Here is a 57,671-nt window from a genome sequence, read left to right on the forward strand (position 1 = left end):
GATTATATCATAGCAAAAAAAGACAACTTTAGGCTACGCCTAACCGAAATTCATCTCCTACTTTCACTGGTGCTGGCACACCTTCACGTTTAGAAGTGGGAGACTTCTTTCGGAGGGAAGTTAAAAACGGGCTTTTAGCCCGTATTAACCGTTTTTCAATTGGTTAAGGGCTTTTGTTTTAATACTCACCTGAAGGATTGCCCTTAATTCTTGAACGTGTTTTGATATGGTTTGTTTAGATACTTGATACTTCATAGTAAGGGCTTCAAAAGAGATTGGTTTTTGATGAATTATGGCCACTAGATATTCTAATGCAGCCACCCATCCTTTCACCTTTCTAATTTGAGGAGTATCAGGCTGGGTTTTGCTAATGAACTCATACCATAACATCTTGGCATCATATACCTCCATAATGCTATAGTTTAATTTCATAAATTTTTCAGTCCACTCCAATACTTCTAGCCAGCTTTGTTTCCACTTCCGAAAATCCGGGGTTTGCCGTTCAAATTGAACTACCTTCCCATTGATTTTGACTAGATAAGGGGGTTTTGCTCTCATTTCCTCTAAAGCAGTAACCGCCTTCTTTTTTAATGAAGTAGATTGTTGTTCATCTAAAAGGAAATCTCTTAAGATTTCTTCAGCTTTATGACAATCTAAAAGCCCAAGCCCAAGCAAAATGACTTCCTTTATCTCATCATCGCCATTTTCAATCGCCCATGTGAGAGATGATAAAATAAAGGGATCTTGTTTTAAAAGTTTAGGTTCTTGTTTAAGCAGATTGATTAACTCTTCAAATGGTAATTCATAGTGGTAAGTGAATACGGGAAATGTCAGTTCCACTTTATGTTTTTCAACCTGAGAAAGTAGGTCTAAATAAAACCTTGCAACCATAGACTTAGAATCTATTTTTAAAATCTGCTCCCACCATTTTTGAGCATAGGTATATCGCTTCGTATTGAAGGCTGCCATTGCAGCATAATGAAGTAAAACAGGGTCATGCTGTTTAAAAACATTTATCGATCGGCTAAAATGCTCAAAAACCTTTTCATGTTCTCCTAAAATAGCAAAGGTCGTTGCAAGTTTGTAAAGCTGTTCTGGGTGAATAGGATAAACCTTCTTTAATAACTCAAGCACTTGCTTCAATTGCTCTAATTCATCTGTCTGTTGATAAAAAATCGCCAAATTACAAAGGGCATGAATATTCGCATGATCATGTTCCAAGACGATCTTTGTTTGTTCAATCGCTTTATGTGTATTTCCAATATAAAAATAAGCCAATGCTAAATTGTTTCTAGCAGCTAAAAAATCAGGATATTCTTCAAGAAATTGTTTAAATTGCTTAATCGCTTCATAAAATTTTCCTTCTTCTAGCAAACTTTTGATCCGATGATGGTGGAGTAATAATTCCTTTTGCTCCTCGTCTTCCTCAAATTCTATTTGCTCAATCTCCATAGATAAATACTCAACCATTTCTAGCGCTTCCTCAATATACACACCATCTGGCTCTGCCTCTATATAGTTTTGAATATATCGATATGCAGATTCCATATCTTCCATATGCGCATAATTATTAGCAAGGTAAAAATAGCATTCTGTAAGGGTTGGATCTAGTTTTTCAACAATATGAAGTAAAATATTATTTGACTCGGGAAAACGCCCCATTTCCGATAATAAGCCAGCAATATTTAAAAAGTGAATCGGATTATTCGGTTCAAAATCTACTGTTCTCCAAAAATACTTTAATGCCTTCGTATAATTGTTACGATCAATTTGTCTCATCGCCCGTTCAAAGAAAAAATTGGCATTAAAAGACATTGGAATAATTTTATCCCCTTTTGGGTGAGCGGATGTACGATAGTTTTTTTTCATCTGTATCCTCCAGCTAAACCGCAGATTCATTGAGATAAGTATATCACATTCGATTTTAAACCTCCACGTTTCAGACAGAATTGTGTTTTGCATAAGCTGCGACCTTCAGGAATGCCCTTCTCTCCTTTTGATTTTAATTCATAGAAGGGCATGGATGACGGAGCGCGTTGTAAAACACAATTCTCTTACAAGGATACCATGATTCTTTGTCTTTCAGTAAAAGTTGCAATTTGTTGAACGCCAAACTCTTTGAGTAACTTTCGTCCCTCTTCTACCCCTACATGAACATGCTCTGGCTGATGTGCATCAGATCCTAAAGTAAACGGAATCTCTAAATCAACTGCTTTTTGAATAATACTAGGAGCAGGAAATACTTCCTTTACAACTTTAAATAACCCGGAAGTGTTCACTTCCATTGCCATACCACTTGCTTTGATCACTTGTAAGGTTTCATCAATGATTGGACTAATATCCTTTTCGGGAGCATGTCCATGTTTTTTGATTACATCAAAATGGCCAACGATATCATATAACCCAGATTTTGCAGCCCTTTGAACCGCTTGGTAATATTCGGCGAAAATCTCTGAGATTGGCTTTTTTCTCCAACCCTCCATCTGCCTACTATCCGAATGATCCCATTCACCTAAGAAATGAACAGAACCAATAATATAATCAAAAGGATATGGAGAAAGAAGCTTTTCGATCTGCTCTTCATATCCTTCTATATAATCTCCTTCTAAGCCAAGTTTGATCTCAATCTGGTTTTGATATTCTGCCTTTAAATTAAGCACTTCTTTTACATATTCTTCAAGTTCATCAAGTTCCATCGCACTTCCGGGATATATTTTTTCCTTTGGCAGATGAATAATTGGCATATGGTCAGATAATCCAATTTGCTGGAGTCCAACTTTAATCGCTTGCTCTACGTAATCTCTTAACACCCCTGTTGCATGCCCACAGCGTTCGTGGTGTGTATGATAGTCGACAAACATCTGTATCACATCCTATTTACATAAGATTAAACTCATACCAAAAATTGCGTTTTGCTCGGCACGGATGACGAAGTGTGTTGCAAAATGCAATTTCCCTATAATTTTGGTTTACGCTCATATTTTTGATCCTGGTTTTGCCCTTGATGCCTTTGTTTTAACTCTTTCATTATCTCATCTAATTGAATACCCTTTGCCTGAAATAGAACAAGTAGATGATAGAGTAAATCACTTGCTTCAGCAATGAGCTCTTGGCGATTCTCATTCTTGGTGGCAATGATTACCTCACTCGTCTCTTCGCCGACTTTTTTCAAAATTTTATCGATTCCCTGATCAAAAAGATAGGTAGTATAGGAGCCTTCTGGTCGTTCTTGATCACGCCTTGCAATCAGCTCAGCTAAATCCTCTAAAATGTTGCTAGATTCTCCCTCTTCTTTCTCACCAAAACAGCTATAAGAACCTGTATGGCAAGCAACACCTACCTGTTCAACGAAAATGAGTAATGTATCTTGATCACAATCTAATTTGATATCCTTTACTTTTTGGATGTGTCCCGAAGTTGCTCCCTTATGCCACAACTCCTGTCTAGAACGACTCCAAAACCAAGTTTCTTTCGTTTCAAGCGTTTTTGTCAAAGATTCTTGATTCATATAGGCGACCATCAAAACCTGTTTACTGTCGTTATCTTGAACCACTGCAGGAATTAGCCCTTTTTCATTCCACTTTATTGTATTGATATCATTCTGGTTCATCGAACAATGACTCCTTTTTTTCGAAGCGTTTCTTTTAATTCAGGAATTTTCACTTCTCCATAATGAAAAATAGAGGCTGCTAATGCTGCATCAGCTTTTCCTACTTGAAAGGCCTCATAAAAATGTTCAGCATTTCCTCCGCCACCAGAAGCGATGACTGGAATGCCTACTGCTTCAGATACCAATCTGGTCAGTTTTAGATCAAACCCTTGTTTTTTCCCATCTTGATCCATACTGGTTAACAGGATTTCCCCTGCGCCTTTTTTTTCTACTTCTTTTGCCCATTCTATCACTTTTAATCCAGTCGCTTTTCTCCCGCCATGGGTAACGACCTCGTAATCTTCCCATTCATCATTATATCTAGCATCAATCGCTACGACGATACATTGGTTTCCAAACACTTTTGCCCCTTCAGTAATCAATGTAGGTTGTTCTACTGCTTTCGTATTGATCGAAATTTTGTCTGCACCTGCCCGCAGGATATTTCTCATATCTTCAACAGAACTGATTCCTCCTCCAACGGTGAAGGGAATTGAAATAGAGGCAGCTGTTTTTTCCACGACTTCTATCATTGTTTTTCTTCCCTCATAGGTTGCGGAGATATCTAAAAAAACGAGTTCGTCTGCTCCGGCTTCATCATAAACCTTAGCTAATTCTACAGGATCACCAGCATCTCTTAACTGTATAAACTGAATCCCTTTAACCACTCGCCCATCCTTCACATCAAGGCAAGGAATAATTCGTTTTGTTAACACACCTGACCCCTCCTACTTACCCATCATTTCTTTAAGAGAGATTTTCCCTGTATACAATGCCTTTCCTACGATGGCACCAACGACACCATCAGACTCTAAAGTTTTTAATTTAAAAAGATCTTCTGGAGAACTCACTCCTCCAGATGCTATCACCTTTGCTTTGGTTTTTAAAGCAAAATTCTGTGTTGCTTCCACATTGGGGCCGGATAGTGTTCCATCCTTAGCAATATCGGTAAAAATAAAGGTTTGAACTCCAAGTTCAGCCAACCTTTGTCCTAATTCAACCGCTAGAACTTGGCTTGTATCAAGCCATCCCCGTGTAGCCACAAAGCCATCTCTTGCATCGATTCCCACCACAATCGCTTCAGGATTTAGGGAAAGTGCCTGCTTTAATAATTCTTCATTTTCTAAAGCTGCTGTGCCAAGAATTACTCGGTTGATCCCTAGATTTAGATAATCCTCAATCGTATCTAAAGTACGAATCCCTCCACCTACTTGAATCGGTATCTTTACATTTTTTGCTATTTCACCAATCAGCTCCATCTGAACTGGTGCTCCTACTTTTGCCCCGTCCAAATCAACTAAATGAAGCCATGCTGTTCCTTCTTTTTCCCATCTTCTTGCCATCTCGATAGGATCGCCATAGGTCGTTTCTTGCCCATAATCCCCTTGAAATAATCGGACACATTGTCCACCACGAAGATCAATCGCAGGATAAATCGTCCAACTCATGCTTCCACACTCCATTTCGCAAACTGGTTTAAAAGAGTCATTCCGACTTTTCCACTTTTCTCCGGGTGAAATTGCATCCCAATTACTTTTTCTCTACCAACAACAGCTGGAACCTTCCCATAATAATCCGTTGAAGCCAACAATAACGAAGAATCTTCTAACTCTACAAAATAGGAATGAACAAAATAGACATGACCTAATTCAATATCCGTAAATAATGGGTGATCTTTTTCTTTAATCAATTGATTCCATCCCATATGAGGAATTTTAAAATTTCCTTCAAAACGTTTGACATGGCCAGAAAATACACCTAATCCCTGATGAAACCCATGCTCATTACTTGTACTAAAAAGCAATTGCATCCCTAGACAAATCCCTAAGAATGGTGTTCCTTGTTCAACCACTTGATGAATAACAGGAACCAATTCTTTTCTCCTTAGGTTTTCCATTGCATCGCCAAACGCCCCAACACCGGGTAAGATCACCCCACTGCTATTCAAAATTTTCTCTTTTTGATCTGTAGCAAAGGCAGCATATCCTAACCGTTCCAACGCTTTTTGTACGCTATGCAGATTTCCCATTCCGTAATCAATAATTGTAATCATCACAGTACTCCTTTACTTGAAGGAATTCCCTTTTGTTTAGGATTGATTTGGGTCGCTTGATCCAAACTTCTACCTAATGCTTTAAAAATCGATTCAATCATATGGTGGCTATTTCTGCCATAGTGTACAATTGCATGTAAAGTAATTCTTGCTTCCAATGCAAATTTCCATAAAAATTCATGGAAAAGCTCAGTCGCAAATGTTCCGATTCGGCGATCAGGCAAGTCGATTCGATATTCTAAATGAGATCTATTACTGATATCTACGATTACTTGACCTAAGGCTTCATCCATTGGGACAAAACTCATGCCATAACGCTGGATTCCTTCTTTTGAACCTAGGGCCTCTCGAAAGGCTTGACCTAAGCAGATCGCAATATCTTCAACAGTATGGTGGTCATCAATCTGTATATCTCCCTTTGCTTTTACTGTTAAATCGAACTGTCCATGCTTACTGAATAAATCTAGCATATGCTCAAGAAAGGGTACACCCGTGTCTAATGTTGTTTTTCCCTCTCCGTCTAAATGGATCGTAACCTCAATCTCCGTTTCATTAGTTTTCCGGTAAATCGTTGCTGTACGTTTGTTATTATTCATTATTTTCACCTTCCAATCGTACTTGAATGGCACGACCATGTGCATGTAAACCTTCTTGTTCGGCTAGAGCGATGATTTTCTTCCCATGACTAAAAAAAGCTTGTTTACTATAAAAGATAATGCTTGATTTCTTCATAAAATCATCGACATTCAGTGGCGAGGAAAAGCGGGCCGTTCCACTGGTCGGGAGGACATGATTAGGACCAGCAAAGTAATCACCCACTGGCTCTGAACTATACCTTCCCAAGAAGATTGCCCCTGCATGCTTCACTTTGGCCAGCCAGTCAAAAGGCTGCTCAACCATCAATTCTAAGTGTTCAGGTGCCAACAGATTCACTTGTTCAAAAGCCTCGTCTAAGTGGTTGACGACAATAATTCCACCATATTGATCAATCGCTTCCCTTGCAATTTTTTCTCTAGGTAAGGTTTGTAATTGACGTTCCACTTCTTTTTGCACTTCTTCTGCTAATGAAAATGAAGGAGTGAAAAGAATCGAAGAGGCCATCGGATCATGCTCTGCTTGGGATAGCAAATCCGCTGCGATATAGATAGGGTTTGCAGCTTCATCTGCAACAATCGCAATTTCACTAGGTCCTGCGATCATATCTATCCCTACTTGGCCAAAAACTTCTCGTTTTGCTAAGGCCACATAGATATTTCCTGGACCAACAATTTTATCGACAGGTTTGATCGATTCTGTACCATATGCCAAAGCGGCAACTGCCTGTGCCCCACCTATCGCATACACTTCTTTTATCCCTAAAATTTTTGCTGCTAATAATACATGAGGATGAATGGTTCCCTCTTGATTTGGCGGAGAAACCATGATAATTTCTCCTACCCCAGCCACTTGAGCAGGAATGGCATTCATTAACACAGAGGAAGGATAGGCAGCAGTTCCACCTGGTACATAAATACCCACGCGATCCATTGCCGTTAAACGTTGTCCTAAGATTGTCCCATCTTCTTCTGTCATAAACCAAGAATCTTTCTTTTGTTTTTGATGAAAAGCACGAATTTTTTCAGCTGCTTCTTGTAATGAACTGACAAATAGAGGATTTTGATTTTGGTCTGCTTGCTCAATTTGTTCCAATGGTACTTGTAATTGAGTTAACTTCACCTTATCAAAGGCCTCAGTGAAAGCAAAAAGGGCTTGATCCCCTTTTTCTCTAACCTGACAAATAATATCAAGAACTGCTTTTCTTTTTGCTTCTGTATCTTCTCCAACTTCCCGTTGTTTAAATTCAGCATAATTCCGATAGATTTGAATCATCAACCATCACCCCTAAATGACCTCAGATAATCTTTCAATAATCTCCTTAATTTTTTCCTGTTTCATCCGATAGCTCACTTGGTTGGCTATCAATCGAGTGGTAATATGAGCGATCGTTTCCATTTCTACTAAGCCGTTTTCATTTAATGTCCTTCCTGTAGAGACAATATCTACAATTCGATCAGCTAAACCAATAATTGGCCCCAATTCAACAGATCCATGAAGTTGAACTACTTCGACTTGTTTTCCTTGTTCACGAAAATATTTTTCTGCCACACGTGGGTATTTACTCGCAATTCTAGGTACGATCTCATGATTGATCGTTTGCGGTAACCCTGCAACTGACAAGCGGCAAGGACTAATTTTCAAATCCAATAATTCGTATACTTCACGTTCAGTTTCCATTAAAACATCTTTACCAACGATGCCAATATCTGCGACCCCGTATTCCACATAGGTTGGGACATCCATCGGTTTAGCCAGAATCCATTCTACTGCCTCACCCTCAATGGTCAAAATTAATTTACGTGTATCTTCTAAGTCAAAAGGTATAGGAAGCCTAGCTTTTTGCCAAATCTCCATTGCCTCTTCCATAATCCTTCCCTTTGGCATCGCAATGGTTAATATATCCCTTTTCACCTTAAGCTTCCTCCTCTCCAATAAATGCGATGATTTCTATAGGATATTCTAAACTTTGTTTAAAAACTTCTTTTTCATTCTTTTCGATCCGGTGGGTTTCCACCATGATCTGTTCTTCTCTTCTTAATTTAAACGCATAGCTTAAGGCTTGATCTCGATGTGCCTGATCATAGATTACTTTTATTCGTCTTTCCGTCGGTAATTGAACCTCTGAAACATCTAGAATCCGATCCATATGCAAAGCAAAACCCGTTGCAGCTAAGGAATTATCGAAAGCTTTTAATAAAGTATCATAACGACCCCCACTGAGAATGGGAAAACCAATCCGTTCCGTTGTTCCCTCAAACACCATACCAGTGTAATAGTCCAAATGGGGTACAAGTGTAAGGTCGAACGTAATATAAGTCTCTACATCATACAGTTTTAATAATTTCCATATTTCTACCAATTCACTGATCGCTTGTTTTGCTTGATAAGACACGGCAATGTTTAAGGCTTGCTCTAGCATAGCTCCATCACCTTGAAATGATAATAAAGATTGGAGTACTTTTTGCCCTTTTTCCGAATCTACAAATTCATCAACAAGTTGTTGATACCCTACCATATTTTTCTCAGAAAGTGCTTCTCTCATTTTTGTTTGGACTTCTTGATCAGTTACCCATTCTGCTAAAACTCCTTGTAAAAATCCGGTATGGCCAATAACCAAACGAAAAGCCCCTACTTTAACTTGTTTCAAAGACTCGATCGCTAAAACAAGAACTTCAGCATCTGCATCAGGCGTTCCTTCTCCAATCAACTCTACACCAGATTGATAGAACTCTGCAGCTCTTCCTGCCTCATGCTCTTGAGCTCTAAACACATTAGAATGATAAGAAATACGGTAGGGTAAATCTTGATTTTTTAATAAAGAAGAAACCACTCTACCTATTGGCGCTGTCATATCAGGACGTAATACTAATGTATGACCTAATCGATCAAGTAATTTAAAGGTCTTATTGCTTGGAATGGCACTTGCTTTGCCAACTGTTTCATCATATTCTAAGGTTGGTGTAACAATTTCCTGATATCCCCATCTATGAAATAATCCTTGTAATTGATTTTCCATCCATCTTTTTTTGGCTGTTATGTTTGGTAATAAATCTCGAAACCCGATTGGTTTCTCAAAGCTCTGTAGTTTACCCATCCTTTTTCACCTTTTCTAAACGTTCTGTTTACTTTAGTTTGCTACCAAACTAAAGTATTTTATAAAAGTCTATCACCAGAGGACACAAAGGTCAAGAAGAAAGTTTTCACTAGAGTTTCCTCTTTCTCCATTCTTCCCTTTTACTTGTTATCTATATTCTGATAGAATAATCATATAATAATTGTAGATAACATGATTGGAGGTTATTGAATATGATTATAAAACCCTCAACAACGCTACGTAACGACTATAACGCTATCGCTCAACTTGCCCATGAAAAAGCAGAACCGATCTATATCACACGAAATGGCGAAGGTGATCTTGTTGTAATGAGCATTGATGCCTTTATACGTAGAGAGGCCATGCTTGATCTACGTGAAAAACTATTAATTGCAGAAGAACAACGCCTTGCAGGGGAACCAACCATTTCACTTGACGAAGCATACAAGCACTTAAAGGAAAAAATTAATGGAAAGCTATAAAGTAGAGTTACTTCCTTCTGCTTATTCAGATTTAGACGAAATATTCGACTATATTATGATAGATAACCCTCAGGCTGCAGCTAATATGCTGGAAACTATTATAGATTCTCTGCGTCGTCTAGAAAATTATCCACATTCAGGAAAACTGCTACATGAACGTTCTTTAATAAAATTCAACTTTAGAATGATAATTGTTGACCCTTATATTGTCTTCTACCGTCTTATAGATAACAAAATTCTTGTGTATCGTATACTACATGGTGCAAGAAATTACTCACAGATTTTGAAAAATCAAATAGAATGAAATAAAGGGCCACCCTAAAGGTAGCCCTAATTTATTATGTTTTTATTCTACTTCAAGATTACCCCTTGATAGCCAGCCAGTTTTACTTTTACCTTGCCATCTTTTACTGGATAAGTCTCTTTGGTTAATAAGTCTTTTACCTTGCCTGTCTTTTTCGCAACTGGGATCTCTACCTCTTGTTCTTTTTGTAATGAATTGATCACAACAACGGCTGATTTACCTTCATAGTTTCTTGCAAAGGCATAAACCTGATTGATCTCATCGATGAGAACCGTTTCTACATCTCCATGGGTAAGTTCAAGATTGGATTTGCGAATCTGAATCAATTTCTTGTAATAATCAAAGAGATCACGATTTTGTTCCTTTTCATCCCAGACATAGGTCTTACGGCAATCTGGATCGTTCTTCCCTGTCATCCCAATTTCAGTGCCATAGTAAACCATTGGCATTCCGATATAGGTCATTTGGAATAAAGCGGCTAAACGTAACAATTCTTCTTTTTCACCAACAGAGGTTAAAAATCTCTCTGTGTCATGACTATCAATTAAGTTAAACATCGCATAATTGGCTTGATCGCGATATTTCATTCTTGCCTTTGCTAGTCTTGCATCAAGGGTGCTTACACCAATATTTCGTCTAGCAAAGAAGTCAAAGATCGCTTCTCTAAATAAGTAGTTCATGACAGAATCATATTGATCCCCTTCTAACCATGGTGCAGAATCATGCCAGATTTCGCCAATGATTAATGCCTCTGGATTCGCTTCTCTCACCACTTTACGGAAGGCCCTCCAAAAATCATGGTCAACTTCATTGGCCACATCTAAGCGCCAACCATCAATTCCCGCTTCTTCAATCCAATAACGAGCCACATTTAATAAATACTCTTTTACTTCAGGGTTGCTTGTTTTCAACTTTGGCATCGTCCATACATCATTGGCAAAGGTCTCATAATTGGGGTGTGGTTCTGTTACAATTGGGAAACTTTCAATATAGAACCAATCTTTATATTTAGACTTTTCTCCATTTTTGACAACATCTTGGAAAGCGAAGAAATCATAACCACAATGATTAAAGACAGCGTCAAAAATCACTTTTATTCCTCGTTTATGACTCTCTTTAACCAATTTCTTTACTGTATCTAAATCCCCAAAATGAGGGTCGATTTTATAATAATCAGTCGTATTGTATTTATGATTAGAAGGTGATTCAAAAACAGGTGTCATATAAATGACATTGACGCCTAAATCATCTAAATAAGGTAGCTTTTCAATCATTCCTTCTAAATCACCGCCAAAGAAATTATGAGGAGTAGGTTTGCCACCCCATGGCTCCACATTTTCCGGGTCGTTTTTAGTGTTGCCATTGGCAAAACGTTCGGGGAAGATTTGATAAACAATTCCTTTTTTCACCCATTCTGGTACCTCGAATAAATCCTGTTCATTAATAAATGGAAATTGGAAATCGCCTACCGCAACACGTTCATTTGCAATTCCCTTATCCCCATACCAAACTCCAGAACCATTTGCTTCTAAATAAAAGGTATAGCGAATTCTTCTAGTTTTCGATGGAAGATCACAAGAAAAATAATCAAATAAATCATCAGATGCGACCTTTTTCATGCGCAAAGGAACATCATGCTCAATTGGTTGATATCGATCACCATGTAAGACAGTCACTTGTTCTACATCTCCTTTTTTTGCACGAATCCGGATCCGCAAAGTATGACCATCAATTGGAAAAGCAAAGCTACCATAAGGTTGATGAAAAATAGATTCTAATAACATCAACAACACTCTCCTAACCCTTGAGATATTATTTTAAAGCAGGAGGTAAACCCCTGTCTAACTCAGAAATTTTCTAACCATGTTAAAATAGGTTCAATTAATTTATTGGCTAGATTGCCTAATCACTAACTTGGTTGGAACGATAATTTTTTCTGGTTCTAGATTAGAGTCATCAATTAAAGCGAATAATCTGCTTGCCGATTGGTATCCTAATTGAAATACAGAAATATCGACTGAAGATAGAGATGGCGATGATAACTCAGCCATCGCAAAATTATTAAAACTAATGACAGCAACATCCTCTGGTATCTTAAATCCTTTCTCTTGCAAAGCTGCTAAAACCCCAAGAGCAATCAAATCATCCGTGACTAAAATTGCGGTTGGCGGTTCTGCTTGTCCAAAGCAATGTTCAATTGCTTCATAACCTGCTTCCTTGCTAAATTCCACAAATGAGACGCAGGATTGGTCAAAAGGTAATCCTTTTTCCAATAATGCTTGTTTAAATCCAGCTAAACGATGCCTTGTCACCACTAACTTGTTGGATCCACCAATAAAAGCGATCCTTCGATGCCCTAATTCAAGCAAATAGATTGTTGCAGCCTTTGCAGCTTGAATGTTGTCATTGTCCACATAGTTAACCAATTTTTGCTCTTCTTCATTTTCTTGTTGAGGGCTGCCGATTAAGACAAAAGGAAAGTTCCACTTAATTAGCAATGAGATAAATGGATCATTGATTCGGGAGCTAAGCAATACTACTCCATCTACTCTTTTTCCTAAAACCATTTTTGACAAGGTATCCAATTGCTCATCATGGGTTGTTCCTGTACTCATCAACACCATATAGTCCCTTTCATGGGCTGCAACACTAATGCCTCTAATTACCTCAGGGAAAAAAGGATGCATAAAAGCTTCTTCAGAAGCCCTTGGCATCATAATCCCAATCGTGGAAGTAGAATTGGCAACCAAACTTCTTGCATTAAAATTAGGATGGTAGCCTAATTCCTCCATCGCCTCCCTCACCTTTTTCTTGGTTTCAGGGCTGATTCGAGGATTGTCTGCAATGACCCTAGATACGGTACTTGGTGATACACCACAGACCCTTGCAATATCTTTAATCGTAACAGACATAAAAATAACACTCTCCTGTAAACGGTATCAATTTATTTTAATTTAATTCAAACGTTTGCATTATTTTTATTATAGAATACTTTACAGCAAATTGAAAGAAAAAAAGAAATGCCTTTCTCTGATATTCTTCCAATCAAAGAAAGGCATGGATGACGGAGCAGCGTTGTAAAACGCAATTCCTTTATTTAGAATACTGATAAACTTTTTCTATTGTATGGCCAATTTGTTGCCTTCGCTGAATCTCTTCTTCCCGATAAGACCGTATGTCACCCCTCATTGCAATCTCTTGATGAAGAAGAGAGGCAAATGTGTTGATTTCCGTCTTTAAACGCTCGATCTCAATTTCCTTATCAAAGGAGAGATGAATACTCTTTATCCCATAGATTTGACACATTTCTGCCAAAGCATCCTTTGCCATTCCTTCAGGCATACATTTAAAAGGATAAAGATGCACAATTCCATCTACCCCATCATGCTCTATATGGTGTCTTGCATGGGCTACTGTCGGTTGTCCGTCTCCACCAACTTCATGTTCAAGGAAAGGTTTGGCCATAGGCTCTCTTACCCAACGGTTAGGGGAATATAACCCTTTATCTGTGAGCCCTTGTAGGATTGGTTTTAATAGCGGATGTTTCTGAATAAAATGAGCTTTAAGTCCTTTAAAGGCACCACGAATAAAATGGCTTAATCTCATTCCTTCCACTGCTTCAATCCCTAACATTCCTAGTAAATTATCAACAGTCCCTCGATTGGCAAAGGAGGTTAGGGACACATAAATTTCTCCAACTACAACGACCTTTGGCTTTATTTCCTGATCCTGTTCTATTTGTTCTAACTCTTTTAATGCTTTTTCCTTCACTTGTAAGATTTCAGGAATGGTATGAACCTCATCCAATCGTCGGATCCATTTTCTTAATATTTGCGTCGTAGTTCCTCTTTTTGTTTCATGAGCCCGTACGATTAATGCTTTGTTTTGCAAATCCTCATAGGCCAACAATTTTTCCCAACCCGGCCAAACCAAGTTTTTCAACATTTTCAATAACTGAGTCTGCACTTTCATAGCCTGGATTACATTTAATTCCTGTTTATGTAGGAATTGTTCAAGACTTTTTACCAAATGAGCTAAGCGATCATGAGTAGCCAATGTAGATACTTGTTGTAAAAAGGCAAGCAAGTTTCTTCCTTCATTATCTAACGTAAACATTTCTAGAGTATGTCCATATTTTTGTAAAATAGGTTGATACTCTTTTAATAAGGCTGGTTCCCCTGCAATCGCATACCAGCCAAATGTACAAGGCCCTTTTCCTCTCGCCATCAAAATGATGATCCTTCTCGGTTCAACTTGACCCCCTTTGATGTTTGCCTGCTCTTCTAAATCGTTTACTACTCTATCTAACGTTTGTCGAATACTTCCCATACTTAAAGCAAAAGGAGAACAGGTTTCTGTATAATGAACATTTCCTTTAATGATTGTTTCTTCATTTACAGTTTTTGGGGGATAGAGAAAATCGCTTAATCCTAACTGATGCCAGATATCCTTAAGAATTAGGCCAATCCCATCTCCCATATATGGCCAGATGAAAAGTGGTTTCTTCTCCTTTGGTAAATGTTCTTCATTCTTTAAGGTCACTGGTTTTGAGGCAACTGATATATGAGAGATCATATCTTGAATACCTTCTAACTTTTGAATCCTTTCATCTCTTTTTTGCTGTAGAAATCCTAAAATGGTTTCGTATCGGGTATGAAAACCGACACCACCTGTTTGCTCATCAAATTTAAAAGTCCAACATGCTTTGCCTTGATCCGAGATATATTTAGCAAAATATTCAACTTGAAAGGCATCTGGATGACAACCAAAGCTGCCAACCAGAATAAATCCGTCTACATGATCGATCATTTTATCGATAAAGGCCTGCCCTAAACGATGCGTATCATAAAAACCATTTACATTCTGGTAATACGGTTGTAATTCCCAAAATGGAAGGTCTTGCATCGTGATGACAGAGACGCCTTTTTTCGTAAAATAGATTTTAACATCTGCAGATAATGCGGAATCCTCAACTAAATAATTTCTTCCTACTAATGCCAGACGAACCTTTGTAGGATCTTTAAGTAATTTTAGATATCGATCCGATTGTTTTTCAATCACATCTTGATATGCTTTTTTAAATGCCTGGTCAATTTCTTTAAATTCATCATTTCTAGCATCAGACCAATCTCTTTTCATTAAAAAGGCTAATTTTTTTGCCTTCTTCCACTGAAAAAGATCTCCATAAACATGAGCACAAACCTGTCTTAAATGGTTTTCATCTAAAGAATCGATTTCAGGTGCAATCACTCTTGGGAAATGGTCTCCTTTTTCCGCCAACCTTTCGACTATTTCTTCGTTCATCAGCAGATTTAAATGTTCTTGATGTCTATAATTGCTTTGCTTTAAACGGTATCCCGTGATACTGCTAAGGGAACGAATCACAACGCCATCCAAATCACGATATTTTGCACAAGTACTTGAATCATCGTGTTCTCCTTTGATTATTGGAGTTAAAAGAACATCAATCTCAGGGTGTTCATGAATCAGTTGATAAATATGCCCAATATAGACTCGAAGGGGTAAACAATAATCTGCACTCGCGATTGCGCTTGCCGCTTCAATCATATTTGGCTTGGTTACCGTACTTTTAATCAAAGGAATACTCATCAATTCTAAAAAACGTATAACCAGCTTTACTGCCACATATTTCCCTGTAAAGGCAGTGGAAATTCCGACGATAGGCTTGCTTTTATCAACAACCATCTATGCCAACCCCCTTTCAAGCAATAATGTTTCGATGTGTTTTTTTGAAGCGTCATCCTCAATCATTCCTTCAAACAGCCCAAAATCACAGTTGATTGATTTATAGCCAGCTATTGGCTGATCATCCTCTAATAAAGTAATCACCCCATGACAGGTTCGATCACATGAAGGATGCTTACACGTTAATGTCCTCGTGTGATATGTAGAAGAGAGAATTGTATCAAACCCTTTAAAACTAGAATTCATACCTTTTGCATATGCATCTTTTGCTAGGAGGGCTGCTCCTAATGCACCTGCACCAACAACTAATCTTCGATCCTTAGCAATAATGAACTCTTCTTCAGAAAGCTGTAAGGTTTCTTTAAAAGCATGTTGAATCGCTTGGTTTAAAAACGTTCCTCCTTGAGCCACAATCGGTACAGATAATACCTTTCCTTTGCCGATATCAGATAAATAGGTTCTACAAATGGAATAAGCAAGCCCCATCAATAAATCTTTAGTAGGAAAGCCTGCCCGTGCTTTATGGATGATATCTGATTCGCCGAAGACCGCACAACGTCCTGATATTCTCGCTGGTGAATGAGAAGTAAGCGCAATTGGACCAAATTGATCCAAAGGAATCTCAAATCGCTTAGCAATCGCTTCAATAAAAGCTCCTGCACCTGCCGCACATTTATCATTCATTGCAAATTCAATTCCGTGGTCATTGATCACAATAATTTTCGCATCATTTCCACCAATATCCATAATCACCTTCACACCAGGTACCATATATTGAGCCCATGTGGTATGTGCTAAGATTTCCGTTACCTTTACATCAGAGGTATATTTAGCCTTTGTGGTAATCATATCTCTAGCTAATTCCCCTGCACTCCCTGTTGTTCCAACACCTCCTAAGCTTTCTCCTAATGGTAGGTGTTTTTTTAATTCAATCAAGGCAGCTTGAATCGCTTTAATTGCATCTCCAGAAGTTTCAACTGAACCAACAGAGATGATTTCTATTCCGGTTTGTGTCCCTTTAATTAATGCGTATTTCGTCCCTCTTGACCCTCCATCGATCCCAGCAAAATAAATACCATCTATCGATCTTACATCAGAATGGAGTGATCTTTCATTGTTGATCACGATTTTACTCTTTTCACGATGGATCGGAATTTTAATGTTTTTCTGTGATTGCGGGATTTCTTTGACATTTTTAGCTTGGAAGGCACCTTCACATCTGCCACCCAACGTGTCTAAAATATGGATCCCTTCCTCACTTTTTTCAAGAGGTTGAGACAATTCACAAGCATTTTGACAACCATGGCAATAACGAATTTGGCTATCAAAATCTCGAATAAAGAAGTCCTCTTTAAAAGAAGTTTGATTAGCAGAATCTTTTTTTTCTTCCAATACGATGGCGGCCATTCCTAAAGCTCCAACAATGTCATGATAAGGTGGAATGATGACTTCCACACCTAAATGATGTTCAAAAGCCCTTTTTACTCCTTGATTAAAGGCTACTCCACCTTGAAAAACAATCGGGCTAGGCAAAGGAACATCTTTTACAACATTTTTAAGGTAATTGGTTACCATTGCATCACAAATTCCAGCTAAACGTTCAGCTAATGGCACACCCTTTTGTGTCAAATGACGGAAATCCCGTCTAGAAAATACGGTACAGGTCGAATCAATTCTAGCAGACTGCATAGCTTCTAACGCAATAGGGCCAAATTGATTTAAAGAAATACCTGCTTCATCGGCAATTTGTTTAAGAAACTCACCAGTCCCAGCAGAGCAAATCGTGTTCATATTAAAGTAAACAGGGACATTTGCTTTATCAAACACAATCACTTTCGAATCTTGTCCACCAATTTCAATAATGGTTCCTATTTTATCGATAGGTTCTTTGATTCCATTGTTTTCTATTTTTACAAAACCTTTTTTTACTAAGTGTTGGATACCAACAGAATGGGCAAAAATTTCCGTTTTGGTTAAATCCCCGCCAATCATGTGACGATTTAATTCCCGGCCGCTACCTGTTAACCCAATTCCTCCCACTTGATATTGGGGAACACTTTCAAGATAAGTGCGAAGGGCATTTTTCACAGCATCCACTTGGCTTGGGAACTGATCGTGACGAAGATATAGAGAGGTTCCTATCAACTCACCATCTCTTGAGATTCCAGCTACTTTTACCGTTGCTGAGCCAATATCCACTCCGATATAAACCTTATCCATTTTCACACACCTTTTTCTTATCCATATTTACCTATTCATCAATCAATAATTTATTTTACCCATTCTCCCTCTATTTTAATACTATTATAAAAAATAGTGTATTACGACGAGCTCCGTTGTACGCCTTTTTGTATGATTAAAAATAAAGGTAACAAAGAGGCTCCAAAAGTCGATTTTTATGTAATACACAATTTAGTTACTTTGTTTTAATTGAAAAAGGCCCCAAAACTTGGGACCTTGTAGGTAAGTAATAGACTTTTAAATTTTCCTATAAGATATGTGTCAGGAAAAATCCACTAATTAAGACCGTACCAATCACTGCAGACCAGATAGCCATGTTCATCAATTTTGTTGCATTATACTTCGCCGATAAATCCTTTTTAGATAAGATAAATCCAAGTATAAGGAATAATCCGATAGTGAAAACTCCATGTGTTGCCCAGTGATGGCCTGTAAGAGAAGCCATCCAGTCTTTAAATGGGGTAACCATTTCTTTGAAAATCATCAGCACTGCATTAAAAATATTTGCGACGGCAAAGGCTATTCCAAATCCGATGGTTTTCTGACTTAACCCTTGATTTTCCACTTTAACTTCCATTCTGATCTCTCCCTCCTATTGACCTAATAGACCTAGTTTTACACCTTTAGTAATCATGGAACCCATGCCCTCCATACCAAAACCAAGGACGATAGAAATAATGGCAACAGATATTGCTAATTTTTGAATATGCTTATTCCCAATTAACTTATCATTATAGGCAATGATTGGAAGAACCATACTAGCAAGTAGAAGGATAAAGAAGATATGTTCCTTTGCTTCCATGAAGAAAGCATGTGCTGCAGGGAACGATCCAGCTTTAATAATGAATTTGTCACCTACATCTTGTGCTCCATAATAAACCCAATACCACCATCCGCCAACAATGTAAGAAATCCAGATAAATACTGATGATAAAACACTTACGATTCTTAGCCTTTTGATATTCTTTTCATTCACATTTAAAAGTTCTACAAGTGCCCAAACAGCCATAATAATTCCCCATACACCAAACATGACATGAGGCATTGTCGTAAACACTTTAAACATAGCGTACCCCCACTTTCATTTATTAATATTAAGGAGCTCCTTGTGACTTTATTATCTCATGGCTTAAAAAAGACCACTAGTGAAGGTCCTCTCTAAAAAAAAAAGGAACAATGTCCCTTATTTTCTCAGGACATTGTTTCCCATTAACACGTTACTCATTTAAATGATAGCGAACAGCAAAAGCGGCTGCTTCTGCGCGATTATTCACTTCTAATTTAGCTAATATTTGACTAACATAGTTTCGAATCGTCTTTTCACTTAGAACCATCGTCTCTGCAATTTCTCGATTTGTCTTTCCTTCAGCTATCAAACAAAGAACCTGTCTTTCTTGATACGTGAGTTCATTTATTTTTTTCGCTTCTTCCGACTGACGTATTTTCCTTAGTAATTTTGTTGTAATCGTTGGATCAAGAAGAGATTTCCCTTCAACGACTGCTTCAATAGCACGAATTAAATCCTGGGAACAAATCTCTTTTAATATATAGCCACTAGCCCCCACCTTTACAGAATCATAGATCGCCTCTTCATCATCATGAGAAGTGAGCATAATCACATAGGTAGAAGGTTGAATTTTTAAGATTTCCTTGCATGCTTCAATACCGCTTTTATGTGGCATTCGGACATCCATTAGAATGACGTCCGGCTTTTTTTCAATAGATAAAGCGATTGCTTCATCTCCACTGACTGCTTCCCCCACAATTTCAATTCTAGGATAAATCGTAAGTAAGCTTTTTAGACCCATCCGTACCATTTCACTATCATCCACTAGCAGCAATTTGATCTTCTTGTCCATTTTCCATCCTCCCCTCATTTTTAACTTGTAATGTGAGCCTTGTCCCTACTCCTTTTACTGAAGAAATGATTAAACTCCCTCCAATAGACTGGGCACGAAATCTCATATTTTTTATTCCTTGTCTAAAAAACTCTGGCTCCTCCTTTTCTATGTATCCTTCTATATTTCCCATTCCTGTTCCGTTATCTTCTATTTCAACCTCATATTTTTTGCGGTTTCCTTGGACCGAAATCATGACTTTTGATGCGTTTGCATGGCGCAAAACATTACTCAAAGCCTCTTTTACAATATAGTAGATTTGCACTGTTTGCGACAAAGGAGGATCTTCACCTTGGAAATCATATTGGAATAGAATCTGCAATTCATGCTTAATATCCATTTCCTCGATTAAACGTTTTATTTCTTCTTTCATCGTTGCCTCTTGATTTACTGGCATTTTCAATTTTTTGATATATCCCCTAATCTCTCGAATCAGATCATTTAGTCTTTTTACAATCACTTGTAGTTCAATGGCTGATTGTTCGATTTTATTTTCTTTATTATCGGTGAGAAGCATGTTACGGACTCTTTCCAATTGAAGCCCCGTAGCATAAATGGATTGAATCATTCCATCATGAAGGTCCCTAGCAATCTTACTTCTCTCCTCTACCACCGCTTTCGTTTTTTCTGCTTGATAGAAATAGTTTTGATATTCCAGATCAAATACTTTTAAAATTTTCAGAATAAAAAAGGCCATTAGAAAAGCACTTAACCCTCTAAATAATTCAATCGGAATTCCTGTGGTATGAAAGAAAAGATCTGAGTTAAAGAGAATCGCTGGAAGAACTGGTGCGTAAGGAACAATCAAACCACCAGCTAAAGCATAAGAAGCAACGGAGCCCATCGCCAAATACAAAATTCGTGTCATAGAAGGAACACCAAAACTTTGAAATTGTCTTTTTTGTAAAAATAGGGCATAGCTGCTTATTGCTCCCCCAGGAAAAGCTAAGAGGTAACGAGCCCAGATATCACTAATTGCAAACCACCAGTCTTGATTCTTTTCATCAACAAAAATCGGCTCAAGGAAAATAAAATGAGAAAACCATACTAATAAGACAAACATTGGGATGAATAAAAACTTACGATCCCATTTTTTCGTTTGAATAAGCAAATGCATACCAAAGTAAAAAAGGAAAAAGAAGGAAATGGCATTGATAATAAATTGGATAGACTCTAAAACGTAGATTTGTGAAGCGTTTAAATAGCTCTTTTGAAGAGGAATAAATGCAACTCCCCAGTCAGCAATTCCATGCAAAATGCCAAATAAGGCTAGATAATATAAACTTTTCGCCAAATAAAAATGACTGTGAACGGTATTTTTTAATAGAATTCCAAAACCCATAAGGAAAAAGGTAAGAGGATAAACAAAAGAAATAACCACATGATTCGTTTCAAAAAATGCAGCTAGGATAGACAAAAAATTCCTCCCCCTTAGAAATAGACATTATATCAATTTCCTCTTTTTGTCATTATATCATTACTATTAGCTTTAATATTCGTCAATTTTGTGAAATCACAGACTATTTATTTAACATTCTAATGATTCTTGCAGGATTTCCTGCAACAAACGCATTGGGAGGAACGTCTTTCGTCACGACGGCGCCAGCAGCAACAACAGCATAATCACCAATCGTTACGCCAGGTAAAATCAAGGAATTGGCACCAATCATCACATTTGAACCAATATATACATCTCCCAATCGATATTCTTCAATTAAATATTCATGGGCTAAGATTGTCGTATTGTAACCAATAATCGTATTATCACCAATGTGAATTTTCTCAGGGAACATGGTATCCATCATCACCATTAAAGCAATTGACGTTTTCTCGCCAATTTCCATCTGCAGAAAAGTGCGATAAAGCCAATTTTTTACAGGTAACCACGGAGTAAACCGAGCAATCGTAATCACGATAAAACTCTTCATGACCTTCCAAAAGGAAACGGTTTGATATACTTGCCATAAAGAATTGCTACCTTCTACAGGATATCTCTTAGTTTTCCTCATCTACTTTCTTCGTTCCCTTCACAATATCGATTAAATCGCGAAAGTCGTATAGCATAAAATCTGGATGAAATTGCTGCAAAAATTCTGGGCCTTTGATACTCCATGCTACACCAACAGACGTAATGCCTGCATTTTGAGCTGCTTGAAGATCATATTGGGAATCCCCTACCATCAATGTGGTTTTAGGATCTGCGCCTAGCCTTTCCATTGCAAGAAGCACAGGCTCTGGTGCAGGCTTGTGTAGTTCTGTATCTTCGTATGTTACGATGGTATCCATCAGCACATCTAAGCCAAATAATTTTAAACCCATCATGACGGTATTTTTCATCTTCGTCGTAACTATTCCTAATGTTGCTCCTTCTTGTTTTAGAAGCGCTAGTACTTCCTTCACATGTGGAAATTCCATTACCATCTCATCATGGGTTCTTACATTATGTTCACGATAAATCTCAACCATTTGTTGAGCCGTTTTTTCCTCCCCAAACTGTAACATTTGTTCATATAAGGGGCGACCCATATGGGGAATGATCACTTCACGAGTATATTTTCCAGGATAAAATTGTTCCAATGTATATAAAAAGGAGTTGATGATCAACTCATTCGTATTAATAATCGTTCCATCTAAATCAAATAGTAAAGTCTTATATTTCACTTTGCTTCTCCCTTCACCACAAGTTCAGTATGAGTAATCAGCCTTTGCCATACTTTAGCTGTAAGCATGGTAATCACAAAGGCAACGGCCACACGAATGAGCAACAAAGGAATCACATTGATACCTAAAGGAATAAAAATCAACGTATCCTCAATCACCGCATGACTAGCAACTAGAAAAATAGACAAAAGATATAAATCCCGTTTTGAGAAATTTTCTTCTTTCGAACTCTCAATGATGACTCCAGCACCATAAGCTAATCCAAAAATCAATCCTGCCAATAATGGAACAGATGTCTTCCCGGAAGAAAGTCCTAAAACCCTTGTTAAGGGTTCTAACCATTTGGAAATATATTGAATTGCATGTAAATCCTTTAATAGTTGAATGCCTAACATGAGGGGAAATACGATTAACGCAATTTGCCAAATGCCAAGTAACGCTTTTTTAAAGGCTAATAAGCCGATACCAATCCAAGTTTCAGGTTGTTCTTGAACGGCCGCAACCATTCCATAATGGGCCGAATTATCTCCTCCACGCCAGAAAAGGTAAACAAGAATTCCAGCAGCAAATGATAATCCAATACGTAAGGAAATTGGAACGATCGCCTTAACACCAATTTTTTTAGCCACAACGGTTTCAACCAACAAATTATGAGCAAAACTTAACATGATCGCTAAGATAAAAACGTTTTTTACTGTTAAATCTAAAGACAAAATGGCTCCTATTGCCGCATAAAGATTTAATAAATAGCCTAATGCAAGTGGGATTGCAGCTTCACCAGGTAATCCTATCCATTTCATTAACGGTGTAAAAAAAGAAGTGACCCAATGAATCACTGGGGTATAATTTAAAATTGAAACAATCATCGTGATTGGAAAAACGACTTTTCCTAAAACCCAAGTGGTATGAACACCCGACTTTAGTCCTTTGCTCCAAGTTTCTTTCGTAATCATCTTACACTCCCCCGTTGCTCCTTACCCTTGTTTAATCTTCATATCGTGCTGGCCGAACTGTTTTATATTTTCGAATCCACATAGCAACTAAAGCTAGAAGTATTAATACGACACCAATCAATTGAGCAATACGAACATTTCCATAAGCCATTTCACCTGGTTCAAAATAGATCGCCATAGGGGACCAGAGAATTTTCATTAAAGAAGCTAACCATGTTGGCCCGTCAAAAGCTAGACTGTCTGTTCTTAACCCCTCGATAAAAAAACGACCAATCGAATACCAAATAAAATAGCTTAAAAAAACCATTCCTTGAATCGGATTTTTCTTTCTATACCAAACCAATAGAATCACACCGATGATATTCCAAATCGATTCATATAAAAACGTAGGATGATAATATACACCACCAATATTCATTTGGTCAATGATAAATTGCGGTAAATGAAGATTCTGCAAAAATTCTAAACTCACAGGTCCACCGTGTGCTTCTTGATTCATAAAGTTGCCCCAGCGACCTATCGCTTGCCCTAATAAGATACTTGGTGCCACCAAATCAGCCAACTTTAAAAAAGAGATATTTTTTACTCTAGCAAAGATATACCCTGTTAAAATCGATCCGATCAAAGCCCCGTGTATCGCAAGCCCACCTTTCCAGATCGCAATAATATCCTCAGGGTGCTCAGAATAATAGTCCCATTGAAAAAGTACATAATAAGCCCTTGCTCCAATGATTGCTGCAGGCACCGCATAGATAAGTAAATCCATTAACAGGTCTGCATTAAAACCAATTCGCTTAGATTCCCAAAGAGCGAGTAGCAAACCAAATATGGCAGCTGAACCTAAAATAATTCCATACCAGTGAACTTTTAATGGCCCAAGTTGAAAAGCAATTGGATCAATAGCTAATGTGAACATTCATACCCCTCCATATTCGTTAGTCGATTTCTTCTTCCATGGCCTCCGTTAATCGAGCAGTAAACTCTTTAGCTGCATGATACCCCATTAACTTTAAACGGTAATTCATCGCAGCAACTTCAACGATAACAGCTAGGTTTCGGCCAGGACGAACTGGGATTGTAATTAAAGGAATCTCTGTATCCATAATCTTCATCTTTTCTTCATCTAATCCTAACCGCTCGTAACTCTTATCCTTATCCCACATCTCCAAGTTAATCACTAAAGTAATCTTTTTATGAATTCTTACCGCTCCTGCACCAAATAACGTCATTACATTGATGATCCCTAGTCCTCTAATTTCTAATAAGTGGCGAATTAACTCCGGTGCTGTTCCGATCAATTCATTTTCAGCTGTTTGTCTAATCACTACTGCGTCATCCGCAACTAAGCGATGGCCACGTTTTACTAATTCCAAAGCTGTTTCGCTTTTACCAATTCCACTGCCACCAGTAATCAAAATTCCTACACCATAGACATCAATCAATACACCATGAATCGTCCGGGTAGGGGCTAGTTGGGCCTCCAAATAATTCGTTAATTTACTGATAAAACGAGTGGTATTTAATGGCGTTTTTAGAATCGGAATTTTCCTATCGCAGGCTACCTCCAATAATTCATCTGGTGCTGGCATATCACGAGCAATGATGATGCAGGGTGTATCATCTTGACATAATTGTTCCATCCGCTCCCTTCTCACATCGGAAGGAAGTCCATTAACAAAGGTGATCTCTGTTTTTCCCAAAATTTGTACCCTTTCAGAAGGGTAATATGTAAAAAAACCTGACAATTCTATTCCTGGTCGACTAAGATCGCTTACAGTAACCAATCGGTCTAGATCCGTATCCTTACATAATAATTCTAAGGAAAAATCCTCTAATAAATCTTTTACTTTTAATTTTTTGTCCATTTTATCACTCCACAACATTGTATCCAATGAGTCCTTAAGATAACCCACAAAAGTAACGACTTCCTTCGAAGCTTATTCCGATTACTTTTGCTTGGTCCCGTTATAATAATAGCGACTGATGATAATCAGTCGCTTTTAAAAAATCATAATCTTATTATAAATGATTTTTGATTCAATTGTAAAATTAGAAAATCGCATCTTCACTATCTTTATCAAAGATATGAATTTTGTTCATATCTAATGCCAATTTAACTTGGCTTCCTGCCCTTAATTGAGTGCGGGCATTAATTCTTGCTGTCACAGAATCTTTACCAATTCCAGATAGATATAGGTACATTTCCGAACCCATGTTTTCTGCTACATCGATCGTTGCTGTGAATTGACTTTGTGGTGAGGATTCTAAGAAGATAGGTTCGTCATGGATATCTTCTGGGCGAATCCCAAGGATAATTTCTTTACCTGCATAACCTTTATCGCGAAGAATTTTAGCTTTTCCTTCAGGAATTTGTAAAGTAATGCCTTCTGTTCTAAAGAAAAGCATATCTTCTTTTCCTTCTAATTTACCAGGAATGAAGTTCATCGCTGGTGAACCTATAAATCCAGCAACAAAGATATTTTTTGGATGATTATAGATTTCATTTGGTGTATCTACTTGTTGAACAATACCATCTTTCATAACCACAATCCGATCACCCATGGTCATCGCTTCTGTTTGATCGTGTGTAACATAAACAACGGTTGTTTCAAGACGCTTGTGTAGTTTACTAATTTCTGTCCTCATTTGTACACGCAATTTAGCATCTAAGTTAGAAAGTGGTTCATCCATCAAAAATACTTTTGGTTCACGAACAATCGCTCTTCCTAAGGCAACACGCTGTCTTTGTCCACCAGAAAGCGCTTTAGGTTTACGATCTAATAAATGTTCGATATCAAGAATTTTAGCAGCTTCATGAACTCTTTTCTTGATCTCATCTTTGCTAAATTTTCTAAGTTTCAAACCAAACGCCATATTATCATAAACAGACATATGAGGATATAATGCATAGCTTTGGAATACCATCGCAATATCTCGATCTTTAGGCGCTTTATTATTGACTAGTTCATCGCCAATATAAAGCTCACCCTCAGAGATTTCCTCTAATCCAGCAATCATCCGTAATGTTGTTGATTTACCACAACCAGATGGACCAACAAGCACTAAAAATTCTTTATCTTGAATTTCCAAATTAAAATCTTTTACAACTTCTACATCACCATAACGTTTGTAAATATGATTTAATGTTACCTTTGCCATAAAATTCCCCTCCATTCTGTATTACTTTCATTCTAGCCTATCTTTGTAAGCGTTATCTATGCGCAAATCTTACAATTTTTTCGCATCAATTCTGTGTATTTTGTCCATCATCTTTGTTTAACATCATTATGATTTTAGCAATTACCGCATCCTCAAATTTTTTTACATCAAGATTTGTTGCTTGCTTAATCTTTTCCAAACGATATTGTAGTGTATTACGATGGATATACAACCTTCTGGCAGTCTCACTCATATTTAAATTTTCTTCAAAAAATACCTCTAAAGTCTTATTTAACTCCGGATCATTTGGCCACTGTAATGGTTTAAAAAGTTTTAAACCATCTTCAGGGATTGAAAAAATAAGTCGTTCAAGCTGATGAGTCCAAGGTAATAAGAGATCAACCTGCTGCCACAGTCTCATCACCCATTTTTCATCAAGTAGTAGCTGTCTTCCCTCTTTTATTAAATCTTCTATCTGATCAATAGGATAGTGTAATCCTATTTTTATTTCTTCTTCCCATTCATTTTGAATCATTGCTTGTAAACCATAAGCAAACTCTTCTAATTCAATAGATTGGTGATAGGGTATTTTTAATTCAAGATTTGAGATCACGATCATTAACATGGTTTCAGAGATGGTTACTTCAAAGAAATCGAATTCTAAATACGAATGAAGCAATTCAATCAAAGAATGATCCCATTCACTATGGCGCTGTTTGATAAAAAGAATCGGAATCCACCCTTGATTCCAATTCTTAACTTTATTTACCCATGCGGGAATTTGAATCATTGTAGGTCGTGTATTGGTGTAACTCTTATCCATCCATTGTTCCTTTAGCCATTCTTGCAAACGAGTTTGCTCGGGATCCTCATTTAGGAGATTTTCTTTTAAATAAGCTATCATTTCTACAATTTCTTTCTTTGTAAAGTCTTGCTTTTCTCGTGGTAGGCGTAAATAAGTACGGATATGATCCTTTTCAAACAAAAATATATCATGATTATTCTTTTGATCTTTTTCCTTTTCGGTTGTTGCTGAAACAGAGTAAATCTCTATTTCCATTCTTACTCACCCCTACTCCTCATTCAAAACAAACTTCTGCAACACTTCCCATACCCCATGGTCATTATTCGTCTTTGTCACATAATCGGCCAATGCCTTTATATCTGGATGTCCATTTCCCATAGCTACTCCTAACCCAGCCACTTCAATCATATCCCGATCATTATAACTATCCCCAATCGCAATTACTTGGTCCATAGTGATCCCTTTGCTTTGGGCTAAGTATTGAATAGCTTGTCCTTTCGATGCCTCTCGATGAGAAATCTCTAAGAAATCTGGTTTCGATATGGTAACATGGGCCAAATCCCCATACTTTGTCTGCCACTCCTTTTCCATTCCCTTGATCACTTCTGGTTCATCAATGGTAATGATTTTTAAAGGCTTAGTTTGAAGTTTATCCATCGTTTCAATCAAATCATCTACTTTTTTAAAAGGAACATTTGAAGCCTTACTATATTTCTCCACATATTTATTATGACTTTCAACAATAAGTTCATCGTGTAAATAGATTTGAATATGTTTGTTTTGTTGTCTAAGTTCTTGAATCACTTGAATCGTTAAGTCATATGGTAATAGTCTTTCATACAACACTTCTCCACTAAGGACATTTTTAATGAGTGCACCTTGATAGGTAATAATGGGTACATCGAGCTGAATTTCTTTCGCATATTGAGCTGCAGACTGAAACATTCGGCCTGTTGCTAGTGTCACAGTCACTCCTTTTTTAACAGCTTCTTGTATGGCTTCTATCGTCTGTGGAGAAATTTTTAGATCATCTCTTAATAACGTATCATCTAGATCGATCGCTACTAGTTTGTATTTCATCTATCTCCTACCTTTCTATCCTTTTATCGTCGTATATTTCTAATTTTTCTTTTTCCGTTCCTAATTTGATGATTTTATTCTGCTGATCAACAAAGACGACTTTAGGTTGATGATCTTTAGCTTCTTGATCATCTAACCAACCATAAGCTATAATAATCACTACATCTCCTGGTTGTACCAAACGTGCTGCAGCTCCATTTAAACAGATGGTCCCGCTTCCCTTCTCACCAGTAATCACGTAAGTTTCAAAACGAGCCCCATTATTATTATTCACAATTTGTACTTTTTGACCAGGTAAAATATCTGCTGCCTCCAATAAGTCTTGGTCAATCGTTATACTTCCCACATAATTGAGATTCGCTTCAGTTACAATGGCTCTATGGATTTTTCCAGTCATCATTTCTCTAAGCATTTTCTATACCTCCACAATCATATTGTCTATTAACCTAGTTGTTCCAAATTTAACGGCAAGTGCAATCAATACCTTATGATTGATCTCCTTTACTTCCTCAAGGTTTTCGCCATCAACAATAGAGACATAATCAATATTGGCTAATGGTTGTTGTTGGATCATCATTTCAATTTGCTTTTTTAACCTCATCGCATCCCGCTCACCTTGTTCAATCCTTTCCTTCGCCATATTTAAAGCATGGAAAAGAACAATGGCTTGTCCTCTTTCTTCGGAATTAAGATAAACATTGCGTGAACTCATTGCCAATCCATCTGCTTCTCGTACAATCGGACAAACCACTACCTCTACATCCATATTTAGATCCTTCACCATTCTCTGAATGACAATCACCTGTTGAGCATCTTTTTGTCCAAAATAAGCACGGTCAGGATTTACAATATGAAATAATTTATTAACGACTGTAGTCACGCCCAAAAAATGACCCGGTCTTGATTTTCCACATAATGTTTCCGTCAATTGTTTTACTTCTACATAGGTATTAAATCCTTCTGGATACATTTCATTGATTCCAGGTATAAAAAGTACATTTGCGCCTGCTTCCTGAGACAAACGTATATCCTGTTCTATATTCCTTGGATAACGTTCAAAATCTTCACCTGGGCCAAACTGACGAGGATTAACGAATATACTCACCACGACCAAATCATTCTCAACAGCTGCTCTTCGGATCAAGGAAAGATGACCCTCATGCAAATATCCCATGGTAGGAACAAAGCCTATTTTCTTCCCTTCTTTCCGCATTTCTTTCAAATATGATTTCATTTCTTGAATGTTTTTATAAATCTCCATATTATTTTCCCCCATACAATTGAGATATTGAGATTCGTTCCGAATGAAAGCAATGTTCTTCCCTTGGAAAAGTTCCTTGTTTTACCTCTTTTATATATTGAGAAACAGAATCTTTGATCGTTTGACCAATTTCTGCATATTGTTTTACAAATTTGGGTATATTCCCATGATAAAATCCTAAAAGATCATGAGTGACTAATACCTGCCCATCACAGCCAACACCAGCCCCTATCCCTATGACTGGAATCGAAAGCTGTGAAGAAATCATCGTTGCTAATTCAGCAGGCACCATCTCCAATACGAGGGAAAAAACCCCTGCATCTTCAAGAGCTTTAGCATCTTCAAGCAATTTCCTAGCTTCATTTTCAGTTTTTCCTTGTACATAATATCCACCCATTTGGTGAATAGACTGCGGAGTAAAGCCTAAATGGCCCATGACAGGAATACCCGCTCTTATAATCGCTTTGATCTCTTCTATGATTTCTATACCACCTTCTAATTTTACTGCTTGAGCATGGCCTTCTTGAATAATCCGGCCCGCATTTTTGACGCTTTCTTTGATCCCCATGTGATAGGATAAAAATGGCATATCTCCGATCACAAGCGCTTGATCTACTGCTCGGCTGACGGCTTTTATATGATGAATCATATCCTCCATCGTCACTTGTGTTGTATTTTCATAACCTAATACAACCATTCCTAATGAATCGCCTACAAGTATTCCATCGATTCCACTCTGATCTAATAATTTAGCTGTGGGATAATCATAAGCTGTCAACATCGTGATCTTCTGTCCTTCTTGCTTCATTTTACGAAAAGTTGCTATTGTGTTTCTTTTTTTCATTAGATATTAGCACCTCCTTCATTTTTTCAGCCGAATCAGATGTAATCCGCCCTCCCCGTTTTGCCAGGTCTATCGTTAAAAAACCCATTTGTTGGTAAAGATCAAGCCAGGTTTGGTCTACTTCCCCAAGTACTTCCAAATGCTTTTCTAGTGTACACATGTCACCCCTAGAAATTGGGCCAGTTAAAGCCTTTTCCGTCCCTAAATCGATCACTCGATCGATCGTTTTTTTCACAAGGGGCTCAATTAAGTCTTTTGTTTGATTTTGTTTAAAACCAGCAGTAGTCAGCATTTGGACACCTATATCTACTAATGTGACTAAATAATTTGATAGAATGGTTGCTGCAGTATGATATAAGGCCTTTACATCTGTACGAATCTCCATCCATGAATTTCCACATTGATCTAAAAGAGATTTTAATTCCCCTAACTTTTTCCCTCTTCCTTCTATTGTAAATAAAACAGATTGAAGATCAATAACAGCTTTTTCTGGATCACTAAAAGAAAGCATAGGATGTAATGAACAAACCGTAGCCCCATGATCCCATAAAGAAGATAGCAAATTAGAAGTATGTAAGCCACTCAAATGAAATACTATCTTATTTTCCCATACAATCGGTAAACTAGCCAGTTTTTCAGATATGCTTGCAATTTGATCATCGTTCACTGAAATAGCTATTAGATCTGAGTCTTTTACCAACGCTTCCAATTCTTGATAAGCCATACTTTTGCTTTTGCTCGCAGCCTTTACTGCATGTTGATAGGTACGAGTATAATATCCTACCACTTGAAACCCCTTACGATACCAATATTCACCTAATGACGTACCCACTTTTCCTGCTCCAATAAATCCAATCTTCAATTCATGACCCCCTTCCTAACTTTAATAAAATTTAAAACAGGAGAATATACATACTCTTTTATCTTGTAATGAAATGAAAGCTCTCTTTAGTATTAAAGAAATAACCACCTGATTGGTGGTTATTTCTTATCTTGTGCCAAACCATTTAAAATCACCTTAATAATCCAACTCACAGCAATCCCTCACTAATCTTCTTGAGGCATAATGAACATCGCTATGATATAAACGATAATCCCTGGGAAGGCTGCAGAGAGTACAGATATCAACACATATAATAATCGAACAACCGTCACATCCACATCAAAATAATCTGCAAGTCCTCCTAGTACCCCAGCAATCATCTTATTATTTCTTGATCTTCTTAATTTTTTCATATTACAATCACCCTTTCCCACCTTTATCTATTCATACGTTTCTACTCGAAAATAATTTCAACCTTTTCATGTTTTTCTTCATCTCTGACATCGACAATCGAGCCAAATTGACCTGTTTCAATCACAGTGATCACTCGTTTTTAGGAAGTAGCTTGTGCGTACTCCCGAATTCTTTCTTCTGCCCGTCTTCTATCTCTTTCTAGGATTGGTTTTAAATATTTTCCTGTATAAGATTCTTCTACCTCTATGATTTTTTCAGGGGTACCTTGAGCAATGATGATCCCTCCCCCATCACCACCTTCAGGTCCTAAATCGATGATGTAATCAGAGGTCTTGATGACATCTAGATTATGTTCAATCACAAGTACAGAATCACCATTATCTACAAGTCTTTGCAACACCTGTAATAGTCTAGCAATATCATCTACATGAAGTCCAGTCGTTGGTTCGTCAAGAATATATAAGGTACGACCATTACTACGACGATAAAGTTCAGAAGCTAGTTTCACCCGCTGGGCTTCTCCTCCAGATAAAGTAGTGGCAGGTTGTCCTAATTTAATATATCCCAAGCCAACATCAAACAAAGTTTGTAATTTTCGCTGGATACGTGGAATGTTTTTAAAGAACTCTAGCGCATCTTCCACCGTCATATCGAGTACATCGGAAATCGTTTTTCCCTTATACTTCACTTCTAACGTCTCCCGATTGTAGCGTTTACCCTTACATACCTCACAAGGAACATAGACATCAGGGAGAAAATGCATTTCAATCTTAATGATTCCATCCCCACGGCAAGCCTCGCAACGGCCACCTTTAACATTAAAACTGAAGCGGCCTTTTTTATACCCGCGCACCTTTGCTTCTTGGGTATTTGCAAAAACATCACGAATATCATCAAACACACCTGTGTACGTAGCAGGGTTTGACCTGGGAGTACGCCCAATTGGTGATTGGTCAATATCGATTACCTTATCTAAATACTCGATTCCCCGTAATTCTTTATATTGTCCTGGCTTTTGTTTTGCACCATTTAATTCTTTGGCTAATGTTTTATATAGAATTTCATTAACCATCGTACTTTTACCAGAACCAGATACACCAGTTACACTTGTAAAGACCCCCAGTGGAATTTTTACATTAATATTCTTTAAATTATTTTCCTTTGCTCCCTTTATTTCTAACCATTTTCCATTTGGTTTACGACGTTCAACAGGAACAGAAATAAATTTCCTTCCACTTAAATATTGACCAGTTAGAGAATTCTTATCTGCCATGATCTCTTTTGGCGTTCCCTTCGCGATGACTTGTCCTCCGTGAATTCCTGCCCCTGGCCCAATATCAATAATGTAATCAGCAGCTAACATGGTATCTTCATCATGTTCTACCACGATAAGCGTATTCCCTAAGTCCCGCATATGTTCTAAAGTTCTAATCAGTCGGTCATTATCCCTTTGATGTAGACCAATACTTGGTTCATCTAAGATATAGAGCACTCCCATTAAACTAGAACCGATTTGGGTTGCAAGACGAATCCGCTGAGCTTCACCTCCAGAAAGCGTTCCAGCAGCACGGCTTAAAGTTAAATAGTCTAAGCCTACATTCACTAAAAATCCAAGCCGTGATTTAATTTCTTTCAAAATAAGATAAGCAATCGTTTGTTCTTTTTCTGTTAAAATTAAATTCTCAAAAAAGCTTAATGCATTCTTGATCGAAAGATCTGTAACATAGGCTATATTTTGACCGCCAACTTGTACTGATAAAATTTCTTTCTTTAATCGAGCCCCTTTACAGGTTGGACAAGGCTTATGACTCATAAACTGTTCGATATGGTCTCTTGTATAGTCAGAAACCGTCTCTTTATACCTTCGTTCCAAATTAGGAATAACCCCTTCAAATGGAACATCTGCTTCTCTCACTTGACCAAATTCATTTTCATAACGGAAATGGATTTTTTCTCCTTTACTTCCATGTAAAATTAAATGTAATTGTTCTGCACTTAATTGATCTACAGGAGTGTTCATATCAATACCTAAGTGGTTACAAATCGATTCTAGCAACTGTGGATAATAGGTAGAGCTAATTCCTGCCCATGGTTCGATCGCTCCTTCAACTAATGTTTTCTTAGGATCAGGAATCACTAAATCCGGGTCTACTTCCATCTTGCTTCCTAACCCGTCACATGTAGGACAGGCACCATATGGACTATTAAAGGAGAACATCCTTGGTGATAACTCATCCATACTAAATCCACAGATTGGACAAGCCAATTTTTGACTAAATAAAAGCTCTTCCTCGCCAATGATTTCCACAATCACTTTGCCATCAGCCATCTGTAATGCTGTTTCTAATGAATCGGCTAACCTTGTTTGAATATCAGGCTTTAAGATAATGCGGTCAACAACCACTTCAATTGTATGTTTCTTATTCTTCTCAAGCTTGATTTCTTCACTGACATCTAAAACTTCTCCATCGACACGGACACGAACAAATCCCTGCTTTTTGATATCTTCTAAAACCTTGCTATGCTCCCCTTTTCTCCCCTCTATGACTGGAGCAAGAATCTGCATTTTCGTCCGCTCTGGATAACTCAACAACCGGTCTACCATTTGTTCAATGGTCTGTGCACTGATTTCTGTTCCATGAACAGGACAATGTGGTTTTCCGATTCGTGCAAATAATAGACGTAAATAATCGTAAATTTCCGTAACCGTTCCAACAGTAGAACGAGGATTTTTGCTAGTGGTTTTTTGATCAATGGAAATAGCGGGGGACAATCCATCAATAGAATCCACATCCGGTTTATCCATTTGACCTAAAAACTGTCTAGCATAAGCTGATAAAGATTCCACATAACGGCGTTGCCCTTCAGCATAAATCGTATCAAAGGCTAAAGAGGATTTCCCTGAACCACTTAACCCAGTCAATACGACAAATTTGTCACGGGGAATCGATACATCAATATTTTTTAGGTTGTGAACCCTTGCTCCTTTTATTTCAATCTTTTCTTGTGGCATTATAGATCCCCTTCCACTTTCAATTCCATGATGAGATCACGTAATTCTGCTGCTTTTTCAAAATGGAGTTCTTTAGCAGCAGCTTTCATTTCTTTTTCTAAACGCTCAATCATTTGAACTCTTTCCTTCTTACTCATTTTTCTCTGTTTTCCTTGACCATAATCAGCCTTTTGCTCAGCAACCTTCACTGCTTCGATCACATCGCTCACTTTCTTACGAATGGTCATAGGAACAATGTGATGTTCTTTATTATAAGCGATCTGAATGTTACGGCGTCGTTCCGTTTCTTCTATCGCTCTTCTCATTGAATCGGTGATTTTATCCGCATACATAATCACCATGCCATTAGCGTTTCTCGCTGCCCGGCCAATCGTCTGAATTAAAGAAGTTTCAGAACGTAAAAACCCTTCTTTATCTGCATCAAGAATTGCAACCAATGAAACTTCTGGTATATCTAAACCTTCTCTTAAAAGGTTGATTCCCACAAGAACATCAAACTCTCCTAGTCGCAATCCACGTATAATTTGCATTCGTTCCAAGGTTTTAATATCTGAATGAAGGTATTTCACCTTGATACCAATTTCCTTTAGATAGTCTGTTAAATCCTCTGCCATCTTTTTCGTTAAGGTAGTCACCATGACTCGTTCTTCTTTTTCGATTCGTAAATTGATTTCACCAATTAAATCATCAATTTGTCCTTTAATTGGGCGAACATCAATGACAGGGTCTAGTAACCCAGTTGGACGAATAATTTGTTCGATTACTTCTGGGGCATGTTCCAATTCATAGGGTCCAGGTGTAGCCGAAACATAAACGATTTGGTGAATGTGCTTTTCAAATTCATCAAACCATAGAGGCCTGTTATCCAAAGCGGAAGGCAAACGAAAGCCATGATCGACAAGTACCTGTTTACGTGCCCTATCTCCATTGTACATTCCCCGAATTTGGGGAATCGTTACATGGGATTCATCGATCATCATTAAAAAATCATCAGGAAAATAATCTAACAAGGTGTTAGGAGTAGAACCAGCAGGCCTTCCTTCTAAATGCCTAGAATAGTTCTCAATTCCTGAACAAAATCCAACCTCTGCCATCATTTCCAGATCATATCTTGTTCTTTGTTCTAAACGCTGGGCTTCCAATAATTTCCCTTGATCTCTTAATTCTTTTAATCTAGCGTCTAATTCCTCTTCGATATTTTTAAGTGCTAATTTCATTTTTTCTTCTCTTGTTACGAAGTGAGAAGCAGGAAAAATCGCGATGTGATCTCGGTCACCAATAATTTCACCTGTAAGCACATCGATTTCCCGAATTCGTTCGATCTCATCGCCAAAAAACTCGACACGTACCGCTTGTTCACTACGAGAAGCCGGAAAGATTTCAATCACATCGCCACGAACTCGGAAGGTTCCACGAGTGAAATTAATATCATTTCGCTGATATTGAATATCCACCAATTTTCTTAAGACTTCATTTCGCTCTCGTTCCATTCCTACTCTTAATGAAAGAACAAGCTCTCGATACTCTTCTGGAGATCCTAATCCATAAATACTTGACACACTAGCGACAATAATAACGTCCTTTCGTTCAAATAAAGCACTAGTCGCAGAGTGGCGTAATTTATCGATTTCATCATTGATGCTTGCATCTTTTTCAATATACGTATCCGTCTGTGGAACATAGGCTTCTGGTTGGTAATAATCGTAGTAACTTACAAAATATTCAACAGCGTTATTAGGGAAAAACTCCTTAAATTCACTAGCCAATTGAGCAGCAAGCGTTTTATTATGAGCAATCACTAAAGTTGGTTTATTCACTTGAGCAATCACATTGGCCATCGTAAATGTTTTTCCTGTCCCTGTTGCCCCTAATAGTACTTGGTGTTGTTTATTTTCTTTTATTCCCTGAACTAAAGCTTCAATTGCTTTAGGTTGATCCCCTTGTGGTTTATACTCTGATTGTAGTTGGAAAACTTGATCCATCCTCAATATCTCCTTGTCAATCACACATATAAATAAATTATATCATATCTATAGTGAAAACGAAAAGAACAAATGTTCCTTGAATGGTCAAAAAAAACGAGCTACTTGTTTTTAAGCAGCCTTTGTCTACTTCTGATTCTATTCTTGGCAAAAATCTACTTTTTAAGCCCCACGGAAGATTTTTTCCACTTTCTGTCTAAATAATTTCAACAAATTATGATCTTCCATTTCGATATAATAGGGTGCTTCGTCATCGGGAGCTAAGATGATTCCTAATTGATGATGATCACCCTCATAAAGGGAATGTTGAACCAATTTGATATGTCCTGAAAGATTAATGATTTCTAGCTTTGCAAAGGCTGATTGACTTTGAAGAGCCTCATAAAGCCCTCGTTTATCAGTAACTGGAATGCCATTCACTTTTTTTATCGTTTCACCCGATTTGATCCCCATTCTTGCCGCTGGACTTCCCGGGATCACTTCTAGAACTCTTAGACCATCATTAGGATGAACAAAAAGCACACTTCTTTTTGCTTCTGCCCTCTTCCCAATAAGTCTTAATCCTTCATGAGCTAGTGCTGCAAAAAGAGCAGCAATGATTTGAAGGGGTAGCCAATATTCTGCAGCAAAAGCTAGTCCAAATAAAAATACGCTATAAATCATTAAGTGTTTTGAAGCCACTTTGCTTTTTTCAACAGATGTATAAACAGTAGTAACATCTGAATAACCAATGATAGCTGGAACTGGTAAAATCGTTAGACTTGATGACCCACCAATCAAAGGCCACCAAGTAGAGGATAGCTCGATTCCTTGACTTGAATCACCAGTAGAAACAACTAAAAATAAGGGTAGTAGCCAAAAAGCTTGAATATATTGCCCCCCTATCAATTTTCCTCTTTTGGTTTCGATGAATAAGGGTGTCGATGTTTTTTCAGCTTGCAAGCGAATGAGAAATGCCTCGATCAAATGTAAAATGGCAACAATGGCGATAAGAGAGGGAATATGTAATTGAGTCACCATCTCCCAAAATGGTTTTAACCAAACTATTTCTGGTGTTGGAAAAAGTCGCATGATACCTGCTAATAGTCCTAATATACCTGCCGCATAGGAAAGACAAAGAAAGCGAATATGAAAAAAAATTAAAATCGCAGTAATCAACCAAACGATTCCCATCTCATATGGGTGAAATACTACGCCTAATGACATCATCAAACCTGATCCAACTACACCACCAATCAATCCATATCCGAGAGAACCTAGTACTTCTAAGGGAACTGAATGAATCCGAGAACTAAATAAGGCTCTTTCCAATATCATTTGTCTTCTATATTGAAGGATGATCAGAATCAAACCAATATACAACATAGGCTGTAAAAAAAGAAAAGGTATTTTCTTGATCAGTTCAATTAGCAGTTCCATTCATATGACTTCCTTCCCTTGATCATTTTGCATAAAATAGCCAATGAAAAATACCACATCATCATATGTGGTATTTATTCGATACTTGGATTTCGATTTCCTGCTTTTCTATTTTATTGCTTTTAATAATGTTTCAATGGCTACTTGAAGCTGCAAATCATTTTTTGGATCTCTAATTCGTTCAATGATTTTATCTTGAAGCTTGTTAGCAGTGACTTGATCCACTACACCACTTGCGTTTAATCCATTTGCTTTTTGGAAGGCTTGAACAGCTAAGACCGTCTCTTGATCAAAGTACCCATCAGTTCTTCCTGTTTTATAGCCTAACCCATTCAATATAATCTGTAGATTTTTCACATCATTACTATTTGTATCTCGTTTTAATTGAATATCTTCTGGAAATGGTGCTGCATGGAAATATTCAGGCTGTTCCATCTTCACATCAGGTTGAATTCCCTTTTGATGAATCCAATTTCCATTTGGTGTTAACCATTTTGCAACTGTCAATTTAACATTACTGCCATCCGAAAGTTCAAAAGGATTCTGTACCGTACCTTTACCAAAGGAAGGCTCTCCAACCACTGGGTAATGTCCAGCCTCTTGTAATGCAGCTACTAATATTTCAGCAGCACTGGCACTTCCACCGTTAATTAGAGAAACAATCGGGTAGCTTGGTTGTTCCATTTCAGAATGATATTGTTCTCTTTTTTTGTTACGGTCCTCTACTTGAACAATAATCCCTTTATTTGGGACAACTAAATTCCCAATCTCTAATACACTCTGTAGGTATCCACCGGGATTCCCGCGAACATCAATAATTAAACCTTTAATACCCTTGCTTTCTAAGTCTTTTAAAGCCTTTTTAAATTCCGCTGCTGTATTCTCACCAAAATTCGTAATTTCAATTTTACCCAATGTTCCTTTTTTGGAAGAAATCGTGCTTGAATAAACGGTTTCAATTGGAATTTCATCACGTATTACAGTTATCTCAATTGGTGCCTCTATACCTGGGCGAACAATTTCTAACACTGCTTTTGTCCCTTTTGGTCCTCTAATTTTGCTAACCGCTTCGATTAAATTAAGCCCTTCTAAAGACTCGCCATTCACTTTAATGATTTGGTCTCTAGGTCGAATTCCTGCTTTTTCAGAAGGACTCCCTTTTATTGGCGCGATCACAGTGATTTTACCATTTTCAATCGTTACCTCTGTCCCAATCCCTTCAAAAGAATCATTTAAACTTCCGAAAAAATCCTTCGATTCTTTCGCATCCATATATGTGGAATGTGGATCATTTAAGGACTGAACCATACCTCTAATTGCCCCATCGATTAGTTCGTTTCCATTTTTCTTTTCAACATATGATTGTAATATGGTCTGATAAACATCAACTAGTTTATTCATCTCTTTCGGAACGGATTCAGTTCCAGATGGTTGGTTTATCACGATTCCATTCCCATCAACAACCATTGCAGTGACCAAACTACTTAGTACAATTGATAGTACAAGTAGGATTAATAATGTACGACCCTTAACCATCAATTCCACGCACCACCTTCGTTAGACTATTTACATTATATGATGGGCATGTACAAAATATGAAGTTATTTCTTTAAATAATTCCATGGATTGACAGCCTGTTTATTTTTCTGAACCTCAAAATGTAAATGTGGACCAGTAGAACGTCCAGTAGAACCAACTTCAGCAATTTTTTCTCCTTTTTTCACTTCTTGACCTACTTTTACTTTAATTCCACCATTTCGTATGTGTCCATACAACGTCCAAATACCACTCCCATGATCAATCATCACTGTATTACCGTAACCACTCACATAAGTAGCAAGGATAACAACCCCATCATCTGCTGCAACAATATCTATTCCTTGTGGAGCACCGATGTCAATTCCATCGTGACCAGTCTTTTTACCAGTTATAGGATGGATTCTCAAGCCAAAATCTGAAGTAATTCTAGTACTAGCAGGTAATGGCCAAGCAAACTTCCCACCACTATATTTAATATTTAATTTATTTTTTTCCCTTAATAAAGCAGCCTCTTTTTCAGCTAATTCTTTTACTAGATTTTGTTCTTCTTCTTTAAATTCAGCTAATTCTTGTGCCTGTTGGTTGAGTGAGGCAATTTTCACCTTTCTTTCTTCTTTCTTAGCAACTAATGTTTTTCTTAAATTCTCGGTTTCTCCAAATAACTGTTCCAATCTGGCTAATGAACGTTCAATCTCTTTTTTCTTCTCCACGATTGTGTTACGGTCTTTAATATTTTCTTCTAGTATTTTTTTATCTGAATCTACTATTTTTTGTAGGATATTAAATCTTTGTAAGAAATCTGAAAAACTTGTAGCCCCTAAAAAAACATCAAGGTAATCAACATCTCTATTACGTGCCATCAATCGCACCCTTGTTCTTAATAGATCGTCCCGTTCTTCTACTCTTTTTTCTGCTAACTCTAATTGATTAGCAGCTTCCTTTGCTTGAGTGGTCACTTTTTCAATTTGACCTTCTAATGTAAAAATTTTATTTTCTGTTTCGTTAATTTGTGTCTCTAAGGAAACAAGCTCTTTTTGAATGCTTTTTTTTGTTGAATTAATTTGCTTTAGTTGCATGTCAATGTTTCTTGCTTTATTTGCAGCCTCTTTCTTTTTTAGCTGAATTTGTTGGATCTGCTTGTCCAATTGCTGCGATTTGCTCACGGCTTTAGTTTCAATCATTGGGAAACTGATAGAAAAAAATAAACTTAGTGTTAGAACCAATGACAGCCATCGTCTTTTATCCATCTATTTTTTCTCCTTCCTCTCCCATTTTTCATTCTTCGTTTTCAATTCTCAATTCTCAATTCTAAAAATCCTTAAATTTTTAGGAATCGCCGCACTGACATCATACTTCCCCAAATTCCAATAAATGCCCCGATTACAACTAAGATTAGTGAAATTTGATAAGTTAATGGATATACTGGTAAAAACTTAAAGAATAAAAATGATAGATTCACTTTGTCTAATAGAGTGCGGTAACCTATGTATAAAAGAATAATTGGGCCAATCGAACCTAAAACCCCTAGTAAAAATCCTTCAACAAAAAATGGCCAGCGTATAAACCAATTTGTTGCTCCAACGAGCTTCATAATCTGAATTTCTCTTCTTCTGGCGTAAATCGTAATTTTGATCGTATTCGAAATTAAGAACATTGCTGTAAAGGCTAAACCAAGCGTAAAGGCCAAGCCAATGTTTCTCACCCATTTTGTGACAGCAAATAGTTTCTCAACAGTAGCTTTTCCATAATCTACATTAGAAACCATTTGAATTTTTGCAATTTTTTCTGCAACCTGTCCAGTGGTCTCGGGATTAAATGCACGAACTTGAAAACTATCATATAGCGAATTTTCTTCATCAAAGCCTTCTAATAGATAGGCATCTTTCCCTAAACGTTCTTTTAGTTGTTTTAAAAGTTCTTCTTTGGAAATGAAAGTAACGGATTTAACCCCATCCATATTACGTATCTCGTTTTCAATTTCCTTAATTTGTGCATCTTTTGCATTTAGGTCTAATTCGACAGTAATTTCAACCTGGTCTTCAATAATCTTTGTCATATAATTCACATTCATAGCAAGTAAAAGAAAGACACCTAATATGAGAAGGGTAATGGCTACCGCACTTACTGATGCAAAGGTCATCCAACCATTTCTGCCAATATTTCGAAAGCCTTCTTTTATATGTCGTCCTACTGTATTAAGATTCATAGCCGTATTCACCTCGCTGCTGATCCCTAACAACACTTCCATTCTCGATCGCAATAACCCGTTTTCTCAACTTATTCACGATCTCTTTATTATGCGTTGCCATCACAATCGTTGTTCCTCGGAAATTGATTTTTTCAAATAGGTCCATAATTTCCCATGAAGTATCAGGGTCAAGATTACCTGTTGGTTCATCAGCAATAATCACGGAAGGGCTATTTACCAATGCTCTTGCCAATGCAACTCGTTGTTGTTCCCCACCTGATAATTGATTTGGCATAGCATTCATTTTTTCTTTTAAACCAACTAATTCAAGAACTTCAGGCACCCGTTTACGAATCAGTTTTTTTGGCGCCTCAATAACTTCCATTGCAAAAGATACATTTTCATATGCCGTTAAATTGGGTAACAAGCGATAATCTTGAAATACAACACCAATATTACGACGAATTTGCGGAATTTGTCGTTCTTTTAATTTTTCAACATTAAATCCATTTAAAAAAATTTGACCTTTCGTTGGGCGTTCTTCTCGATACATCAATTTAATAAATGTCGATTTACCGGCACCACTAGGGCCAACAACATATACAAATTCACCTTTGTTAATCTTAATATTTATAGCTTGTAAGGCATTAACACCATTCGGATATGTTTTCCAAACATCAAACATTTCTATCATAGTTTCACTTCTCTTCCTTATAATCTTAGATGGTGAAATTCATAAGTGGATTTTTATTCTTTTCGACATATCTCCAAAAAATCCTTTAAAAATTTTCAAGAAATATATGCTTTCCCACCCTCATTTTTCCATTAGCGACACTTTTCTAGTATTTATCTCATTATCTTTGTGAGAAAAAGTATTTCCCGGGAAAAAAATGACGAAAAAAGTAAATATGTACAATAACCTAACACTCACAAATAACGCTACTGGATTCATCAAAGTTTCTGGCAACTTTAGACAAAAAAAGACCTCTACATTTTTTACATAGTAGAGATCCTTTTACTACATTAATTATTTAACTTCCCTCCGAAAGAAGTCTCCCACTTCTAAACGTTAAGGTGTGCCAACACCAGTGAAAGTGGGAGATGAATTTCGGTTATGCGTAGCCTAAAGTTGTCTTTTTTTGCTATGATATTAGCGGGTAGTTCACTAGGTTTTCTTTATGCTATTTTTTAAACTTCCACCTGTTGGCTTGGTTGAATGATAGGATAGGATTTTTTCATTTGCATGGCTACAACTGCTGCAACAAACGCTTTAATTAGATCCCCTGGAATAAAAGCAAGGTTAGAAATAAGCGCTTCGTATATATTCAACTTGGCCACGACAGCTAAATAAGGAATCCCAATCGCATAAACGATGAGAATACCACCAATGACATGAAAAAGAGTCAACTTCCAAACCTTAAGATTTTGCCATGAACGCTCTACTAATAAACCTATGACAAACGCTGCAATTGGCCAACTTAAAACATATCCACCTGTTGGGCCAAGCAAAACAGATATACCTCCACTTCCACCAGACAAGACTGGTGCTCCTACCGCTGCTAAAAGAACAAGAACGAGCATACTTAAACCACCTCGTTTAGCTCCTAATACTGATCCTGCCAACATCACGCCTAAGGTTTGCGCAGTAATCGGTACAGGTATAAATGCAAGTGGTATCGCTGGTAAATAACCAAGTACGGCAACGACCGCAGTAAATAATGCTACATACATCATCTCTTTTAATTTCATCTTTCGTCCCTACCTTCACATCTAATTATCATTAATTGTTTCTAAAAATTTGGAAATCTTTAACTCTAGCATAAAGGTAGGTTCATTATTTGTCAACTTAATTTTTATCAATAGTTAACATTTAATTTTTTAAAGAACAACTTGGCTTATGCCAAGCGTTGCACTTATACTTTCCTAAAATCGGGTAGGAGGCTGGCCATTATTTGACCAGCCGACCTCCCACAGCACCGTACGTACCGTTCGGTATACGGCGCTTCCAAAGTTTACACGTCACTTCGCAGAATAACACTCACTAAAACTAAGATATCCAACCCGCTTAAATCGCTCGTTAGATAGGGCTTTTGTCAAGATAGGGCTATGAGCAGTACGCCAATAGCCTTTTCTTGTATTCGCCCACATCCACGCTTGCTCCTCACTCACGCCTGCCTTCTTGAGGTTTTCAAAGCGTGTCCGGATTCGTTTCCATCGTTTCCAGGTCACCATTCGTATGCGACTTCTCAGCCACTCGTCTAAACTACTGACCAGATTCTTTGCATCCGCCAGTTTGAAGTAATTTGTCCAGCCTCGCACTACTTGATTGAGTTTGGTTCTTCGTTCTTCGATTCCCATTCCATTGCTGCGCCCAGTAACTTCTCGGATTTTGTCCTTAAGTTTCTGAATGCTTTTAGGATGGATTCTTAAACGCCCTTCTCCTCTGTAGATGTAGAAACTATATCCCAGATACTTGACGTAATTTACATGCGATACCTTCGTTTTCTCCCTGTTAACTCTCAGGAATAACCTTCCCTCAATATACGGGAGGATGTGGTCGAGCGTTCGCTTTGCCGCTTTCTTGCTTTTGCAGAAAATCATCATGTCATCTGCATAGCGTACAAAGCGGTGTCCCCGCTTTTCCAGCTCGTGGTCGCATTCGTTGAGCATAATGTTGCCAAGTAAGGGGCTTAGAGGGCCACCCTGTGGTACCCCCTCTGGACTTTCTTCAAACATCCCGCCATCCATAACTCCTGCTTTCAGGAATTTATGGATTAGCGATATGACCCGCCCATCTTTTATCGTCTCCGACAATATCTGAATCAGCTTGCTTTGGTTTACCGTATCGAAATACTTTTCCAAGTCCATATCGACTACGTATTTATAACCGTCTGTAATATGAGCTTGGCATCTCCGCAGGGCATCATGTGCGCTTCGGTTCGGTCGGAAACCGTAGCTGTTGTCTGAAAACTGCTTCTCGAAAATGGGTGACAGCACTTGAGTTATCGCTTGTTGGATTAACCTGTCCACGACGGTCGGTATTCCTAGTTTTCTGGTCTGTCCGTTCTCTTTGGGTATCTCAACCCGCCGCACGGGTTTTGGACGGTATTTTCCGTCCCAGAGGGATTTCAGGAGTTCGTCCTTATGTTCTTTCAGGAAGGGTAGAAGTTCATCCACCTGCATGCCGTCAATTCCACCTGCACCTTTATTCCTTTTCACTTGTTTATAGGCTCGATTGAGGTTTTCGGCGCTGAGGATTTTCTCCATCAGTCTCTCTGTCTGCTTGTTTGTGTTGGTGTTGTCGGTTTCGGTCATCTTTGGTGGCGCGCACACTTCTGCATACTCTCTCTGTTCCGCAGATACCCTTTGCAGATAGTCTTCCAATTGAAGTTGTCTGTGTTTTGAATTACCACTTTCAGTAACTTTCATTGACCCACACCTCCTTTGGTTCGGCCCTTCCTTCGGTGTCTAGAACACCTCTGTATTATGGCTTCGGCTGACTCCTCACGACAAATCTTGTTTCAACCGGGTTTCATACTCCGTTTCCACCCGTCCGTGAGGCCTCCCACGGTAAGACGATTCACTTTCGTTCCATGTACCCGCAACATTTACGCTGACGTGTCCGTGTAGCTTTTGGGCTTTGACTTGTCAAGCAGTCTTACCCCACGTTTTGCGCCTAATATTGTTCGTGTTCCTCGGGTCAGAACTTTGCCGCCGGCTTCCTTCAGATTCCACCTCGCGATGGACACCCTTGCCTTAAGCTAATGGTTGGTCGCTACATACCCCCATAGCGGACTTTCACCGCCTAGTTAATCGCCATGCGTGGCGCACGTGAAAAAGGACTGTTCCTCCACAGGAATAACAGTCCTTTTTCTAAAAATAAAAATATAATTGCAATTGTACAATTTAGCTAAAGAATCCTTGTAAATCTTGTAATTTTGTTTTTGCCTCTTCGATTTGAACAAAAACCGATTCCTTTGCTGTGCCACCATATGATGATCTTGCATTCACCACTTGCTCTGGTTGTAATTTTTCGTAAATGTCCTTTTCTACTTGATCTGAGAAAGCATGATACTCTTCTATGGTTAAATCAAGTAGATATTTCTTTTGTTCAATACAATAGAGTACGGTTTTACCCACGATCTCATGTGCTTGACGAAATGGAATTCCCTTTGTTACAAGATAATCAGCATAATCTGTCGCATTAGAAAAGTCCTCTTTCACCGACTTCGCCATTTTTTCCTGATTTACCTTCATCGTTTCAACCATAGGTTTCATTAAAGCAAGTGCCCCATCTAAGGTTTGAACCGTATCAAACATTCCTTCCTTGTCTTCTTGCATATCCTTGTTATAGGTTAAAGGCAGTCCCTTTAATGTGGTTAGCAAGGAAATCAGGTGCCCATATACTCTTCCTGTTTTCCCACGTACCAATTCGGCTACATCTGGATTTTTCTTTTGTGGCATAATGCTACTTCCCGTACAGAAGGCATCATCAAGTTCTACAAACTGAAACTCTTGGCTAGACCACAAAATCAATTCTTCAGAAAGTCTAGATAGATGCATCATCATTAAGGAAGCATGACTTAAAAATTCAACGATATAATCCCGATCACTTACAGCATCCATACTATTTGCATAAATACCTTGAAAATCAAGCAGATCTGCTACTTGCTTTCGATCGATAGGGAAGGTGGTTCCAGCTAACGCCCCTGCTCCTAAAGGCATTAAATCGATTCGCTTCCAACTATCTTGAAGCCGTTCTAAATCCCTCAAAAACATCGAAACATAGGCCATTAAATGATGGGAAAATAGAATCGGTTGGGCTCTTTGCAAATGGGTATAGCCAGGTAAAATAACATCAATATTTTCCTCCGCTTTTTGAATAAATCCTTCAATCAACTCTGCTAGTCTTATACCAAGCTGTTTAACCCATTTCTTTAAGTAAAGATGCATATCTAAAGCAACTTGGTCATTGCGACTTCTTGCCGTATGAAGCTTTCCACCAACAGGACCAATCTTTTCAATCAACCGTTTTTCGATATTCATATGAATATCTTCAAGGGCAATTGAAAATTCAAATTGCCCTTCTTCAATTTCCTTTTTAATCTCTTTTAAACCACGGATGATAAGATCCATCTCTTCTACTGTAATAATGCCTTGTGTTGCTAGCATGGTGGCATGAGCGATACTTCCTTGAATATCCTCATCTGCTAACTTATAATCAAAGCCAATCGAAGCTGTATATTCTTCAACTAAATGGTTTGTCGATTTGGTAAAACGTCCACCCCATGCTTTTTTACTCATTCTCTTTCCCCCTGTGAACCTTTGCAAATACTTTTGTTGGTAAACCAAATAAGGTGATAAAACCAACAGCTGCTTCATGGTTGAATTGGTCATCGGCATTATATGTTGCCAATTCATAGGAATATAGAGACTCTTCAGAACTACGGCCTACGACGGTTGCGTGGCCTTTAAATAGTTTCACTCTTACTTTACCTGTTACCATCTCTTGGGTAGAATCAATGAATACTTTTAAGCTATCCATGAGTGGTGAGAACCATAATCCTTCATAAATCATATCAGCCACTTTTTGCTCAATGATCGGCTTAAAGTGGGCCATTTCCCTTGGATGAACTAAGCTTTCTAATGCCTGATGGGCAGTAATCAAAACGGTTGCTCCTGGCGTTTCATAAATCTCTCTTGATTTAATCCCGACAAGACGATTCTCTACATGGTCAATACGACCCACCCCATGTTTTCCAGCAATTTTATTCAATTGCAAAATAATCTCTTCCATCGGTAGAACTTCTCCATTTAAGGCAACAGGCTTCCCTTTTTCAAACACAATCTCTACTTCTTCAGGTTGATCAGGGGCATCATGAATCGATGAAGTGAGTGCATAGGCTTCTTCAGGTGGTGCTACCCATGGATCCTCCAAGACACCTGCCTCACAGCTTCTTCCCCACATGTTCATATCAATGCTAAACGGATTTTCTTTTTGAACTGGAATTGGAATCCCATGTTTTGCCGCATATTGAATTTCTTCATCCCTAGACATTGCCCATTCTCTTACAGGAGCAATGATTTTAAGGTCTGGCGCTAATGCAGTTACTGAGACATCAAAACGTACTTGGTCGTTTCCTTTCCCTGTACAACCATGAGCAACAGCAACAGCCCCTTCTTCTCTAGCCACCTTGACTAGCCATTTGGCGATCAATGGACGAGATAAGGCAGAAACCAAAGGATATTTTCCTTCGTACATGGTATTTGCCTTTAATGCTGGCAAAATAAACTCTTCAGCGAATTCCTTCTTCACATCCACTACATAAGATTTAATCGCTCCAACCTTTAAAGCCTTCTCTTGAACAAAATCTAAATCCTTGCCTTCGCCCACATCCATAGCTAAAGCAATAACATCATAATTATATTTTTCCTGTAGCCATTTAATCGCCACAGAAGTATCTAAACCACCAGAATAGGCCAAAACTACTTTGTCTTTCGCCATTAACAAAACTTCCTTTCATCTCACTCTTAAAGAGTGGTATTATTATACTTTTATATTTATTCATATAAAAGTATAATAATACAACATAGACAAAAAATAAAGACCTAAATCATTTTTATTTTAAAGAATTGTGTGTTGCATAAGAGGCGGACAACGGAGCAGCATTGCAATACACAATTCACCTCTTAATAAAGTCACTGTGAATCGTGTGTTGCATAAGCAAGCGACTTTCAGTAGTGCCTTTCCCTCTTTACGTTTTAATCGAGGAAAGGCGCGAATGACGGAGCAGCGTTGCAATACACGATTCACCTAATGAAAGCTGTTAAAATAGCTTTGTGAGCATGTAATCGATTCTCTGCCTCATCAAAAACAACAGAATTTGGGCCTTCAATGACCTCATCAGTTACTTCTTCTCCTCGATGGGCAGGTAAACAATGCATGAAAAGATGATCCTTTTCTGCTGCTTTTAATAACTGAGAGTTGACTTGAAAACCTTTAAAGTGTTCTAATCGAAGCCGTGTTTCTTGTTCTTGCCCCATACTGGTCCAAACATCAGTATAGATGATATCAGCCCCGATTACCGCTACTTGAGGGTCATTGATCACCTCTAGTTTTCCCCCATGGCGATTGGCTTCTTCCTTTGCCAATTGAATCACTTTGGCATTAGGTTCATACCCTTTTGGACTTGCCACTACCACATCCATTCCCAGTTTAGTCCCAGTAATCATCAAAGAGTGTGCCACATTGTTCCCATCCCCGATATAGACTAACTTTAATCCCTGCCATTTTTTCTTATGTTCATAGATCGTCATAAAATCAGCAATCGCTTGTGTGGGATGGAAAAGATCAGATAGACCATTAATGATTGGGATTGTAGAATATCTTGCCATCTCAATCAGTTTTTGTTGTGAATCAGTCCTCATCATGATCCCATCCACATAGCGTGATAAGACTCGGGCTGTATCGGCGATGGTTTCCCCACGGCCAAGCTGAATATCCTGTTTACTTAAGAATAGTGGATAACCACCAAGCTGAACCATTCCTACCTCAAAAGAGACCCTTGTGCGCGTAGAGGATTTTTCAAAGATCATTCCTAATGTTTTTCCAGCAAGGGGTTTAAAAGGAACCCCTTTTTTCAACTTCTCCTTTAAATCGATGCCAAGTAAAATAAAATATTCTATTTCTTCCTTTGAAAAATCGGCTAAGGTTAAAAAGTCCCTCCCATTAAAATCAAAAGGTTGTTGATCTTCTATTTTGGCGATACTCATAAGGTTCCTCTCCTCTCATTGTTCCTTTTGTACGATATTCTGTCAATGTTCTAGGTTGGAGAAGACGAGAGTCAGGATTTGGACTCACCTTTGCTAATGCTTCTTCTAATGTCCAACCTAAGCTTAAGATTTCCCCAGTTGATTTCATTTCAGGCCCAAGTGAATCAGTTAGACCTGGTAATTTACGATTAGAAAAAACAGGGGCTTTCACTGTATAAAAAGGATTTTCCGAAAGTACTCCTAGCGGATAAGGTAATTGCTTTAAACGTTTTCCCAATTGGACTTGGGTTGCAATTTGGATCATCGGAATCCCTGTAACTTTGCTGATGACAGGTATGGTTCGCGATGCCCTTGGATTTACCTCCAAAACATAGATATGGTTGCCATCGACAATCATTTGAATGTTGACTAAACCAATGAAGTTTCCATGCTTTAATACCTTTTCTGCCGCTTCAATCACTTTCTTTTTTTGAATCGTCGTCAAAGAAAAGGGTGGTAATACAGCCGTACTATCTCCCGAATGAATGCCTGCTGGTTCCAGATGTTCCATGATCGCTGGAATGATCCAATCTTCTCCATCAGAAACAGCATCTACCTCTACCTCTTTCCCTGAAATATAGCGATCGATTAGTAAAGGATAGAAAGATTGGTCAGATAAAGAGAAAGTTAATTGATCTAAATAATGTTCCAGTTTCTGTTGATTCTCAATGACTCTCATCCATTGCCCACCGATCACATAGGAAGGACGAATTAAAATAGGATAACCAATTTCGGTCACAGCAGGAAGGAGTTCTTCCATTTTCCAAACGATCTGCCCAGGGATGGGTTCAATCCCTGCATGAAACAAAAATTGATTAAACTGTTCTCGATCCTCCATTTGATCAATCGTTGCAATTGGAGTTCCTAGTAAGGGAAAATAAGGTTCAAGTTGCTTAGCTAATTTTAGCCCTGTTTGCCCACCAACTTGATAAACAACGCCATCCACCTGTTCTTTTTCCAAAATTGGTAACACATCTTCCAATGTTAAAGGTTCCATATAAAGGCGGCTAGACATATGATAATCGGTGCTTACCGTTTCAGGATTATCGTTAATCATAATAGATTGAATTCCCTCTTGTTCTAATGTCAGAGCCGTATGAACAGCACAATAGTCAAATTCTATTCCTTGGCCAATTCGTATCGGACCTGAACCAATCACCGCCACCTTTTTTCCTTGAAGAGGGGATTCGTCGTCTGTTCCTAACCTACTAGAATAAAAATAGGGGGTTTTTGCTTCAAATTCCCCTGCACAGGTATCGACAGACTTATAGCTTGGTAGAATGTTATGTTGTTTCCATAGGCTCCATAGTTCAGCATCGGAAAGGTTAATCCCTTTAGCCAACAATTGGTCAGAGATTCCTTTTCTTTTCAATGTTTTCAATCGTTCAAGGTTCACTTCAACTTGATTCTTTTTCCAATCGTTTATTTCTAACTCCATCTCCACCATTTTCTTAAACTTATGAAGAAAGAAAGGATGAATATTGGACCAACGATGGATCGTTTGCATACTTATTCCTCGATGAAACGCTTCTGCAATCAGAAAAATTCTCTGATCATCTGCCTGTGTAATCCCTTTTTCTAATTGTTCGTCAGACCATGTTACATAGGTTTCATCAAGTAAACCAACTTTTCCAATTTCTAAGGCACGAATCGCTTTGTAAAAGGCTCCTTCAAAGGTTCGATCAATCGTCATCACTTCCCCTGTTGCTTTCATTTGTGTTCCCAATTGACGATGAATATAAGGAAACTTATCAAAAGGCCATCTAGGGAATTTAATCACGACATAATCTAATGCCGGTTCAAAGCTAGCATAAGTATGTTGTGTGATCGGATTTTTAATTTCATAAAGAGAATAACCTAAGGCCAATTTGGTGGCAATCCTTGCAATGGGATAACCTGATGCCTTCGATGCCAAAGCACTAGAACGGCTAACACGAGGGTTGACTTCGATGATATAGTATTGTTCTCCATCTGGATGCAATGCAAATTGAATATTACATCCCCCAATGATTTCTAACGTCTCTATCACTTTTAATGAGACTGTCCGAAGCATCTGATATTCCCGATCATTTAAAGTTTGCGATGGGGCGATCACAATGCTATCCCCTGTATGAATCCCCATTGGGTCAATATTTTCCATATTGCAAACAATGATGCTATTCCCTTCTTGGTCTCGCATCACTTCATATTCAATTTCTTTCCAACCTAGTAAACTCTTATCTACCTGAATTTGATGAATAGGACTTTCTTCGATTCCCCTTGTGGCCACCTTACGCAATTCTTCCTCTGTCTCTGCTTTCCCTCCACCTGTTCCTCCTAATGTATAAGCGGGGCGAACAATCACAGGAAAACCAATTTCTTTGGCAAAATTCACTGCCTCTTCTACATCACCCGTAATGATGCTCTCTGGGATCGGTTCACCGATTTTCTCCATCGTCTGTTTAAAAAGCTCTCGATCCTCCCCTTTTTGAATCGAGGTAATTGTGGTTCCAAGCAAAGGGACTTGATACTTCGTTAAGACTCCTGCTTTTTCAAGCTCTATGGCAAGATTAAGGCCTGTTTGCCCACCTAAAGTGGCTAACAAGCCATCTGGTCTTTCGCGTTCTATAATTTTTGTTACCGACTCTACACTAAGTGGTTCAAAATAAACATAATCTGCAATTTCCTGATCGGTCATGATCGTTGCTGGGTTATTATTTACCAGTACAATTTCAATTCCTTCTTCTTTTAAAGCCATACAGGCTTGTGTACCTGCATAATCAAATTCAGCTGCTTGCCCAATCACAATAGGGCCAGAACCAATAACTAATATTTTGCGATAGTTTTTACGAGATTTGGGCATATTGTTTAACTCCTTTTTCTACGCTACATAGCTGAACAAATGTCTTAAAGATCTCGAAAGCCTCAATCGGCCCTGGATGTGCTTCTGGATGGAATTGCACGGATTGAATTGGGAGAAAACGATGCTTCATCCCTTCTACAGATTGGTCATTCACATTTTGATGGGTCACAACAAAATCTGTCTTCTTTAGTGATTCATCATTTACTACATAACCATGATTCTGTGAAGTCATCCATACTTGATTCGTTTCAAGGTTAATCACTGGGTGATTTACACCACGATGACCAAATGGCAATTTTTCTGTATCTGCCCCAAAAGAAAGTGCTAGTAACTGATGGCCTAAACAGATGCCAAGGGTTGGAAAAGAAGTGACCAATTTTTTAATCTCAGGTAATAATGGAGTAAGCTCTTTTGGATCCCCTGGTCCATTAGATAAAAGAATTCCATCTGGATTTAATTTCAAGATTTCCTTTACTGGATAGTTGTAGGGAACCACTGTCACGCTACATCCTAAACTTTTCAACGAATCAATAATCGAAAATTTTGCCCCATAATCGATTACCACCACATGTGGACCTTGGTTCGGGTAAAAAAGGGGAATTCTCGTACTCACCTGATCTACTAAAGGAAGTAGATTAATTCTTGAAAATTGCTGATCGTCTTGTTCTTGTAGCTCCAGTTTTCTTTTCCAATCAGCCAATAAAGAGGAATCCAAGGTCTTGCTGATCATCCCCCTTAAAGAGCCATGTTTGCGGATCAGCTTTGTTAATTCTCTAGTATCAATCCCTGATAAACCAGGAATCTGATATTTCGCTAAAACCTGTTCAAAGGTTTGGTTATATTGAGGGTGGCTAGGTTCTTTACATAACTCAGCAACGATCACTCCAGCAACCTGAGGACGGATGCTTTGGTCATCGATGGTATTAATTCCATAATTACCGATTAAGGGATAGGTAAAATTGACAATTTGCCCTGCATAGGAAGGGTCAGTAATCACTTCTTGGTACCCTGTCATTCCGGTTTGGAACACCACTTCGCCACTTTGCTCTACCTCTGCTCCAAACCATTCCCCTTCAAACCAATCTCCTGTCTCTAAGAAAAGATAACCCTTCATTCATTTCACCTCCTCATTTTTGCCAAGCCTCAATGCTGCTGATTAAGCGGTCAATCCCTTGTTCCACTTCTTCTTTACTAATATTTAATGGGGGTAATAATCTGAGTACATTTGGTCCTGCTGTAAGGACTAGCAACCCTTGCTCCTTCGCCAATCCAACTAATGGGGCAACAGGTTTTTTCCACTCAATACCAATCATTAAACCTTTCCCTCTTACTTCAACATAATCAGGGTATTTTTTTAATTTTTTTTGTAGCTGTTCTTTTAAATCATCCCCAATCTCTTTAACATGGGAAAGGATTTCCTTTTTTTGTAGTGTTTCAATGGTTGCCAATGCAGCCGTTGTTACAATAAAATTTCCACCAAAAGTAGAACCATGGCTTCCAAGAGAAAAAGCTTCTTTCGTTTTCTCGCTCCCGAGCATGGCGCCAATTGGAAAACCACTGCCTAATCCTTTTGCTAAGGTAATAACATCAGGTTTGATTGGATAATTTTGGAATCCAAACCACTCTCCTGTTCTTCCCATTCCTGTTTGTACTTCATCAACCATCAATAAAATGTCATGTTCTTTTGCTACTTGTTCCAGATGGCTTAACCAAATAGGGTCGGCTTGATAAATCCCACCTTCTCCTTGGATCACTTCCAGCATAACCGCCGCTGTTTCATGGGTGACTGCCTTATCAAACGCTTCTATATCTCCATAGGGAATCGTCACAAAGCCATAAGGCAATGGATCAAAACCATCCTTTACCTTCATTTGCCCTGTAGCCGTCAATGTGGCTAAAGTTCTGCCGTGAAAGGATTGTTGAAAAGTAATGATTTGATACCTTTGTCTATTTTTTACTTTTTGTTGGTAACGTCTAGCCAATTTAATGGCTGCTTCATTTGCCTCAGCACCACTATTCCCAAAGAAAACATAATCTAGCCCACTTATTTCGGTTAATTTCTTAGCCAATTCCATCTGGGGTGAAATCGTAAATAAATTCGATGTATGCCAGATTTGGTCTAGCTGTTCAATGACTTTTTTCTTTACTTCCTCTGGAACATGGCCTAGTAGGTTGACGCCAATCCCCGAAGTAAAATCTAAATAACTATTTCCTTTTTCATCCCAAACCCAGCACCCCTTTCCTTTTACAGGGCGAATCATTCCTTCCGGATAAGTAGGAAAAACTGCACTCATCAACCAACCGCTCCTCTCGCTTTATAGATTTTTGTTCCGACTAACTGATGGTCAATCACTTTAGTCAAAATCCCTTTTTCTCGCCCATCCAAGATATAAACTTCATCAATCCCATGATCTAAACATTGTAAAGCGGCCTCCACCTTGGGAATCATACCACCTAATACATGTTGTTCTGTAATCAAGTGATCGATTTCTTCTCTTGTTAAAAGATGAAGGACTTTCCGCTTTCCTTTTACCGTTTGATAGATTCCAGGAATATCTGAGACCATCAATAGCTTTGAAGCGTTTAGTTGAGTAGCGATTGCTTGCGCTACAGTATCTGCATTGATATTATAAATCTGTCCTTTTTGATCCATTCCTAACGGACTAATGACAGGAATCGTATTTTGGAATTGTAACTGACTGAACAAGTGGCAGGAAATTTGTTTTATTTTCCCTACATAGCCTAATTGAGGGTCTAATGGCTCTACTTCAATCATATGTTGATCAATTCCACTTAAGCCTATGGCATTACCGCCAGCCATTTGAATCCTTTTGACAATCTCTTTGTTTTCTTTTCCATTTAACACCATTTGCACCACTTCTAAGGTTACCCCATCTGTTACCCTTAACCCATTGATGAAAGAAGAAGTAATCCCTAGCTTTGCAAGCATTTGGTTAATGGCAGGGCCACCACCATGTACGATAACAGGAAACCAGCCTTGGTCGATCAGTTTGACTAACTCCTGATAAAACTCAGCAGATAACTCTCCTAACACACTTCCACCAATTTTAATCACAATGACTTGTTTTGCATCTAGGGCATGTTCGGAATAAAGATTACGTACGGTATGAGGCATTGATTTTGACATAGTCATAGGTTAAGTCACACCCCCAAGCAGTTGCAGATTGCTCTCCTTGGTTTAAATCGACCAAGATCTTTACTTTATTTTCCTTAAAAGATTGAGTCACAGCTTCTTCTTCATAATTCATGACGATTCCTTTTTGTACAACAAGGGTATGACCAATCGTAATATCTAGTTGTTTCTCATCGACGTAAAATCCGCTATTGCCGATCGCCATCACTACGCGGCCCCAGTTCCCATCTGCTCCAAACACAGCAGTTTTTACTAAATTGCTGCCCACGATTTTTTTCGCGATCACTTTAGCCATTTCTTCAGTAGCTGCTCCTTGAACAACCACTTCAATCAGCTTTGTCGCCCCTTCTCCATCTTGGGCAATCATTTTGGCTAATTGTTCTGATACATAATGAAACCCATGAACAAAAACAGGCCAGTCTGGATGAGCTTCAGTCAATTCTGTATGGCCTGCAAAACCATTGGCCATAACGAGAACCATATCATTTGTTGATGTATCTCCATCCACTGTAATCATGTTAAAGGTTTGATCTGTCACATGATGCAATAAACGTTGAAGTACATCAGGATGAATCTTAGCGTCAGTGGTAACAAAAGCTAGCATCGTCGCCATATTCGGATGGATCATCCCAGATCCCTTTGCAGTACCCCCAATCGTCACCGTTTTTCCTTCGATTTCAATCTCAACCGCTAATGATTTTGCAAATGTATCTGTTGTTAAAATCGCTTCTGAAAAAGATGCTCCATCCTCACCAAGTAGATGAGGTAATTGCTCGATTCCAGCAAGGATTTTTTCGATTGGTAATCTTTCTCCAATGACACCAGTGGATGTAACGGCTACTTCCCAAGGGGAAAGTTGAAAAGAATCAGCAACTGCATTTCTCATCATCAATGCATCCACCATTCCTTGCTCCCCTGTAAAAGCATTAGCATTCCCACTATTTACGACTAACGCCCGTAATGTAGATCCTTTTGCCAAACTTTGTTGGGTCACTTTCAAAGGTGCCGCTTGAAAGGCATTGGTCGTGTACACGGCTGCACTTACAGCAGGCCCTTCTGAGAGGATTAGCCCTAAATCTTTTTTCTTTTTCTTAATCCCACAATGAATTCCTACAGCTTGAAAACCCTGTGGAGATGTCACATCCCCCTCTTTGACCGTTTTCAGCTTAAAATTTGTCATCTTAATCATTCTCCATCCCCCTTTCTTTTACCTCTACCCTTTAAGATAACCCCTATCCCATTATAAAAATGAAAAGAAAGTAATACTATGTTTGTTCTCACGGATAGATAGGAACAAACCTCAATCCTAACTCCTGTTCCCAACCCATCATCAGATTTAAATTTTGAACCGCTTGCCCTGCGGCTCCTTTCATTAAATTATCAATGGCTGAAAAAAGAATCAGTCTTTTGGTCCGTTGATCTAAGAAAATCCCAATATCACAATAATTGGAACCAACCACTTGTTTAGTTTCAGGGTATTCCCCGCTAGGACGAACGCGGATAAAAGGTTGGTTACCATAATCTTCTACGTAATATTGAACCAATTCTTCTTCTTTATATTCCTTTTCAAGGTCTAGATAAATCGTTGACAAGATTCCTCTTGTGATCGGTAGTAAATGGGTCATCATTTGTACCGTAACCTGATGGCCACTGAGATCAGTTAATATTTGTTCAACTTCAGGAATATGCTGATGCCTC

At 38.2% G+C, this 57,671-nt stretch carries 51 protein-coding genes (1 of these 51 running past the window's edge); 2 read left to right on the forward strand and 49 right to left on the reverse strand.

The annotated features are described in order from the left end of the window. Positions 1-144: 144 nt before the first annotated feature. The 10 genes from TEPIDINF_RS09550 to TEPIDINF_RS09595 form a co-directional block, all read right to left on the reverse strand. Positions 145-1,869 (reverse strand): tetratricopeptide repeat protein, encoded by a 1,725-nt coding sequence (locus tag TEPIDINF_RS09550; RefSeq protein ID WP_421691856.1) that lies wholly within the window; start codon positions 1,867-1,869, stop codon positions 145-147. Positions 1,870-2,054: 185 nt separating this feature from the next. Further along, the gene (hisJ, locus tag TEPIDINF_RS09555) at positions 2,055-2,861 is read right to left on the reverse strand and encodes a histidinol-phosphatase HisJ (RefSeq protein WP_068726084.1); all 807 of its coding nucleotides are present in this window, start codon (positions 2,859-2,861) and stop codon (positions 2,055-2,057) included. A 95-nt stretch (positions 2,862-2,956) separates the two neighbouring features. Next, the gene (gene hisIE / locus TEPIDINF_RS09560) at positions 2,957-3,610 is read right to left on the reverse strand and encodes a bifunctional phosphoribosyl-AMP cyclohydrolase/phosphoribosyl-ATP diphosphatase HisIE (protein ID WP_421691857.1); all 654 of its coding nucleotides are present in this window, start codon (positions 3,608-3,610) and stop codon (positions 2,957-2,959) included. Continuing rightward, a complete protein-coding gene (gene hisF / locus TEPIDINF_RS09565) occupies positions 3,607-4,365 on the reverse strand; it encodes an imidazole glycerol phosphate synthase subunit HisF (RefSeq protein WP_421691858.1) in 759 nt (252 codons plus the stop codon). The genes hisIE and hisF overlap by 4 nt, the downstream gene beginning before the upstream one ends. 12 nt (positions 4,366-4,377) lie before the next feature. Continuing rightward, positions 4,378-5,097 carry a 1-(5-phosphoribosyl)-5-[(5-phosphoribosylamino)methylideneamino]imidazole-4-carboxamide isomerase gene (gene hisA, locus TEPIDINF_RS09570; RefSeq protein ID WP_421691859.1) on the reverse strand — a complete coding sequence of 240 codons (720 nt, stop codon included), beginning with the start codon at positions 5,095-5,097 and terminating at the stop codon, positions 4,378-4,380. Further along, positions 5,094-5,702, reverse strand: a complete 609-nt coding sequence (hisH, locus tag TEPIDINF_RS09575; RefSeq protein WP_069800943.1) for an imidazole glycerol phosphate synthase subunit HisH — start codon at positions 5,700-5,702, stop codon at positions 5,094-5,096. Before hisH ends, hisA begins: the two co-directional genes overlap by 4 nt. Next, positions 5,702-6,298 carry an imidazoleglycerol-phosphate dehydratase HisB gene (gene hisB / locus TEPIDINF_RS09580; protein ID WP_421691860.1) on the reverse strand — a complete coding sequence of 199 codons (597 nt, stop codon included), beginning with the start codon at positions 6,296-6,298 and terminating at the stop codon, positions 5,702-5,704. Before hisB ends, hisH begins: the two co-directional genes overlap by 1 nt. After that, the gene (gene hisD / locus TEPIDINF_RS09585) at positions 6,291-7,571 is read right to left on the reverse strand and encodes a histidinol dehydrogenase (RefSeq protein WP_421691861.1); all 1,281 of its coding nucleotides are present in this window, start codon (positions 7,569-7,571) and stop codon (positions 6,291-6,293) included. Before hisD ends, hisB begins: the two co-directional genes overlap by 8 nt. 12 nt (positions 7,572-7,583) lie before the next feature. Next, positions 7,584-8,183, reverse strand: a complete 600-nt coding sequence (gene hisG, locus TEPIDINF_RS09590; protein WP_421692160.1) for an ATP phosphoribosyltransferase — start codon at positions 8,181-8,183, stop codon at positions 7,584-7,586. A gap of 28 nt (positions 8,184-8,211) precedes the next feature. Continuing rightward, the gene (locus tag TEPIDINF_RS09595) at positions 8,212-9,393 is read right to left on the reverse strand and encodes an ATP phosphoribosyltransferase regulatory subunit (protein ID WP_421691862.1); all 1,182 of its coding nucleotides are present in this window, start codon (positions 9,391-9,393) and stop codon (positions 8,212-8,214) included. 212 nt (positions 9,394-9,605) lie between these two features. Between TEPIDINF_RS09595 and TEPIDINF_RS09600 the strand changes: the two genes are divergently transcribed. Together TEPIDINF_RS09600 and TEPIDINF_RS09605 are read left to right on the forward strand one after the other, a co-directional pair. Then, positions 9,606-9,875 (forward strand): type II toxin-antitoxin system Phd/YefM family antitoxin, encoded by a 270-nt coding sequence (locus TEPIDINF_RS09600; protein WP_069800953.1) that lies wholly within the window; start codon positions 9,606-9,608, stop codon positions 9,873-9,875. Continuing rightward, on the forward strand, positions 9,862-10,179 hold the full coding sequence (locus TEPIDINF_RS09605; RefSeq protein WP_069800955.1) for a type II toxin-antitoxin system RelE/ParE family toxin: 318 nt from the start codon (positions 9,862-9,864) through the stop codon (positions 10,177-10,179). The genes TEPIDINF_RS09600 and TEPIDINF_RS09605 overlap by 14 nt, the downstream gene beginning before the upstream one ends. A gap of 47 nt (positions 10,180-10,226) precedes the next feature. On the opposite strand, the gene TEPIDINF_RS09610 is transcribed toward TEPIDINF_RS09605, so the two are convergent. From TEPIDINF_RS09610 to argC, 39 genes are all read right to left on the reverse strand, one after another. Then, positions 10,227-11,963 carry an alpha-glycosidase gene (locus TEPIDINF_RS09610; RefSeq protein WP_421691863.1) on the reverse strand — a complete coding sequence of 579 codons (1,737 nt, stop codon included), beginning with the start codon at positions 11,961-11,963 and terminating at the stop codon, positions 10,227-10,229. Positions 11,964-12,065: 102 nt separating this feature from the next. Then, complete coding sequence (locus TEPIDINF_RS09615; protein WP_069800960.1) at positions 12,066-13,091, reverse strand: LacI family DNA-binding transcriptional regulator; 1,026 nt, start codon at positions 13,089-13,091, stop codon at positions 12,066-12,068. Between the two features lie 181 nt (positions 13,092-13,272). Beyond that, a complete protein-coding gene (locus TEPIDINF_RS09620; RefSeq protein ID WP_421691864.1) occupies positions 13,273-15,885 on the reverse strand; it encodes an acyl-CoA dehydratase activase-related protein in 2,613 nt (870 codons plus the stop codon). Further along, positions 15,886-18,105, reverse strand: coding sequence for an acyl-CoA dehydratase activase (locus tag TEPIDINF_RS09625; protein WP_421691865.1), 2,220 nt, complete (start codon positions 18,103-18,105; stop codon positions 15,886-15,888). Positions 18,106-18,373: 268 nt separating this feature from the next. Further along, entirely contained in the window at positions 18,374-18,703 is a 330-nt protein-coding gene (locus TEPIDINF_RS09630) for a hypothetical protein (protein WP_068726111.1), read from the reverse strand. Between the two features lie 15 nt (positions 18,704-18,718). Then, entirely contained in the window at positions 18,719-19,192 is a 474-nt protein-coding gene (locus TEPIDINF_RS09635) for a hypothetical protein (protein ID WP_068726112.1), read from the reverse strand. Between the two features lie 151 nt (positions 19,193-19,343). Beyond that, positions 19,344-19,985, reverse strand: a complete 642-nt coding sequence (locus TEPIDINF_RS09640; RefSeq protein ID WP_068726113.1) for a response regulator — start codon at positions 19,983-19,985, stop codon at positions 19,344-19,346. After that, a complete protein-coding gene (locus TEPIDINF_RS09645) occupies positions 19,951-21,441 on the reverse strand; it encodes a sensor histidine kinase (protein WP_068726115.1) in 1,491 nt (496 codons plus the stop codon). Before TEPIDINF_RS09645 ends, TEPIDINF_RS09640 begins: the two co-directional genes overlap by 35 nt. A gap of 103 nt (positions 21,442-21,544) precedes the next feature. Further along, positions 21,545-22,033 carry an acyltransferase gene (locus TEPIDINF_RS09650; RefSeq protein ID WP_068726117.1) on the reverse strand — a complete coding sequence of 163 codons (489 nt, stop codon included), beginning with the start codon at positions 22,031-22,033 and terminating at the stop codon, positions 21,545-21,547. Next, positions 22,020-22,685, reverse strand: a complete 666-nt coding sequence (gene ppaX, locus TEPIDINF_RS09655; RefSeq protein ID WP_068726120.1) for a pyrophosphatase PpaX — start codon at positions 22,683-22,685, stop codon at positions 22,020-22,022. The genes TEPIDINF_RS09650 and ppaX overlap by 14 nt, the downstream gene beginning before the upstream one ends. Continuing rightward, positions 22,682-23,638, reverse strand: coding sequence for a nucleoside recognition domain-containing protein (locus tag TEPIDINF_RS09660; protein ID WP_068726122.1), 957 nt, complete (start codon positions 23,636-23,638; stop codon positions 22,682-22,684). Before TEPIDINF_RS09660 ends, ppaX begins: the two co-directional genes overlap by 4 nt. Positions 23,639-23,669: 31 nt before the next feature. Then, the gene (gene lgt, locus TEPIDINF_RS09665) at positions 23,670-24,554 is read right to left on the reverse strand and encodes a prolipoprotein diacylglyceryl transferase (RefSeq protein ID WP_068726124.1); all 885 of its coding nucleotides are present in this window, start codon (positions 24,552-24,554) and stop codon (positions 23,670-23,672) included. A gap of 19 nt (positions 24,555-24,573) precedes the next feature. Beyond that, positions 24,574-25,503: an HPr(Ser) kinase/phosphatase gene (gene hprK, locus TEPIDINF_RS09670; protein WP_068726126.1), complete on the reverse strand. Its 930-nt coding sequence runs from the start codon at positions 25,501-25,503 to the stop codon at positions 24,574-24,576. Positions 25,504-25,687: 184 nt separating this feature from the next. Continuing rightward, positions 25,688-26,797 (reverse strand): ABC transporter ATP-binding protein, encoded by a 1,110-nt coding sequence (locus tag TEPIDINF_RS09675; RefSeq protein WP_068726128.1) that lies wholly within the window; start codon positions 26,795-26,797, stop codon positions 25,688-25,690. Between the two features lie 85 nt (positions 26,798-26,882). Further along, positions 26,883-27,857 carry a PucR family transcriptional regulator gene (locus TEPIDINF_RS09680; protein WP_421691866.1) on the reverse strand — a complete coding sequence of 325 codons (975 nt, stop codon included), beginning with the start codon at positions 27,855-27,857 and terminating at the stop codon, positions 26,883-26,885. 12 nt (positions 27,858-27,869) lie between these two features. Further along, complete coding sequence (locus tag TEPIDINF_RS09685) at positions 27,870-28,682, reverse strand: Cof-type HAD-IIB family hydrolase (protein WP_068726132.1); 813 nt, start codon at positions 28,680-28,682, stop codon at positions 27,870-27,872. A gap of 7 nt (positions 28,683-28,689) precedes the next feature. Then, positions 28,690-29,094 carry an aspartate 1-decarboxylase gene (panD, locus tag TEPIDINF_RS09690; protein WP_068726134.1) on the reverse strand — a complete coding sequence of 135 codons (405 nt, stop codon included), beginning with the start codon at positions 29,092-29,094 and terminating at the stop codon, positions 28,690-28,692. 3 nt (positions 29,095-29,097) lie between these two features. After that, positions 29,098-29,943 (reverse strand): pantoate--beta-alanine ligase, encoded by an 846-nt coding sequence (gene panC, locus TEPIDINF_RS09695; protein ID WP_068726136.1) that lies wholly within the window; start codon positions 29,941-29,943, stop codon positions 29,098-29,100. A gap of 1 nt (position 29,944) precedes the next feature. Further along, positions 29,945-30,787: a 3-methyl-2-oxobutanoate hydroxymethyltransferase gene (panB, locus tag TEPIDINF_RS09700; protein WP_068726138.1), complete on the reverse strand. Its 843-nt coding sequence runs from the start codon at positions 30,785-30,787 to the stop codon at positions 29,945-29,947. Continuing rightward, positions 30,753-31,649 carry a Rossmann-like and DUF2520 domain-containing protein gene (locus tag TEPIDINF_RS09705; RefSeq protein WP_068726140.1) on the reverse strand — a complete coding sequence of 299 codons (897 nt, stop codon included), beginning with the start codon at positions 31,647-31,649 and terminating at the stop codon, positions 30,753-30,755. Before TEPIDINF_RS09705 ends, panB begins: the two co-directional genes overlap by 35 nt. Before the next feature lie 185 nt (positions 31,650-31,834). Continuing rightward, positions 31,835-32,023: a PspC domain-containing protein gene (locus TEPIDINF_RS09710; protein WP_068726142.1), complete on the reverse strand. Its 189-nt coding sequence runs from the start codon at positions 32,021-32,023 to the stop codon at positions 31,835-31,837. Positions 32,024-32,163: 140 nt separating this feature from the next. After that, positions 32,164-35,037, reverse strand: a complete 2,874-nt coding sequence (uvrA, locus tag TEPIDINF_RS09715; protein ID WP_421691867.1) for an excinuclease ABC subunit UvrA — start codon at positions 35,035-35,037, stop codon at positions 32,164-32,166. Next, positions 35,037-37,019 carry an excinuclease ABC subunit UvrB gene (uvrB, locus tag TEPIDINF_RS09720; protein ID WP_421691868.1) on the reverse strand — a complete coding sequence of 661 codons (1,983 nt, stop codon included), beginning with the start codon at positions 37,017-37,019 and terminating at the stop codon, positions 35,037-35,039. The genes uvrA and uvrB overlap by 1 nt, the downstream gene beginning before the upstream one ends. Before the next feature lie 162 nt (positions 37,020-37,181). Continuing rightward, on the reverse strand, positions 37,182-38,438 hold the full coding sequence (locus TEPIDINF_RS09725; protein WP_421691869.1) for a PDZ domain-containing protein: 1,257 nt from the start codon (positions 38,436-38,438) through the stop codon (positions 37,182-37,184). Between the two features lie 108 nt (positions 38,439-38,546). After that, positions 38,547-39,974: a S41 family peptidase gene (locus tag TEPIDINF_RS09730; protein ID WP_069801077.1), complete on the reverse strand. Its 1,428-nt coding sequence runs from the start codon at positions 39,972-39,974 to the stop codon at positions 38,547-38,549. 65 nt (positions 39,975-40,039) lie between these two features. After that, complete coding sequence (locus TEPIDINF_RS09735; RefSeq protein ID WP_421691870.1) at positions 40,040-41,224, reverse strand: murein hydrolase activator EnvC family protein; 1,185 nt, start codon at positions 41,222-41,224, stop codon at positions 40,040-40,042. A gap of 71 nt (positions 41,225-41,295) precedes the next feature. Beyond that, positions 41,296-42,183 (reverse strand): permease-like cell division protein FtsX, encoded by an 888-nt coding sequence (gene ftsX, locus TEPIDINF_RS09740; protein WP_421691871.1) that lies wholly within the window; start codon positions 42,181-42,183, stop codon positions 41,296-41,298. Next, positions 42,173-42,859 (reverse strand): cell division ATP-binding protein FtsE, encoded by a 687-nt coding sequence (gene ftsE, locus TEPIDINF_RS09745; protein ID WP_068726156.1) that lies wholly within the window; start codon positions 42,857-42,859, stop codon positions 42,173-42,175. Before ftsE ends, ftsX begins: the two co-directional genes overlap by 11 nt. 494 nt (positions 42,860-43,353) lie before the next feature. Continuing rightward, complete coding sequence (locus TEPIDINF_RS09750) at positions 43,354-43,914, reverse strand: biotin transporter BioY (protein WP_068726158.1); 561 nt, start codon at positions 43,912-43,914, stop codon at positions 43,354-43,356. A gap of 270 nt (positions 43,915-44,184) precedes the next feature. Further along, entirely contained in the window at positions 44,185-45,594 is a 1,410-nt protein-coding gene (gene ltrA, locus TEPIDINF_RS09755) for a group II intron reverse transcriptase/maturase (protein ID WP_421691872.1), read from the reverse strand. A 477-nt stretch (positions 45,595-46,071) separates the two neighbouring features. Beyond that, the gene (gene argH, locus TEPIDINF_RS09760) at positions 46,072-47,469 is read right to left on the reverse strand and encodes an argininosuccinate lyase (protein ID WP_068726160.1); all 1,398 of its coding nucleotides are present in this window, start codon (positions 47,467-47,469) and stop codon (positions 46,072-46,074) included. Further along, on the reverse strand, positions 47,462-48,670 hold the full coding sequence (locus TEPIDINF_RS09765) for an argininosuccinate synthase (protein WP_068726162.1): 1,209 nt from the start codon (positions 48,668-48,670) through the stop codon (positions 47,462-47,464). Before TEPIDINF_RS09765 ends, argH begins: the two co-directional genes overlap by 8 nt. Positions 48,671-48,975: 305 nt before the next feature. Further along, complete coding sequence (gene argF / locus TEPIDINF_RS09770) at positions 48,976-49,938, reverse strand: ornithine carbamoyltransferase (RefSeq protein WP_068726163.1); 963 nt, start codon at positions 49,936-49,938, stop codon at positions 48,976-48,978. Then, the gene (carB, locus tag TEPIDINF_RS09775) at positions 49,901-52,819 is read right to left on the reverse strand and encodes a carbamoyl-phosphate synthase (glutamine-hydrolyzing) large subunit (RefSeq protein WP_068726165.1); all 2,919 of its coding nucleotides are present in this window, start codon (positions 52,817-52,819) and stop codon (positions 49,901-49,903) included. Before carB ends, argF begins: the two co-directional genes overlap by 38 nt. Beyond that, positions 52,803-53,933, reverse strand: a complete 1,131-nt coding sequence (locus TEPIDINF_RS09780; RefSeq protein WP_068726167.1) for a carbamoyl phosphate synthase small subunit — start codon at positions 53,931-53,933, stop codon at positions 52,803-52,805. The genes carB and TEPIDINF_RS09780 overlap by 17 nt, the downstream gene beginning before the upstream one ends. A 13-nt stretch (positions 53,934-53,946) precedes the next feature. Beyond that, complete coding sequence (locus tag TEPIDINF_RS09785; protein ID WP_421691873.1) at positions 53,947-55,113, reverse strand: aspartate aminotransferase family protein; 1,167 nt, start codon at positions 55,111-55,113, stop codon at positions 53,947-53,949. Beyond that, on the reverse strand, positions 55,113-55,973 hold the full coding sequence (gene argB, locus TEPIDINF_RS09790; RefSeq protein ID WP_153012041.1) for an acetylglutamate kinase: 861 nt from the start codon (positions 55,971-55,973) through the stop codon (positions 55,113-55,115). The genes TEPIDINF_RS09785 and argB overlap by 1 nt, the downstream gene beginning before the upstream one ends. Then, complete coding sequence (gene argJ, locus TEPIDINF_RS09795; RefSeq protein ID WP_421691874.1) at positions 55,936-57,162, reverse strand: bifunctional ornithine acetyltransferase/N-acetylglutamate synthase; 1,227 nt, start codon at positions 57,160-57,162, stop codon at positions 55,936-55,938. Before argJ ends, argB begins: the two co-directional genes overlap by 38 nt. 88 nt (positions 57,163-57,250) lie before the next feature. Further along, positions 57,251-57,671: the 3' portion of an N-acetyl-gamma-glutamyl-phosphate reductase gene (argC, locus tag TEPIDINF_RS09800; RefSeq protein ID WP_421691875.1), read on the reverse strand. Its footprint extends 641 nt past the window's final position; the window shows 421 of its 1,062 coding nt (coding positions 642-1,062); the start codon falls outside the window, past its right edge; it ends in the stop codon at positions 57,251-57,253.

The organism is Tepidibacillus infernus (genome assembly GCF_048898065.1).
In the GTDB taxonomy this organism is placed as follows: Bacteria; Bacillota; Bacilli; order Tepidibacillales; family Tepidibacillaceae; genus Tepidibacillus_B; species Tepidibacillus_B infernus.

Bases quoted from the DNA above. Each gene is read 5' to 3' on its own strand.
- TEPIDINF_RS09725 (WP_421691869.1), bottom strand. From the start codon at position 38,438: ATGGAACTGCTAATTGAACTGATCAAGAAAATACCTTTTCTTTTTTTA.
- TEPIDINF_RS09750 (WP_068726158.1), bottom strand. From the start codon at position 43,914: ATGAAATTAAAAGAGATGATGTATGTAGCATTATTTACTGCGGTCGTT.
- TEPIDINF_RS09710 (WP_068726142.1), bottom strand. From the start codon at position 32,023: ATGAAAAAATTAAGAAGATCAAGAAATAATAAGATGATTGCTGGGGTA.
- TEPIDINF_RS09650 (WP_068726117.1), bottom strand. From the start codon at position 22,033: ATGAGGAAAACTAAGAGATATCCTGTAGAAGGTAGCAATTCTTTATGG.
- argF (WP_068726163.1), bottom strand. From the start codon at position 49,938: ATGAGTATCGCCAAAATAGAAGATCAACAACCTTTTGATTTTAATGGG.
- uvrA (WP_421691867.1), bottom strand. From the start codon at position 35,037: ATGCCACAAGAAAAGATTGAAATAAAAGGAGCAAGGGTTCACAACCTA.
- TEPIDINF_RS09610 (WP_421691863.1), bottom strand. From the start codon at position 11,963: ATGTTATTAGAATCTATTTTTCATCAACCTTATGGTAGCTTTGCTTTT.
- hisG (WP_421692160.1), bottom strand. From the start codon at position 8,183: ATGCCAAAGGGAAGGATTATGGAAGAGGCAATGGAGATTTGGCAAAAA.
- TEPIDINF_RS09630 (WP_068726111.1), bottom strand. From the start codon at position 18,703: ATGGAAGTTAAAGTGGAAAATCAAGGGTTAAGTCAGAAAACCATCGGA.
- uvrB (WP_421691868.1), bottom strand. From the start codon at position 37,019: ATGGATCAAGTTTTCCAACTACAATCAGAGTATAAACCACAAGGGGAT.
- ftsX (WP_421691871.1), bottom strand. From the start codon at position 42,183: ATGAATCTTAATACAGTAGGACGACATATAAAAGAAGGCTTTCGAAAT.
- argJ (WP_421691874.1), bottom strand. From the start codon at position 57,162: ATGATTAAGATGACAAATTTTAAGCTGAAAACGGTCAAAGAGGGGGAT.
- ftsE (WP_068726156.1), bottom strand. From the start codon at position 42,859: ATGATAGAAATGTTTGATGTTTGGAAAACATATCCGAATGGTGTTAAT.
- hisA (WP_421691859.1), bottom strand. From the start codon at position 5,097: ATGAGTTGGACGATTTATCCTGCGATTGATCTTCGTGGTGGACAATGT.
- TEPIDINF_RS09730 (WP_069801077.1), bottom strand. From the start codon at position 39,974: ATGGTTAAGGGTCGTACATTATTAATCCTACTTGTACTATCAATTGTA.
- TEPIDINF_RS09660 (WP_068726122.1), bottom strand. From the start codon at position 23,638: ATGATTACGAAAGAAACTTGGAGCAAAGGACTAAAGTCGGGTGTTCAT.
- TEPIDINF_RS09765 (WP_068726162.1), bottom strand. From the start codon at position 48,670: ATGGCGAAAGACAAAGTAGTTTTGGCCTATTCTGGTGGTTTAGATACT.
- panB (WP_068726138.1), bottom strand. From the start codon at position 30,787: ATGAAAAAAAGAAACACAATAGCAACTTTTCGTAAAATGAAGCAAGAA.
- panC (WP_068726136.1), bottom strand. From the start codon at position 29,943: ATGGAGATTTATAAAAACATTCAAGAAATGAAATCATATTTGAAAGAA.
- TEPIDINF_RS09675 (WP_068726128.1), bottom strand. From the start codon at position 26,797: ATGGCAAAGGTAACATTAAATCATATTTACAAACGTTATGGTGATGTA.
- TEPIDINF_RS09685 (WP_068726132.1), bottom strand. From the start codon at position 28,682: ATGAAATACAAACTAGTAGCGATCGATCTAGATGATACGTTATTAAGA.
- TEPIDINF_RS09620 (WP_421691864.1), bottom strand. From the start codon at position 15,885: ATGGTTGTTGATAAAAGCAAGCCTATCGTCGGAATTTCCACTGCCTTT.
- hprK (WP_068726126.1), bottom strand. From the start codon at position 25,503: ATGGACAAAAAATTAAAAGTAAAAGATTTATTAGAGGATTTTTCCTTA.
- TEPIDINF_RS09780 (WP_068726167.1), bottom strand. From the start codon at position 53,933: ATGAAGGGTTATCTTTTCTTAGAGACAGGAGATTGGTTTGAAGGGGAA.
- TEPIDINF_RS09635 (WP_068726112.1), bottom strand. From the start codon at position 19,192: ATGTTTAAAGTGTTTACGACAATGCCTCATGTCATGTTTGGTGTATGG.
- hisIE (WP_421691857.1), bottom strand. From the start codon at position 3,610: ATGAACCAGAATGATATCAATACAATAAAGTGGAATGAAAAAGGGCTA.
- TEPIDINF_RS09595 (WP_421691862.1), bottom strand. From the start codon at position 9,393: ATGGGTAAACTACAGAGCTTTGAGAAACCAATCGGGTTTCGAGATTTA.
- TEPIDINF_RS09605 (WP_069800955.1), top strand. From the start codon at position 9,862: ATGGAAAGCTATAAAGTAGAGTTACTTCCTTCTGCTTATTCAGATTTA.
- TEPIDINF_RS09735 (WP_421691870.1), bottom strand. From the start codon at position 41,224: ATGGATAAAAGACGATGGCTGTCATTGGTTCTAACACTAAGTTTATTT.
- hisH (WP_069800943.1), bottom strand. From the start codon at position 5,702: ATGATTACAATTATTGATTACGGAATGGGAAATCTGCATAGCGTACAA.
- ltrA (WP_421691872.1), bottom strand. From the start codon at position 45,594: ATGAAAGTTACTGAAAGTGGTAATTCAAAACACAGACAACTTCAATTG.
- lgt (WP_068726124.1), bottom strand. From the start codon at position 24,554: ATGTTCACATTAGCTATTGATCCAATTGCTTTTCAACTTGGGCCATTA.
- carB (WP_068726165.1), bottom strand. From the start codon at position 52,819: ATGCCCAAATCTCGTAAAAACTATCGCAAAATATTAGTTATTGGTTCT.
- TEPIDINF_RS09640 (WP_068726113.1), bottom strand. From the start codon at position 19,985: ATGGACAAGAAGATCAAATTGCTGCTAGTGGATGATAGTGAAATGGTA.
- TEPIDINF_RS09625 (WP_421691865.1), bottom strand. From the start codon at position 18,105: ATGGATAAGGTTTATATCGGAGTGGATATTGGCTCAGCAACGGTAAAA.
- hisB (WP_421691860.1), bottom strand. From the start codon at position 6,298: ATGAATAATAACAAACGTACAGCAACGATTTACCGGAAAACTAATGAA.
- hisJ (WP_068726084.1), bottom strand. From the start codon at position 2,861: ATGTTTGTCGACTATCATACACACCACGAACGCTGTGGGCATGCAACA.
- TEPIDINF_RS09600 (WP_069800953.1), top strand. From the start codon at position 9,606: ATGATTATAAAACCCTCAACAACGCTACGTAACGACTATAACGCTATC.
- TEPIDINF_RS09550 (WP_421691856.1), bottom strand. From the start codon at position 1,869: ATGAAAAAAAACTATCGTACATCCGCTCACCCAAAAGGGGATAAAATT.
- TEPIDINF_RS09785 (WP_421691873.1), bottom strand. From the start codon at position 55,113: ATGAGTGCAGTTTTTCCTACTTATCCGGAAGGAATGATTCGCCCTGTA.
- hisD (WP_421691861.1), bottom strand. From the start codon at position 7,571: ATGATTCAAATCTATCGGAATTATGCTGAATTTAAACAACGGGAAGTT.
- panD (WP_068726134.1), bottom strand. From the start codon at position 29,094: ATGCTTAGAGAAATGATGACTGGAAAAATCCATAGAGCCATTGTAACT.
- TEPIDINF_RS09680 (WP_421691866.1), bottom strand. From the start codon at position 27,857: ATGGAAATAGAGATTTACTCTGTTTCAGCAACAACCGAAAAGGAAAAA.
- TEPIDINF_RS09615 (WP_069800960.1), bottom strand. From the start codon at position 13,091: ATGTCTGTTACGATTAAAGATATTGCAAGGGTCTGTGGTGTATCACCA.
- argH (WP_068726160.1), bottom strand. From the start codon at position 47,469: ATGAGTAAAAAAGCATGGGGTGGACGTTTTACCAAATCGACAAACCAT.
- argB (WP_153012041.1), bottom strand. From the start codon at position 55,973: ATGACTATGTCAAAATCAATGCCTCATACCGTACGTAATCTTTATTCC.